This is a genomic window from Pseudomonas quasicaspiana (genome assembly GCF_021147825.1).
GTDB lineage: Bacteria > Pseudomonadota > Gammaproteobacteria > Pseudomonadales > Pseudomonadaceae > Aquipseudomonas > Aquipseudomonas quasicaspiana.
The window spans coordinates 1-45,735 of record NZ_JAGTPI010000049.1 but is presented as its reverse complement, the minus strand read 5'-3'; the positions used below and the strand labels follow the sequence as shown (position 1 = coordinate 45,735).

Below are 45,735 nucleotides of genomic sequence, written 5' to 3'. Positions count from 1 at the left end.
GACCCTTCGCGAATAAATTCGCTCCCACGGATTTTCGTACGGCTTCAGGTTCATGAAGAGCCTGTGGGACCGAATTCATTCGGGAAGGCGGCATTCCTGGCGACACAGCTACATCGAATGTACCGGACCCTTCGCGAATAAATTCGCTCCCACGGATTTTCGTACGGTTTCAGGTTCATGAAGAGCCTGTGGGACCGAATTCATTCGGGAAGGCGGCATTCCTGGCGACACAGATACATCGAATGTACCGGACCGTTCGCGAATTAGTGTTTGCAGGCCACATAGAATCTCCCCAAAGGATTTTCGCCTGCAAGATTGCGTGAAAACAGCGATATCGGCTAACGCAGCAAGTCCACATTCTCGTTGATCCGACTTTGTATCGTATGCAGAGTGTCCGGGGTGATCATGCCTGGGCATACACGCTCGGCGATAGCCGAAAACTGGCTGGCGATGCCGCCAATGCTGTCAATAATCTCGCCCGCGATATCTACTGAAACTTCTGCTTCGTCTGCAAGGTTGAGTAGCGCATTCCGGTCGATTGCCAACGCCTCGCCCATCACGTCCATCTGGTGATAACCGCCAGGCCCCTCACAAAATGTGACGTCGTAGGCAGGTGCGAGTCGCCATGTACCTGACGATGACATGACATAGGCGAAGTTTTTCGGATGGTCGTCGCGGTTGTTGAACGCAATATTGAAAACGGCACGCTGGAAGGCAATAGCTTTCTCCCGTACATCATTGGTGCACATCTGCGTTGCCCGCAAAAAGTTGACATAGTCCAGCGCACCTGGAGACGTGTAATCAGCTCCGGTAAAAGCCGCAAGGCTCTGCATGGGCACACGCTGGCCGTCTATACGATCAAAACGTTTGCTCGCGAAGGCTGCCAGGCCATTGGGCAGACTAAAGTGCTGCGTCTCGGGGGTCTGGATGCCGCACATGCGGAGGCATTCGGCGTAGACCATCTCGATAGCGCATACCTCCCGGTGTTCGTCTTTTGCGGGGAATTTGATCAACCAGGCTTCCAGACCCGGGCTGTCCGCAGCAGTGGTGAAGGCTCCGCTCTGAGGATCACGATAGACCAGCGCCTTGGGTCTGGCACCTTGAGGCGAGCCCCCCACCAACAGCAGCGCCTGCAGAAAATCCCCGCCTTCGCCATTGAGAACGTCCTGAATCTCAGACGCAAGCAGCTCAAGGGGGATATGCACTTTCGGCTCCAGCGCCTCGGGAGCCACGGGTTCAAACGACATTGCGCCCATGGCATGGCTGCCAATATAAGCCAGCCGCTCTAGCGGTCCGATACGTGCGACATTGAGGCCGCGGCGTTTGAACAACCTGTCCATAAGCAGCATGCCCCAACCATCCGGCAATGAGTCATAGACAGGACCTGGCAGACCGAACTGGTGTGACGCAAATCCTCGACGCAGGCGTGCACCCTCTAACGGAAGGGTGTAGGACGATAACTCCAGGCCTTTGCCCCGAGCCTCATTGCTGTACTCAAAAACAATCTGTGGGCGACCGGTGATAGCCGTTGTAGACACAAGCGTGCCCCATAACCAGCGCTCACCCCAGCCGTTGTAGTAGACGTTGATTTGCTCAAGCATCGCCGGACTTCCCTCTCACCCGATGACGATGCGCAGTGCTTTCGTATCGGTGGATATCTTCGAGGCTGTCCAGCTTTGGCAAGAACAGCCCTTCAAGTTCCTTGCTTCGCCCAAGCACCATCGCGACACGAACAAGACTCTCGAACCCGACATTGCGTCCGGCTTCAAGATTGGCAACGGTATTGGTCGCCACACCGGCGCGACCGGCCACGTCAGCTTGCGTCATCTGTTGAGCAAGACGCTCCGTGCGCAGGCGCTCACAGAGTCGTTTAACAATCTCACTCGGCTTGCTGAAGCTTAAATCCAACATAACGTCTTCCGGTGCTGGGTGCTGCATGGAACTTGAAACTATAGACTAGCCTCGGCCTTATCAATACTTAATTCCCTTATTTTTGTTTTTAAATCCATAAATCGACTATAAACCACAATATACTGATATTAAAAATATCATAACCAAGATGTTTCCTGTATGAGCGCCCCGTCCAGAGGCCCCGCTGTGGTACAGCAAACACGGACCCTGCAGGAGTGAGCTTGCTCGCGATAGCGTCAGCCCAGACGGTAATTTCTTAACAGGTCTTCCGCTATCGCGAGCAAGCTCACTCCTACAGTCCAATGTTTACGATGCGACAGCGTTTCATTTATCGGGAATCAAACCGCAGGAAACGTCGACTCGATGCAGTCGATCAGCACCTGGGCGTTAAACGGTTTGCTCAGAAAGCCCACGGCGCTGCCGGTCATGGCGCGTTGCCGTACGGACTCTTCGGGGAAGGCGGTGATGAAGATAGTGGGGATCTGCAGACCCTGACGCGTCAGGTGCTCGTGCAACTCAACGCCACTCATGCCGGGCATTTGCACGTCGGTGATGAGGCAATCAGCCGTTTTCAGAAAGGGCGAGATCAGGAACTCCTCGGCCGAGGCGAACAGGCACGCGACGAAACCCAGAGAGCGAACAAGACTGTCGATGCCAGTGCGGACTGCGGTGTCGTCATCGACGACCGCGATCACCGGGGATTTAGCCAAAACCAGTTACCTTCAATAGCCATGAGTAGAAGTGCCGATGATCTGCGCACTCATGGCCTGCACGGTAACCAGCAAGGCACGTTCCTGAAATCATACCCACGTATAAAGCACGGTTTAAAGCGACCGACGGGCGAAATACTGACCGTGTGGACAGTGATTGCGCCCGACGATTTGTCAGCGCATATCTGCGTATGGCGTTACGGCTTCAATAGGCATCGGCAGATTGCCTTGCCACACATCGAAGGTGTAACGCAGATAAAGCATGGCGCGACTCGGCGCATAACCTTCGCTGTGTTGCAGTGCGACGCCTGAGCCAAGCACAAGGTGGTCACTCAAACGTCGTTCAAGCGATGCCTGCAAGCGAACACTTGCGCCAGAGCTACTGCTCGCGGCTTTGGTCAACGTGGTACTGCCATCGATATCCAGTCCGGCGTCCGAAGCCTGGCTGAAGAACTTGCCAGCCGGGCCATCCAGCGGATACAGATCGCTGCTGTCGGTTTTCGAGAAGGACCAGCCCACTGAGCTGTCCAGCTGAACGGACCAGTTGGCATTGCGCCAGGCATAACTGAACGGCACACCGATCGAATAGTACTGCTGCGGGCTGTAGTAACCACCCTGCCCCAGTGTGTATTCACTCAAGTCCTTGTCGTAGCCCCAGTACATCAAGGTCAGGCCAGTGCGCATGCGCTCGTCGGCACGGTCCATCAAACGGTAGTAATAGCCGGTCATTGCCGTGAGCCGCTGATTGTCGACCACGTTGGTACCACGCAACCAATGGCTGCCAAAGCTGGCCCATACACCATCAACGCCACCTTCGTCATGGCTTAGGCTCAGTGTCAGCCCATTGCTGGTCACACCGCCCCAGCGGGTTCCGGTCACAGGATCGACAGCACCTGCGTAGGACACGACGGAGTTGCTCACCGGACGACGCGAGGCGGTCAGGGTCCAGCCGATGGATTGCCAATCGCTGCTGTAGGCGACGCCACCCAGCCAGTTGCCGACTTCGAAGCCTTGTGGCGTATGACCCAGATCAACGGCCCACTGAGCGTTTTTCCAGCCCACCGCCAGGCTCGGCCCGGAGGTACTTTGTGAGGTGCTGCGACAGCCGTTGGCGACCAGCGCCCCGGTGGTTCGGTCTCGAAACTGAACCGCACAGGTGCCGAATGCCTCCCGGTGCAGGCCGTCGGCATCGGTATCGAAAGCAGTGGCCTGCAGATCGACCTGCTCAGCCTGCACAAAACCCTGCCCCGCGGCAAAGGGGGAGTCGATGCGCAAAATAGTGGTCTGGGTGGTGAGGTCGGAAATCCCCGGCGCGGTATTGTCGGTGCGCCAGGCAAAATCGCGGTACACATTGACCGTTGGATTCTGCTGTTTATAGAGCTCGTCGACTTCACTGCGCAGACTGCGTGGCAACCAGTCATCGGCGTCCTTGGCACGGCTGGCCCCAGTCATTGCCAGGTTGTCCCGCGGACTGCCTTGCGCAGGTGAAATCAAGCCAGCCGAGGCCATGCTGCGGGCGTAATTATCCAGTGCCTGTTGCGGATGATCCTTAGCCATCAGGCGGGCAGCATCGCGGTACAACAAAGGATCGGTCTGTGGGGTTTTCAGCAGTTGGGCAAAGATCGCATTGGCCTTGTCTTTTTCACCCACGGCGGCCCATGCGTTGGCCAGACGGCGTTGCCAGCTCACCGAAGCGGCCGGGGTCACGACGATGCTGTTCAGCGCTACGTCTGCCTGGGGCGTGCGCGCCGTTGCAATCTGCACTTCGATCAGCCCCAACTGCGCTTCGGCATTTTCAGGATCGGCCTTGAGCACTTTGCGGTAATCGCTTTCAGCCTCAGGATAGTCGCCACGCTGCATGGCCCAGTCGGCCAGCGTGGCGAAATCGTCCAGAGTCGGATTGGCCCGCAACAATGCAATGGCCTGCGGCTCGCGCCCGGCATCACGCAACTGCTGCGCCTGGGCCAGCAATTGCCTGCGTTTGATCCGCGCGGCCAGCTCGCGCATGTTGTCCGTCCAGGCCTTCGCGGGAATCTGGCCGAGACTGCTCAGTACCTCGCTGTCGCGATTCAGATTGGCCAGATACAGACCGTGTGCGTAACGCGCTTCAGGATTGCTACCTTGACGGGCCAGCAGTTGGCGAAACGCGTCATCCGCTTCGACCGGTTTACCCAATGCGATTTCGGCTGCTGCAAGGCGATAGGTCAGCCACGGATTATCCGGGTCCAATTGACGGATTTTTTTCAGCACCAGCACCAATTGCGCCCAATCGGAACGTTCGCTGAACACATCGGCCTGCAGGTTCAAACGCTCGATTTCAAAGCTCTGGCGCAAGGCGGCGAACTCGGATTGGTTACTGGCGGGCAAGCTGTCGAGAAACGCTTCGGCTTTGGCACTCGACTGCCCACGGTACAAGCGCACCAGTGCGCGCAGCACGCTGGTGTTGTTTGGTTCAGCCTTGCGTGCTTGCAGTAACAGCGCCTCGGCACCGATATCATCGGCCTCGCCGAGGGCCACGGCTGCCAGGCCCATCAAGGGTGCGGCAGCCTTGGGATTGAGAATTCGTGCCTGCTGGTACGCTTTGCGCGCCTTCACGTAATCCTTGCGCTGCAAGGCTTCGTCGCCTTGCTGAAGGATCATCCAGTTGCGGGTCAGCAACTGCAGGTCCTGCCATTTGCTGATGTAATAGGTGTCTTGTTCTTTGGTCAGCGCAGTGGAAAACGCCTCAAGTGCTGCCGGGTATTTATCCTGGCGCATCAACGATGTGCCCAAGGCACCATACAGACTCGAATCTTGCGGATAGGCTTTAACGGCGCGCCGCAACAGCACTTCGGCCTGAGCGCTGTCAGTGCCCTTGTCTCGTTCCAGCAGACGCTTGGCCTGGGCCCCCGCCTGCCATGCGGGATCGGCAAGCAGTCGTTGCTGTTCGGCCAGCCGCTGGGTAGCTTCCTTTCTGAACGACGAATAAGGGTAGTAATCGAGAAAGACCTGCCAGTTTCGGGCCGTTTCAGGGCTCACCGGCAAGGTGTTCAGGTAGATGAATTCCCGCTCTGCGGCATTGTTGCTCGCCTGAGGATCAGCTGCCAATTGATGCAGCACCGCCAGCGCCTGATCGTTACGACCTTCGGCAAATAACAGGCCGACCAGCATCTGCCGCACGCTGGCATTGCCCGGGTAGTCGCGATCAAGGTCTTTCAAATGCTCGATGACGGCGGCCCGCTGGCCGCTGATGCGACTACGGGCGCTCCAGTATTCCAGCGCAGAAGGCAAGTCCGGCGGCTCTTTGCCGAACAGTTGTTCAAAGGCCTCACTCGCTTGATCGAAACGTCCGGCAGCAGCAAACAACCGCGCTTGCTGTAACTGCCCCGCACCTTCCGAGCTGTTAAGCCGGATCAGCGCATTTGCCTGACGCAGCGCCGCCGAGTCGGGCCCCTGCTGACGCAAACGGGCCATGAGTTGCTCAATCCAGGCGGTATTTAGCGGCGCACTTTTATCAGCCAGTGCCTGGCGAACCTTGCCCACCAGAACCTGCGGATGATTGGGATCAATCAGCTCCAGCCTCGCCAGGGCATCACGCACCAGATCGTCGCGATACAAGGCTTCGCCGATACGCGCCTGTTGCAGCAGCCACTGCTGTTGATCCTGAGGTGCAGGCGCTACGGTTGCGCTGAGCGCCGTGCCATACCAGCAGGACAAGGATAATGCGCCGCACATCGCCAGTGCCTTGAGTGCACCTTTGGGCAGCAGCCGGTAGCCGGAAACGGGTGGTGGATTCACTGTTTGCATGACGATGTCCAGGCTGGCTGCAAACGTCCGTCCTTATCGAATCGATACCGCTGTTCGTCCCAGCCTTGGCCGAACATCAACAGCGACTGATTGTAATAAGCGTCAGCCAGCGGCGGCGCGGTACGCAGCCGCTCACGCTGGGCACTCAATGCAGCACTGTCGCCGTTCAGCAACGGCAGAAGGGCCGCCGAAAAACCGGCAGGCCCCGTGCCAGTGGACTCGCCAGTACCAACGGCGACCTGCTCAGGCACAAAACCCCGTTGTCTGGTGGCGTCGATCATGGGTTTGAAGTGCGCGAGCAACGAAGCACGCTCCGGCGCATCGGACGCCAGCATCCCCAGCCAGAGGTAGACACGAATGGCGTCGTAACTGCCTTTTGCTCCGTGCTCCTGGGCCACTGCGCCTTGCCCCGCTTGCCACACCAACCAGTCTGGAGCGAAGCCTTTTGGCGAGCCTTCGATCCACAGACGCCGGGCGTTTTTTGCCACCTCATCCCAGACGGGGGCGATCAGCGCAAAGCGAGCCAACAGTTGCGGCGGCGTATAACTGGGGTTCAGACGCCAACCTTGGGGCGACTCAAAACCTTTGTCTCCCGGCAGCAGCATCAACCCCAGACCCGGCAGCTTGCGCAAGGTCTGCGCGGCACTGCGCCACAGCAGATGGTTACCCAATTGCAGGTAATCAGGCCTGCGCCAGAGCCGTCCCGCTTCCAGCAGGCTGTACGCGATCCACAAATCCGAGTCACTGGCATTGTTGCTGTCGAGCACCTGCCACTTGCCTTGCGCGCTGAGGCCCCATTTCCAGGCTGGCAGATGATCGTCGAGATCACCGCCTGCGAGGTTGTCGCGCGTCCAGTTCAGCAACCGCTCAAAGCTTTCCCGGTCGTTGGCCACCAAGGCGAAAAACAGTCCGTAGCTCTGCCCTTCCGACGTGGTGATCTGCTGCGCGGAGGAGCGGTCGATGACCCGGCCATCAGCGCTGATAAGGTGCTGCCTGTAACTCTCCCATGCGGGCCAGTTACACGCAGGCGCACCTTCGGCCTCCTGAGTCAGAAATGACAAAGCAACGGTGGCCAACAAAAAACCGACCCCGTTCACTGACTTATTCCTCATAAGCCAGACGGCGACGAGCCGCCCACTGCAACATGCGCCATACCAGGAAAGCACTGAGCAACACGCCGCCCACCGCCATGAAGGCCAACAGCACGGGATGCTCGGAAAGCTTGAACCAGAGCATCAGCCACCACGGTAGCTCACCGACGAAATACTGATCGCCAACTGCCTGGCTGCTGACGCCACTGCTGCGGATCAAGGCGACCGAGCCAGCCACAGCGTCCATCTTGCCGCTGTCGTTAAGCGTCTCGCGTAGCAGACTGAAATCAGCATCGGTGGTGGCCAGCAGCGCGACAACACTGCGCTGGTCATGGTAAGGCGACTGCAAGCCGACGATTGCAGCAATCGGGCCCTGAGCCGAGACTTCGACACGGCTGGCAACCGGGTTCCCCTCACCCTTTATGGCTGCATAACCTGGGCCTTGCTGGTTAGCCTTGAGCAACCAGTTACGGGAGCGATCCAGCAGCAGATTCATGTCGTGGTTGTCGCGCATATCCGGGGCGAACGAGCCGAGCACCAGCAGGTCCGCGTCGTATCTGGACGCCTCTTCCCAGTTATCGCTGAGTTTGAGGTTCAGGGCGGGCAAGCCCGAACGTGCCGAAATTCCTGCGACCGCTTCCAGGTAAGTGCTCAGTTGTACGGCACTTGGCCGGGACGGCAACAGCACCATGGTTTCGGACAGATCCGCCATACGGCTGTAGGGGAAACCACTGCGCGCAAAGGCCGCCAGATCAGGCATCGCCATGTAATGGTGGTAACCCGACATGTCGATGGTCGACTGGTCATCGATGACCGCCTGGGTGTCCACCGGCAACGATGTCTGGCAGCGGTCACGCTGGGAGCCGCTGTTGGTCGTCGCGAAACTGAAATTAAACTTCAGGGTATTGCGGTCACCGATCTTGAGGGCCGGAACCGAGAGGTTTTCATTGACGTTGGCTGACTCGCTGGACATCACCGCAAGGCGTAACTCTTCAAGCCGGTCATTACTGTTGACCTGCAATGGCAGGCTGGTAATGAACTGGTTGTTGAGGCTGATGTTGAGGCGCGAACCATCGTTGTACGCGGGCGGCGTGTAGCGGTATTTGGTTTGCAGCGGGATACCCTGATTGCGCCAGACGAACAGGTCAGGCGGCAGGTTGATGTCCAGGCTGATCGGCAACGGTTGCAGACCGCTGACACGCAACTGCTCGGGGTACTTGATCAACTCGGCAAAACGTACCGGGCGATCAGTGCGCATCCAGTTTGGCGCGTCGTAGGGCACGCGGGGCTTGATCTGTTGCAGCTTGTCGATGACCACGCGCTCGCCACGAAACAGATCGCCGCCCAACGCCAGCGCCTGAGCGGCGGTGACCAGGTCCGCGTCGTCACGTCCCAGCACCAGCAAAACCTTGCTGAAGCGATCGTCAGGGTTGTCGATCACCTGCACCACGGGCGCATCCACCGCCGGGAATTTCTCCAGGTCCGCCAGAAACGCCGGACGATGGGTGTTGGTGGCGAAGACAACGGATGACGTCACTTGACCAGCGCTGGCAGCAGGCAACTGATCCGACAGTACCGGGAAGGTCATGGCGCGCCATGAAGACAGGCTGCCGAAATACGAGGCCAGAATCCCGGCAGCGCGCTGTTCGCCCAGCGTGGGGGCAGCAGCGAACACCATGTTCAACACCGGTTTTTCATAACCGCGAGCATCGAAGAAAGGCATCGGGAAGTAAGACAGATCGTTTTTGACGATCAACGCCTGCTCTCTCAACGCGATCTGGCTGTTGCGTCCAATGCTGACCCACAGCGCAGTGTTGGACGGTTCCTCACAGATATCGGTGTAGTGCCCTACAAACTCCAGCCGGACCCGATTGAAGTCGGTGATCAACCGGGGATCAAGCTGAATCGGACGAACCACTTTTTTGCCCAGTTGATCCTTTTCAATCGGGATGACGCTCATCAATACGTCATTGAGGTAAACCCTCAAGTGCGACAGCGTCGGCAGTAGCGCCGGCGAAGGGGTGTATTCGAGTTGCAAACTGGCATCGCTGGCGATGCGGTCGCGGCGCATGGTGAACTCGAACTGATCGGTAGTGTGCGTACCCAGCAAAAGGCTGTCCGCGGGGCGGCCCAGTTGCAAAAAGCTGCGAGTGACATCCCAGCCTGGCGTCGCGCCCGCCACCGTGAGGTCCGGAGTGGAAACCACAGCAGTCCCGGCTTGGGCACAGGTCATGGCCACCCACAGCAGACTCGCCAGGGTGAGATTAAAAGAGCGACTCATGGGGCACTTACCGATCGGGAGGATGAGGAATAAGGTTCGGATTTGGCAAAGCGCGGCACGTAGCTGAGCAGCCACGCACACGTCGTTACAAAGGGGCGCGTAATCGCACGCAGCCAGGCAGGCAGGTACTGATAAAGACGGTAATAACCGCGAGCGCCCAGGCTCAGTACATCAATAAAACTGTGCAGCGGACGATCAGGGGTGAAATCTTCGCTCCAGTTCAACCACGCATCAGCGCGAGCAAAGGTGCATTGTACGTAATCGATTTTCTGTTGCGCAGACAGTTCGTTAAGCGAGATACCGATGAAGTTCTTGTGGCTGCGACTGACAATCCCGGAGAACAGAAACTCGCGCTCGCCACGCTGCATCAACAAGCTGACCCGCTCGCCCATTGGCAAACTCAGTTGCGCGTCCAGCTCGATGCCTGCGCCACCGTCGGAGTAGTCCACCAGCATGCCGGGGTAGAAACGTCCGTTCGGTAAACGCACAGCAGCAGGCAATTGGGCCTGGACGCGATGGGTTTCACGCACCTGACGCACCTCGGCAGCAATCGCCACCGCAGCGCCGACAATCAGCAGGTTGTAGAGCACCCAGAGCATGCTGACCAGAATCGTGCCGACCTCATTCGACGGGCCGGTAAACAAACGCCACACCGCAAAGCCCAGGCCAAGAACATTGAGCGCCGCCAGCACCAGGTAAGGCCGTGCGATCCCCCAGTCGAACTGGTTCTCGCTCATCAACCCACCTTTGGCGGTCACGTTGAACTTGCCTTTCTTCGGGTTGAACAACGCCACAGTCGTAGGCCGTGCGATGTACCAGGCGAGCACGGTTTCATAGACTTCGCCCCAGAAGGTCAGACGATGTTCGCCCTGCATTCTGGAGTTGGTCAGGCTGGCATGGACCATGTGCGGGATCACGTACAGAACGATCATCAGTGCGGGGGCATAGATGATGTAGGCGTGCAGCAGGAGGAATGCCAAGGGGGCGGTGAGAAATACCAGCCGCGGCAGGCCCGCCAGAAAGTGCAGCATGGCGTTGGCATAACAGATCCGCTGAAAGATCGTCAGCCCCTTGCCCAGCAACGGATTATCCGTGCGGAAGATCTGCGCCATGCCCCGCGCCCAGCGAATTCGCTGACCGATGTGCGCCGACAGGCTTTCAGTTGCCAGCCCCGCGGCCTGAGGAATCCGCACATAGGCCGAGTTCCAGCCCTGGCGATGCAGTCGCAAGGCGGTATGCGCGTCTTCGGTAACGGTTTCCACAGCAAAACCGCCGATGTCATCAAGGGCAGAACGACGCAGTACAGCGCATGAGCCGCAAAAGAACGCGGCGTTCCACATGTCGTTGCCATCCTGGACGAGGCCGTAAAACAGCTCACCTTCGTTGGGGCGCTGCCGGAAGGTGTCGAGGTTGCGCTCGAAAGGGTCAGGCGAAAGAAAGTGATGCGGCGTCTGTACCAGCGCCAGCTTCGGGTCGCGCAGGAACCAGCCAACGGTCAGTTGCAGGAAGGAGCGAACCGGCACGTGATCGCAATCGAATATCGCCACCAGCTCGCCATCGAGCTGCTGCAACGCATGATTGAGGTTGCCGGCCTTGGCGTGTTTGTTGTCGGAACGGGTGATGTAGTTCACGCCTGCCTGCTCGGCAAACAGCCGAAACTCGTCACGCTTGCCATCATCGAGAATCGATATGCGCAGCTTGTCGTGCGGCCAGTCGATACCCAGTGCGGCGTACACCGTGCCGCGCACGATGGACAAATCCTCGTTGTAGGTCGGGATCAGCAGATCAACGGTCGGCCACAAACGTGTGTCACGCGGCAGTTGCGCGGGGGGCCGCCGCAGAGGCCAGCAGGTCTGGACATAACCGAGCAACAGCACCAGCCAGGAATAGGTTTCGGCGATCAGCAGCATGACGCCGCAGGCCAGATCCAGTGGGCTGTCCCAGTTCAGGGTTGCGGTGTAACGCCACCAGAGATAACGGCACGAAACAATGACCGACAGCATGATCAGCAGCAGTGTCGGAAAACGCCCTGGCACACGACGGATCAACATCGCCACCGCCCACAGCAGAATCACGAACAACAGTTGCGAGAAATAGCTGAAAGGTTCGGTGATACACACCGCAACCAGCAGCAAGGCCACGGCCGCGCAGAGATAACTCAGGCAACGCTGCTGGCGAGCACTCAGGGTTTGCCACCATTTGGCACTGCCATGCACTGACTGGCTCTGAGTCATTTGTACCGGCAAGCCATCCAGCAAAGTCCCGAGGCGCTTCCAGACGCTCCGATTAATCTGACCGGTCGTGCGCAGCCACTGCGGCACTGCACGGCGGCGATAGCTCGGCCAGGGCCGGAACACCAGCAACCAGAGGCTTTGCAGGGCTATGCGCAAGGGATCCCCGGCACGCGGCTGCTTGCCCGCCAGATGCGGATACCAGCGTTGACGTTGTTCCAGCAGACGTTGCCAGACCGGAGATTCCAGCCGCAAAACCAGCCAGCTCAGGCTGATCAGAGACGCCAGCAAGAATGCCGTCGGTGGATAGCAATCGTACTGGCGACGCAGCTGCATGTAAGGGAAGTAGCGCGCAATCATGCCAGCTCACCGCGGCGCGTCAGGCACCAGGTCGCCAGACTCAGAGCGTCCTGGGCAGCCAGACTGTCAGGTGCGTATTGGCCGACCGGTTGCTTGAACGCCAACGACTCACTCAACGCCTCATCAGCATGCACCGTGAGCGGCAAAAGACGCGATGCGTGACTCTCGCGCCAGATCAGCAGCAAGTCGCGCTGCAACTGGCTGCCCGGATCAAAACGATTGACCAGCAACGGCAGCGAGGACGCGGACGCGGACGCGGACGGCTGGAGCAAGAGCACATGACAGGCTGCATCCGCTTGCGCGATCTGGATCGGAAACTGACACGGGCCGATCGTCGAGTGGCCTGTCAGACGTTGCGGCATGTCGAACAGGATCCAGTCGTAGTGAATGGCCAGATTCGCCTGACGTCGACTCCAGAGGAACGGATCATCGATCAGTTGCCCTTCGATGAGCATGCTCTCTGCATGGGTCAACTGCCCATAGGGCAACAGCTGCAATGTCGGTGACAAGCTCCAGGCCTGACCATACCAGTCCTCACCGTCCAGCATGGCCCGGGCCCACCCGCCACTCTCTGCCACGGGCAGATTGAAATGCAGGCGCAGCATGTTTTCCGGGCACATATCGATCATCAATACGCGCTCGCCCAGGCTTTCAAGGGCATAACCCAATGCCGCCAGCAATGAGCTGGTGCCGACGCCGCCGCGAATGCCACGCAAGCTCAGGGTTGTCACGATTGCGCCCCGAACCTGTTTTTGCGGATCGGTTGATGGGCCGGCAAATCTTGCGTCGGCTCGCCAGGGATCGTCAGATCAACCAGCAAAGGCCAACGCTGCAAGGCACGGCTCAGCTCCATCTGCGCAGAGATATCGACATACTCGAGGCTCGGCAGACTCAGCTCGACTTTAAGTCGGGCAATATCATCGGCTCGCTCGTTGCGCGAAACCGCCTGCTTTTTCACTTGAACCTTTGCGGGTAAGGCAGCCATGCGCCCTTCTCCTTGATCCGAACGTAAGGCTTGCCGGCGTAGTCGAGTACTACGGTTCCGGAGTTTTCCGAGACCATCGGGGTCTCTGGCAGATTGGCCAGGAGCACTTTCCAGTCAGGTATCAACCCTTCCCCTTGAGGCGGGGCGGCATACAAGCGCGAGATGATTTCCGAGACCGCCAGGTAGCTGCTTGGTCCGGAGATGTGCAACGGTTCCGGGCGCGGATTTTTGCCCATGCCGATCAGCTTGATGCCGACCGGAACATGGGTAATCGACGGGCTCGGAATTTCGCGCATGCCGTCGATCTGCATCCGGTCGCCATGCAACGCCGCGCCGTGCTCAGGGACGATCACCACCGCCACTCTTCGGCCGCTCTTTTCCAGTTCCTTGAGGAACGCGGCAAGGTCGTCGATCAGGGTTTGCGCACGGGGTTTGTACTCGGCGCTTTTGGTACCGCCATCGGCAGTGAGCGCGCGGTTGCCGTCATGCAACGTCGTGGTGTTGTAAAACAGCGCCACTCGGGAGTCAGCCTCCCCCTCGCGGTGCTTCCACCATTTATCCAGAACGTCCCGATCACGCAAGACCGGCGAGCCGTCAAAGCCCACTAGCGTCCGCGGGAGATCCGACGTACTGACTGCAGGGCCAGGCATTGATCCCTGAGCACGAACCTCGTCCATGAAACCTTCGAACTGCCCGGTGTGATTGAGCATGACCTCGCTGTCGAAGCCCAGCTTGCGCAGATCATCCATCAACAGGCATTGCTCGGGTGCCACGCCATATAGCTTGTTGTGTGGCTGCTGGCCGCAGCTGGCACGCAACAGTCGAATGGCAGCGGGACCGCTGTAGGAAGTGGCCGAGTTGAAGTTGTCGAATACCACGTCCATCTGCTGCAGCAACTTATTGTCCCGCATGCCCACGGCGTCCAGATCATCCCAGGCCATGGAGCAGATGTTGATCAATAGCAGGTCGAACGGTTGGGCGGCCGATGCCGACGGGACAAACGCCACCTGTCGCCCTGCCTCGGAGCTGTAGAACTTCTGCAGGTAGCTATCAAGCGTCTTGCTGTCCGGCTCGGCAGCGCTGATGGCAGCGACAGGTCCGGCCACTGGATTGACCGGCTGCGGAACGGGTGCATGCATCGCCAACAATCCCGAACCGCCCAGCCAGGCAAAACCGGCCAGGGTCAGGGTGGTCAGACGCAGCCACTGACGGACGAAGAAATACCCCACCATCAGCAGCAGCAACGCCCCGCACAGGTTCCAGTCGATGAAGCGACCAGCCAGTTCCAGCAGGTAGTCACCGGTGAAGTTCAGGACGCCAGGCTGATCCAGCAAACGACTGAAAGGCGGAAGCCAGGTGTCTTGATACAACAACGCTACGCCTACCGGTATCGCAATCACCGTGCGCAACAGCGCCAGATATCTATTGCGCAGCGGCACCAGCAATACGGCGGCGAAAACCAGATTCGGCAGGATTTGCAGATTCAGGTATCCAGCCCAGAGCAGCGCAAGCTTGATAATGAAATACAGGTTCCACAGCCCCAGACCGGGCCAGGTCCAGACAGTATGGGTACGCACAGGGGCGGCGCTGACGCTCTCAGGATGGATCATGAGCGTCACTCACGGTCGGCGCAGCGGATACGCGTCGGCGAACGCCGCGGGGTTTCAGATAACGCGGGGGCAAGTAACGCTGGAACCACAGTTTGAGGCTCAGGTGAAAACGGCCCAATACCAGCATCAAGGCCACGGTCAACAGGCAGCTCGCCGCGATCACCTGCAACAGCTCGGCATACTTCATGAGCAGTGCTCCGACAACGTCAACGTGATCCGCTGCGGTATATAGCCGACCTGGATAATGGCCTGGGTCAGATCCGCTGTGACCTGCTCCGTGGCAAGGCGGGAAGTTTCCAGCAGCTGCGATGCGTCCAGGAAGTCCTGACGCGGCAGCATGTCTACCGCAGAAAGCGACTTGCACTCAGTGAACAGGTCGCGCCAGGGCAAGCGGCAAATGTTGCCCAGCGCCGGTTCCAGGCCGTCACCGCGACAGGCGAACAGGAACAGGTAAAACACGCCGTTGACCACACAGGCTACGTCGCCAAAACGCCGCAAGCTGATCTGGTTCAGGTACTGATCAATGTTCAGATCGCCTCGCGGCCGAAGGCTCAGCAGTTGGTGAACCAGCTCGCCCGAGGCACCGCTATAGACTTGATCCAGCAAGGCGATGAATTCTTGCGGCGACACAAGACCGCGCTGGGCGGGCGGGCGCAGTCGTTCGAACAGCGACTGGAAGTCGGGCGTCTGACGGTGGTGCCAGGTCAGGCCCTGCACGCTGTCGACCATGCTCAGGAAGTTCGCCAGTTGAGTATTGGCTGGCACAATCAGGTTGGCACCACACGCCAGCAACAGGCGCTCATCCCGGTAGCGCAGGCAAGGCTCCATCTCGCGCACAATGATTTTCAGGGCGACGCCACAGTGGTCTCGCAAATGATGCAACTGCCGGGCAAGCGGTTCGACTTCGCTGTTGCTCTCCAGCGCCACGATGACGCTGGCAGCACGAGCGTGTGCCGCCTGTTCCAGCAAGTCACTGCGCTTTTCAAACAGACGCCACTGCTCCGACAACGGTGCAGTGCCCTCGAGCACCGCACGTTGCGTGAGGTAAATGCGTTGGTCGTCGGTGCGCACCTGAAAAGGGCTGGACGAGGGCGATTTGCTCTGGGCAAACGCACCGTCTGTCACGCTCAGATCGAAGGCCTGCGCGGCGCAGACGCCCAAACCGCTGTGCCAGTAGTTGAGCTGATAACGCACACCGCCGTCCTGGCGATACAGCTGCGCCAGACCGGAAATCTGCTCGTTGAGATCAAGCAGTTTTTCATGCAACTGCGGGGCCTGATCACTGCACAGCACCAGCAGTGTGCAATTGCGTTTAACCAGCCATTGACGGGTACTTTCACACCAGCGTTGCAGTTCCAGCCCGGTGAAGTTCTCCAGGCTGTCAGCCGACAACATGAGCACCAGATGACTGTCACGTGCAAGATTGATGCGGTGCAGATCTGCCGTCAGCGACGTGAGAAATTTACGGGCCGACCCGGGAACAGCGAACAGGCGTAAGGCGGACGGACCACAATCTGCGTCCATGGATTCGACGACTGTTTGAGGGTCGATATGGGTACTGACCAAGGTGGCCAGATGCTGTTCGGTCAGCGCGGACAGGAACTGTCGGGCGAGCATGTCAGCATCCGATGCCAGATCCAGTGCGATCCAGTACAAACCTCCCTGGCGCAGCAGCATGTTCTCATCCTGCATCTGCCGGATGGCTAATGTGACATGACCCAAACGCGCTACCCCATCAATTCGAATGCACAGGCAACCCTCAGACCGAAATGGCTGAACGTTGGCAGAACTACAAGACTTTGAACTACAAAAAACGAGGCAAGCGCTCGTCAAGGCGGCGCGTTTGATACGCGTCGAACCTCAATATTCAGAGCGTGTAAATGAGTGCGATCATCCCCACCGCGCGATCTGATTCCTTCAACAAACCAGCCATGGCAGTGAACATTCATTCCGTGTGGCGCGAATAATGTGCCATCAAAGTGACACTGTCAATAATTTGAAAAGCTTGTTGTGCGCAACGGACGAACGGTAGTGGCGTGTCGTTTTTTTGGCGATATAAAACCGTTGCAAACTGTTACATAGCCTGAGAACAGCTCAAAACCGCTCCTATCAAACAACACGTAACTATCTGAATTACGCAAATCCTGTGGGACCGAATTCATTCGGGAATGGGCCAGTACATCCACTACATAATCTTCGTCTGGAATGCTGTCTTCCCGGATGAATCCGGTCCCACCAGCCCTCTGTTTACCGGGGCAGCTCTAAGGGTGACCGCAGGCAAATAAAAAAGGGCGCCTGAGCGCCCTTGAGTTTGTCTGCGTTTATTCCTGAGGCAGCGCCACACCCTTCGGCCATAGCAACCAGATATTGCCCTTCTGCTTCATGTCGCCCGCCAGATGACCCGCTTCATCGCCCGTGCCCCAGAACAAATCGGCACGGACCTCACCGGCGATTGCGCCGCCTGTGTCCTGTGCGGCAACCGGACGTACCAGAGCGGTACCGTCAGGACGGGTGGTCGATAGCCAAAGCAGGCTGCCCAACGGAATAACCTTGCGGTCAATTGCCACGCTGTAACCAGACGTCAACGGCACATTCAACGAGCCCCTTGGCCCTTCGTTGCTATCTGGGTTGCGGGTGAAGAATACGTAACTGGGGTTGCTCGCCAACAGCTCGGGGATGCGCGAGGGATTGGCTTTCGCCCATGCGGCGATGCTGCCCATGGTGATGTCTTCCTTGGGTATCGCGCCCTGCTCTACCAACCAGCGGCCAATGGCCCGGTAGGGTCTGCCGTTCTGATCGGCGTAAGCGATACGCAGCTGTTTGCCATTCTCCAGGCGAACCCGGCCAGAGCCCTGAATCTGCAGAAACTGCAGGTCCATCGGATCGGTCAACCAGGCAATCACGGGGGCATTCAGGCCCTGCGCACCAATAGTTGCGGCGTCATCGTAAGGCTTGAGCACGCGCCCTTCGAGACGTCCGCGCAGACGTTTGCCTTTGAGCTCCGGGTAGATGCTTTCCAGATTGACGATGATCAGGTCGTCAGGCACGCCATAGATCGGCACCGAAGCTTTGGCGGTTTTGGTCAGGCTGCCGGGGTAGACCGGCTCGTAGTAGCCGGTGATCAAACCGTCCGCGCTGCCGGTGGCCGAGCGCATGCTGTAGACCTGAAGATTCGCCTGCAGGAACTCACGGATCTGAGCGGCACTGGCATTCGCGGGCACTGTGGCCGCAGCGGCACAGGTCGCGCCCCAGACTGCATCGGCCTTGAGTCGCACACAGGCGCTGCGCCACGAAGCGAAACCGGCTTGCAAGTCGGCATCGGAGACCGCAGGCAGGGCATCCCAGGTCGCTTGGGTGTAAGTGGTATGCGGCGGGGGCGGTGGTTCTGGTGGCGGGGCTGGCTGTTTGTCTCCGCCATCGCAACCGACGAGCAGAATTGCCAACGGCACGGCCCAGGCCAGGCCTTTGCGCCATTGCTTGAAAGAAAGGTTCATGAGCACTGCGGCTCCCCTGGAGCGGTGTGGGCCGCAAGGGTACTCAATGCCCGCACGCGTGTCCAAAGGGCAAGGTGTCAGCTCAGGAATTACAGGTGATGACTGAGGAAATACCGTGTCATGTGTGACACAAATCCTGTGGGAGATTCTATGTTTGCCTGCAAGCGAGTTCTTGATCTTGCAGGACCGGCTTTAGCCGGGAGAGCGGTATGTCGCCAAAGAAAATTTAGCGAACATTCGGACTTCCTCCCGGCTAAAGCGGAACGCCGCCCGGCCGGTCCTACGGAATAGCGCGGTCTATGTGGGAGCGAGGCTTGCCCGCGATAAGGCTGGACACCATCTAAAGTGAACCGCGTCCTGCCCTATCGCGGGCAAGCCTCGCTCCCACAGGACCCTATTCCAATTCAAGCAACTGCGCTCAACCTCACTTCAACTGATTGGCAAACCGGCTCACAGCGCCCACCACCTGTCGGGCGCCTTCCTGGATTTCGACGATCACTGAGCCTGCATCGTTTGCCAGCCCCAGCCCTTGCTCGGCCTGACCCCGGCTGTTGGCCATTCCACGTACGGCGGCGTCCACCAGATTCTGGTTCTGCTGCACCACGTTGACGATTTCCTCGGTGGCTGTGCTCGTGCGCCCGGCCAGTTGCCGGACCTCATCGGCGACAACCGCAAAGCCTCGACCCTGCTCACCGGCCCGGGCGGCTTCAATGGCCGCGTTAAGCGCCAGCAGGTTGGTTTGCTGCGCGATGCCGCCGATGGTCTGAACGATTGAGCTGATCAGCAGCGACTGCTTGCCCAACGCTTCGATGCCTTCTGACGCCGACTGCATTTCGTCCGAAATCTTGCGCATGGTGTCTACAGTGTCCTGAACCACCGTCGCGCCGCGCTGGGCACTCAAGTCCGTACGCTGGGAAATCTCGAAAGCGATGCCTGCCGCTTCACTGACTTCAACCTCGCGCTCGACCTGATCGGTCACCACAGTCGCAAACTTCACAACCTTGTAAAGCTTGCCCTGAGCGTCATGCACCGGGTTATAGGTTGCTTCCAGCCATACCACACGACCACTGGCGTCAATCCGCTTGAACCGGCTGGCAACAAATTCGCCGCGATTCAAGGTCGCCCAGAACTCTTTGTATTTGGATGAAGCGGTTTCTTCAGGCTCGCAAAACATGCTGTGGTGCTTGCCCTTGATCTGCGAAAGGCTGTAACCCATACCGCGCAAGAACTGATCGTTGGCCTTGATAACATGCCCACTGAGATCGAACTCGATGACCGCAGTGGAGCGCAGCAACGCCTGTATGAATCCAGCATTTTCCGTGGCCAGTTCGATCGTTTCGGTGATGTCGGTACCGAAGCAACGAATCTCGGACAACTTGCCATTCTCGCCCATGATCGGATACCAGATCGCCCGCAACCAGGCCAGACTGCCGTCCACTTTGATAAAACGGTAGTTGTCGATGACCGATACGCCACTGTCGACCGCCGCCCGCAAGTTGCGGTAGCACTCCAGCTGTTTGACATAGGCTGGAATGAGATCGTCCAGCGGTCGGCCCAGCACACGGTCGGCGCCATAGCCCAGTGTTTTCAGAAAATTGTCGTTGATTCGGGTAATGCGATAGCTGGGATCAAGCGTGATGGAGAGCATCTGAGCATTCATGCCGACTTCCATCTGCCTGTAGATCGCCAACTCGGCTTGTTGCGCCTGTAATTCCTTTTTCAAGCGAGTGTTGAACATTTCGCCACCGGTCGATGTGTTGAGTATTTCGGTTATCGGCAAAGGGTGAAAAGGGCTTATGACCCTTTGTCAGATTTCACGCAACGCGCTAAACGCAACGAGATGCATAAGGTTGAGCCACTTCGGGTTCACCATTCACCCCCATATGAATGAATAAAGCAGACTTTCTGCCAGTGCGCGTGTTTTTTACAAGATGTTGCGAGCCAGCTTTACTTGGCCGAAGTGTCGTCTAGCATGTGAAGGGTCTCGCGTAGCATCTCCCCGCAGTATCAAGGATGGTCAGCCAGAGTGTGGTGGTCATGAAGATCCCGACCGGCGACCGCTCTATCCTCATGAACGGAGTTGAAAGCCACCGTATGAAAGCAATTGTCACCGGCATCACAGGACAGGATGGCGCCTACCTGAGCGAGTTATTGCTCGAAAAGGGCTACACGGTTTATGGCACCTACCGACGCACAAGCTCCGTGAACTTCTGGCGCATAAACGAACTGGGCATCCAGAATCATCCCAACCTGCACCTGATCGAATATGACCTGACCGACCTGTCAGCCAGCATTCGTCTGCTGCAGAAAACCGAAGCCACAGAAATCTATAACCTGGCAGCGCAAAGCTTCGTGGGCGTGTCCTTCGACCAACCCCTGACCACGGCAGAAATTACCGGCGTCGGCGTGGTCAATCTGCTCGAAGCCATACGCATCGTTAATCCGAAGATTCGCTTTTATCAGGCATCCACCTCCGAGATGTTCGGCAAGGTGCAAGCCATTCCGCAAATTGAAAGCACGCCGTTTTACCCGCGCAGCCCGTATGGCGTTGCCAAGCTTTACGCGCACTGGATGACCATCAATTACCGGGAGTCGTACGGAATCTTCGGTACCAGCGGCATCTTGTTCAACCACGAGTCGCCCCTGCGCGGGCTGGAATTCGTGACGCGCAAGATCACCGACTCCGTGGCCAAGATCAAACTGGGCCAACTGGACGCGTTTTCTCTGGGCAACATGGACGCCAAGCGTGACTGGGGTTATTCCAAAGAGTACGTCGAGGGCATGTGGCGCATGCTTCAGGCTGACGAGCCGGACACCTTTATCCTCGCCACCAACCGCGTGGAAACCGTGCGTGACTTCGTCACCATGACGTTCAAGGCCGTCGGTATGGACATTGAGTGGAAAGGCTCAGGCGAAGAGGAGCACGCGGTCGATGCGGTAACGGGCAAAGTGCTGGTGACGGTCAACCCGAAATTTTACCGTCCGAACGAGGTCGAACTGCTCGTCGGAGACCCGGCCAAGGCGAAGAAAATCCTCGGTTGGGAGTCCAAAACCACGCTAGAGGAGCTGTGCCGAATGATGGTTGAAGCCGATTTGCTGCGTAATGAAAGAGGCATTAGCTTCTGATGACTATTGCTGGCAAGCGCGCGTTGATTACCGGCATCCACGGTTTTACCGGTCGCTACATGGCCGCAGAACTCAAAGCCCAGGGCTGCGAAGTCATTGGCATTGGCCGTCAGCCGTCTGAAGAAGCGGGTTATTACCAGGTCGATCTGGCGGACACTGCAGCATTGCAAAAGCTGTTGGCCGAAATCCAGCCAGACATTGTGGTGCATCTTGCCGCAGTGGCATTTGTCGGACATGGCGTGGCGGATGCGTTTTATCAGGTCAACCTGATTGGCACTCGCAACCTGCTGGAAGCCATTGATGCCTGCGGTAAATCCCCGGACTGTGTGCTGATCGCCAGCAGCGCGAATGTTTACGGGAATGCCTCAGAAGGTTCGCTGGATGAAACAACGCCAGCCTCCCCCGCCAATGATTACGCGGTCAGCAAGTTGGCCATGGAGCACATGGCTAACCTCTGGCAGGCCCGACTACCTTTAATCATTGCGCGCCCGTTCAACTACACCGGCGTGGGCCAGGACGAAAACTTTCTGTTGCCCAAAATCGTCGCGCACTTTTTGCGCAAGGCGGACAGGATCGAACTGGGCAACCTTGATGTGTGGCGCGACTTCAGTGATGTGCGGGCGGTTGTCAGTGCCTATCGGGGGTTGCTGGAGGTTCAGCCTCTTGGGCAGACCATCAACGTCAGCTCGGGCGTCACTCACTCACTGCGCGAAGTGATAGACATGTGCAGCGAAATCACCGGCCATGAGATCATCACCGAAGTAAATCCGGCGTTTGTCCGGGAGAACGAAGTGAAGACGCTGTGTGGGGATAACTCGCGGCTGCGCGGGTTGGTGCCGGAGTGGCAGACGCCGCCGTTGAAAGAGACGCTGCGGTGGATGTTGGAAGGCTGATGCACGGCTAATGATTCACACATCTTGAATTGGAATGGGAATCCTCTGTGGGAGCTGGGCTTGCCCGCGATAAGGCTGGCGCGATTCTCTTTAGATCGCGTCCAGCCTTATCGCGGGCAAGCCCAGCTCCCACAGAGGAGAGCATTTCAATTTAAATGATAAGCACTGCCAATCAGTGCAACGAAGCCTCTCTCGATTTCGCTACGTCTTCAGCTTTCACTTCCCCGTTGCTCTGTCCAAAACGACGCAATACAAACGTGCTGACCGCTGCCAGCTCGGTATCGTTATAGGCGCGGGCGAAGTCGGGCATGCGTTGATCAGCGCGGAGCGTCCCTTGGGTGTGGCCCTCCAGCAGCGTCGCCATCAGGTTGGTGCCTGCCGGGTCGTTGACTGTTTTCAAGCCGATCAAGGTCGCAATGGCCGACTGATTACCCGTACCGTCCAAACGGTGGCAGCCCACGCAGGAGTCAGTGAAGACCTTGCTGCCCAGGCCTTTCTCCGCCTTGTCGTTGACCGCAACCGCTGGCCGCGGCACACCTTCACTACGTGCAGGCGTGGACTTGAGGTACACGGCAATCGCGTTCACATCTTCCGGCGTCAGGTAGCGCAGGCTGTGTTCGACAGCATCCGCCATCGGCCCGCCAGCACCGCCATAACCCGGCGCGTAACCTTTGGACAGATAGCTCACCAAAGCTTCCTGCGGCCAGGCACCGATCCCGTGTTTCGGGTCAGAGCTGATGTTATAGGCGCGCCAGTTGCCAATCTCGCCACCGGCCAGGGATTTACCGCTGCTCATGGCCTGGAAGATATTGCGCGGGGTATGGCATTCGCCACAGTGTCCAGGGCCTTGCACCAGGTAAGCACCGCGATTCCATTCGGCTGACTGTTTGCTGTCCGGCACGAAGCGTTCGTTATCGGCAAAGATCGCGTTCCAGAAGAACATGCCCCAGCGCTGGTTGAACGGGAACGCCAGGTCATTTTCTTTGGGCTTCTGACTGATCGGCTCAAGGCTGAACAGATAGGCCTTGATCGCCAGAATGTCCTCGCGCGGCATCAGTGTGTACGAGGTATACGGGAAGGCCGGGTAGTAATGCTTGCCGTCCTTGCCGACACCTTTTTGCAGCGCGCTGACGAATTCATCGTCGGTCCAGTTGCCAATCCCGGTTTCCTTATCGGGGGTAATATTCGGCGAGTACAACGTGCCAAACGGCAGTTTGAACTCCAGACCACCGGCATAGGGTTTGCCGCCAGGTGTCACGTGACATGCCACGCAATCAGCAGCGCGAGTCAGGTACTCGCCTTTGCTGATGAGGCTTTGATCAGCAGCCTGAACCGTCAGCCCAAAGCTTGCACCCAGTAAGGCGAGCGCATAATTCAACGTTTTCATAACAGCGCTCCTCAAAGAGTGAAATAGCCGGAACGGCTCAGTGGCAGACGACGCTCGCGTACTTTCGACGCGGCGAACACGGCGTTGACCAGCGCTGCAGCAGCAGGCACTGCGCCGGTCTCACCGACACCACCGGGGCTTTCTTCACTCTTGATCACATGCACTTCCACGGGCGGAGCATCACTCATGCGGATCTGCCGATAGGCGTGGAAGTTGGTCTGCACCACCTGGCCTTTTTCGATGAGGATTTCGTTGAACAGCGCAGCCGACAGGCCGAAGAGCGTGCCGCCCTCCATTTGCGATTCGACAGACCGTGGGTTGGTGGCAAAGCCGCAATCCACCACCGTGATCAGACGCTTGATGCGCATCCCTTTGTTAGCCTGCACTTCCAGCTCGACGATGGTCGCCACAAAGCTGCCAAACACGGCACTGACCGCTACGCCTCGACCGTGACCCGCTGGCAGAGGGGTTTTCCAGTCGGCGATTTCTGCAGCTTTCTTCAGTACTGCCTGAGCGCGGGGTTGCTCCTGCATCAGGCTCAAACGGTATTCAACCGGATCAACCTTGGCGTTGTGCGCCAGCTCGTCGATGAAGCTTTCGACGGCGTAAGTGCTGCGCAACGGGCCCACGCCACGCCACCAGGAAACCGGAATAACCTCCGGGTCCTGGCGGATGTAACGCACTTGCAAGCTGTCCAGTTTGTAGACCGGATCGATGGCCACTTCGACGGCGTCAGCATCCACACCGCTTTCCGGCAACTTGCCGACATAGGCGGCCATGACCGAAGCGCCTGCGATTCGGTGTTCCCAACCGACAGGCTTGCCATCTTTACCCAGCGCCGCATTCATGCGATCCACGTAATGCGGGCGGTATTTGTCGTGGGTCATGTCCTCTTCACGGCTCCAGATCAGCTTGATCGGGTAGCTGAGCTGGCGGGCGATGTCCACGGCCTGGAAGATGAAGTCCGACTCCAGACGCCGGCCAAAGCCGCCGCCGATGAGCTGGTTGTGGATAACTACTTTATCCACAGGCAGACCGGCGACCTTGGCCGCGCCCATTTGCGCAAAGCCAGGGGCCTGGCAACCGACCCACAGCTCGCACATGTCCGGACGCACATGAGCAACACAGGTCATGGGTTCCAGCGGCGAGTGAGACAGGAATGGCTGCTGGTACACGGCTTCAAACTGGCTTGAAGCGTTCTTCAGCGCCGCACCGATATCACCGGTCTGCTTGGCGAACACGCCGTCTTTGGAACTGGCGTCCAGCAGCTCTTTGTCCAGCTGTGCGGAATCAATCGACGCATGTGGACCGAAGTCCCATTCGATTTCCAGCGCCTTCAGCGCTTGCTGGCAGGACCAGAAATTAGTCGCAGTAACGGCGACAGCATTCTCCAGGCGGACCACATCGCGCACGCCGGGGACTTTGCGTGCTGCCTCGTCTTTCACGCTGCGCAGCTTGCCGCCATGGACCGGACAGGTGAGCGACGAAGCGATCAGCATTTCGGGGATTTTTACGTCGATGGTGAACTGCGCCGAACCGTTGACCTTGTGCGGCGTGTCCAGACGTTGAGCGGAAGTGCCCAGCAATTTGAAGTCGGCGATAGCCTTGAGCGGGACGTCCTTGGGAACCGGGAGCGCAGCGGCGGCTTCTACCAGTTCGCCATAGGCCAGCGTCTTGCCGTTAGGCCCCAGCACGTGACCGTTTTCGGCACGGCACAGGCTTGGCGCTACGTTCCAGCGAACGGCGGCGGCTTCGATCAGCAGAACCCGTGCGGTTGCTCCAGCTTTACGCAAAGGCTCCCAGGTGTAACGGGTCGATGAGGAGCCGCCGGTGGCCTGAAATTGCAAAATGTTGTCGGTGTACAGCGCCGCGTCGGGCGGCGACTCTTCGATCCTCACCGAGCTGAGCGGGACTTCCAGCTCTTCAGCGACCATCATCGCGATACCGGTCTGCACGCCCTGACCCATTTCGATTTTCGGCGAGATCACAGTGACCTGACCGTCGAGGGCTACGCGCACAAAGGCACCAAAACCCGGAGAGGCCTTGTCACCCAGACGAGCAGTGCTGACCGCTTCGGCCGCCATGCTGCGTGTGGCCATCGGCGGCAGCCAGGTGCTGATCACCAGCCCACCCAGCGAAAGCGCTCCACCCTTGAGCAGCCCGCGACGTGACACCGTCGCAGCAGATCCTTTTACTTCTGACATGATGTCTTCCTTCAGGCCTGACTGACGCTTTTGATGGCGGCACGAATCCGCGTATAGGTCGCGCAACGGCACAGATTCCCGGCCATGGCCTCGGTGATCTGTTCATCGTTGGCATCCGGATGCGCCTGCAGCAGCGCCACGGCAGACATGATCTGCCCCGGCTGGCAGTAACCGCATTGCACGACTTCGTGCGCGAGCCAGGCTTTTTGCACTTCCTGACCGACCGGCAATTCGCCGACGGCTTCAATGGTGGTCACTTTGCGCCCACCCACAGCACTGACCGGCAACACGCAAGAGCGCACCGCCTGGCCATCGAGATGCACCGTGCACACGCCGCACTGGGCAATACCGCAGCCATATTTAGTGCCCGTCAGGCCCAGCACGTCGCGCAGGACCCAGAGCAAAGGCATGTCTTCAGCGACATCCAGCTCATGCTGCTGACCATTGATCAGTAGTGTTTGCATCGTAAAACCTCTGGCATTCATCACGGTTAACCGCTGATGCATCGCCTCGGCGACGCTGGTCCACAGCGGTTTCGGTTCGGTTCGTTATAGTTCTGTGATCACCCGGATCGTTGCCGGGTGATTTAAAAGTAGCGCGCCTGTGAAAACTCCGGAGGATTTAATCCGGCTGGCAGAAACAAAATAAAGAAAGACAGCAGGTACGGCAGCCGCTCTACGGCGTGACTTGCGCAATACCTTGACGAGGATCGTCAGCAATACGGTCGTGCGCGGATAGTACGCGTGTGCTGGCTAAGGACGAAATGCCTAGAACTCCGGGGTTCGTGCCTGATTCCATGCATTTCCTGATTAAACGCTTGGAATACACCCTTACAGGTTTTACACAACTCCGTAGGACCGGCTTTAGCCGGGAGGGGGTCAGAACATCCAGAAGATCTACTTCTATTGAAATACTGTCCTCCCGGCTAAAGCCAGTCCCACGTCATCAGTGATTCCTGTAGGAGATTCTATGCTCGCCCACGTCAGTGATTCCTGTGGGAGCCGAGCTTGCTCGCGATGAACGATAACGCGGTCCGGCTGAAACAACGCGTTGCCTGCATCGCGAGCAAGCTCGGCTCCCACAATGGATATGCGCCAGGCACTAATTACTTCACAAATCTCTGAACTATCGATTTGAGCTTTCCTATTCTTCTCGCTCATCACGCCCACCTAAGATCAGGCCGCGTCACTTGCTTGAGTAATCTTTTGAGGTTGATCGATGAAGCTGGAAATATTCCGCACCCTCTGGGGCTATACCGCGAGCAAAACCCAGGCTCTGGAAGAACTGCTCGAAGCCGGGTTCGACGGAATGGAAGCGCGCCTGCCACTGAGCGCTGCGGAGCGTGCCGAGTTCGCGGCGTTCTTGCGGGCCAATCAGGTGGGCTATATCAGCACTGTCTTCACCGCTTACGACGTGCTGCCAGAACAATCAGCGACAGTCGCCGAACACCTCACTGATCTGGACAAGAAACTGGGCTGGGCGAGTGAGCTGTCGCCACGCTTCGTCAACGTGTTGGCCGGTAATGATCGTTGGCAATTAACACAACAAGTGGAGTTCTTCGGTCAGGCTCTGGAACTGGCGCGCAAGCACGGTCAGTTATGCACTTTCGAAACTCATCGCTCGCGCTCGTTGTTCAATCCGTGGGTGACCCTTGAACTGATTCGGCAATTGCCGGACCTGCGTTTCACCAGCGACATCAGCCACTGGATCGTGACATGCGAGCGTCTGCTCAACGATCCGGAAGATGACCTGAGCGCTTTCGTTGAACGCGTCCATCACATTCAGGCCCGGGTTGGTTACGACCAGGGCCCGCAAGTCCCGCATCCCGCCGCACCGGAATACGCAAAGGAATTGGCCTTCCATCAGCAACACTGGGAAGCGATCTGGCGCTCGCAACAGGAGCGCGGCTATCAAGTCACTACGCTGACGCCAGAGTTCGGCGCCGATGGCTACCTGCATCACCTGCCCTTCACCAATGTGCCGGTGGCCGATTTGTGGTCGCTGAACACCTGGATGGGTAAGACCGAACGCGAACACTTCCAGCGCTTCTCCCAATCCACCTACCGCTAATGGAGCCTGTTGTCATGCCGGATCACTCTCAAGCCATCGCCAACTTCAACAGCATCCCGGTTGTGGATATCGCCGGGCTGTTCAGCACCGATATTGCCCAACGCCAGGCGGTGGCCGAAGACCTCGGCAAAGCGGCGCGGGAAGTCGGCTTTCTGTACATAAAGAATCACGGCATTGATCTCACGTTGATCGATGGACTGCGTCAGGCCGCCAAGGATCTTTTTGCCCAGTCGCTGGATTACAAGATGCAGCATTACATCGGCACGTCGCGCAGCCATAAAGGCTTCGTGCCGGAAGGTGAGGAGGTGTATGCCAAAGGCAAGCCGGACCACAAAGAAGCCTTCGATATCGGCTTTGAAGTGGGTGATGAAGACCCGCTGGTGATCGCCAAAACTCCCCTGATCGGCGCCAACGAATGGCCGGATCTGCCGGGCTTCAAGCCTGCGGTACAAGCTTATTACGCTGCGGTGTTCGCTCTGGGTCGACGACTGTTCGATGGCTTCGCGTTGGCACTCGGCCTGGAAGAAGGCTACTTCGACGCGATGGTCACTCGACCGCCGTCCAAACTGCGCCTGATCCACTACCCCTTCGACGACGCCGCACAGGATGCGCCCGGTATTGGTGCACACACCGATTACGAATGCTTCACGATCTTGCTGGCTGACAAGCCGGGCCTGGAAGTGATGAACGATCTGGGTGAATGGATCGACGCGCCGCCTGTAGAAGACGCGTTCGTCGTCAATATCGGCGACATGCTGGAGGTAATGACCGCTGGTACGTTCGTTGCAACGGCCCATCGGGTCAGAACCGTCAGCGAAGAACGCTATTCATTTCCACTGTTCTACGCCTGCGATTTTCATACGCAAATCAAACCGTTGCCGCAGTTCACCAAGGCAGGCGCACAGGATTACGAGGAGATCACCATCGGCGAACACATGTTCGGCCAGGCACTGCAAACCTATCAGTACCTGCGCAGAAAAGTGGAGAACGGCGAATTGAAGCTTTATGAAAAAGCCCGAAAGCCTTCGAGCTTTGGCCACTTGAAAAACCAGGCTTCAGAACCGCTCTGAATTGCCCGGCTAAACCCTTTTCCCAACTCTACCGTGCTTACCTTTCTCTACTTTGGAGTCTTCGACGATGCGCAATAAAAAGAACATTGCTGTCCGCTTGACCGTGCTTGCCGCCGCCGTGTTTGGCGCGACGCTGGCACACGCCGCCACTACCGTGACACCGGGCGTGTTCAAAGTGGGGATGGAGATCACTTATCCACCGTTCGAATCCTATGACGAGAAGAAAAATGTCGTCGGTTCAGATCCCGAACTGGCGCACATGCTTGCCAAGCACATGAACCTCAAGGCGGACTTCGTCGACACCAAGTTCTCCAGCCTGATCCTCAGCCTGAACTCGGGTCACTACGACGCGATCATCTCGGGTATGTACATCACGCCGGAGCGTCAGACCCAGGCACAAACCATTGCCTACGCCAAAACCGGCGCAGCGATCATGGTGCTCAAGGACAGCAAGATCAAACCCAAGGTGCCGGAAGACCTCTGCGGCCTGAAAGTCGGCCTGGAAAAAGGCACGACCTGGGTTGCCCAGTTCAACAAGCTGTCGGTGGATTACTGTGTGCCGAACAACAAAGGCGCGATCTCGGTCAGCGAATTCCCATCAGCCCCTGAAGTGACTCAGGCGCTGCTGTCGGGCAACGTTCAGGCACAAGTCGAAATCGACGGCGCGGCCGGCATGATCGCCGAACGCACCAAAGGCCGCGTGGTGGTCAGCACTGAGCATTCGATCTATCAGCAGACCCTTGGCATTTACGTGAAGAAGGGCAACGAGGAGCTGTATCAAGCGCTGCTCAAGGCCTTCGACGAGACCAAGAAATCCGGCGAATACGATGCGTTGCTGAAGAAATACAACCTGGAAGCGCCGAGTAACTGATTCACAGCATTAAACGCCCCCAATCGGTAGGAGCGCGTTTGCCCGCGATAGCGTCAGTCGAGTCGATAACTCAGTCGACCTGTAGACCCAATCGCGGGCAAGCGCGCTCCTACAGGTTGCTGTGCGGCTGACCTTGAGGTGTACATGCAATTCGAATGGGCTTACTTTTTTTCTCTGTTTTCGATGGTGGACTTCTGGAAGTCCTGCATCACCGTCATCCAGCTCAGTGCCCTGGGCTGGTTCATCGGCATGCTGCTGGGGTTTCTGCTGGCTTCGGCCAAGCTGTCGGCTTCGCGCTGGGTCCGTATTCCAGCGTCGATTTATATCTGGTTCTTCCGCAGCGTCCCGCTGTTGGTGCTGGTGGTGTTCATCTACAACCTGCCGCAGATGCTGCCATTCACCCGCGACCTGTTCTCCGATCCGTTCTATTCAGGCCTGTTTGCGCTGGTGGTCACGGAAGCGGCGTACATGGCCGAGATCCATCGCGGCGGGCTGATTTCCGTGGCCAAGGGTCAGAAAGAAGCCGGGCGTGCGCTGGGTATTGGCGTCCTGGGCATGCAGCGGCTGATCGTGATCCCGCAGGCGTTTCGTATCTCGCTGCCAACGCTGATCAACGAATACATCACCGTGGTCAAACTGACCTCGATCATCTCGGTCATTTCCCTGACTGAACTGCTGACCGTGGGCCAACGCCTGTACGCGCAAAACTTTCTGGTCATGGAAACCCTGTCGGCCGTGGCAGTGTATTACGTGATGATCGTCACCGTGTTTGGCTGGCTGTTCCACTGGCTCGAACAGCACCTGGAACTGAACAATCGCAAGCCGCAAACCCTGGATGACGCCAGCGTGCAGCAATTAAGGGCCAGCCTTCCGGTGGCTGTTTCGAAAGCAGCCGCTCCGGTCGAAAACGGGCTCGCGCCAGCGCTGCAACTGCACACGATTCATAAAAGTTACGGCAAACACGAAGTGCTCAAGGGCATCAATCTGGACGTAGCTGTGGGTCAGGTAATCTCTATCATCGGTCCGTCTGGCTCAGGCAAGACCTCGTTGATTCGTACCGTCAACGGCCTGGAAAGCATTGATGACGGCGAGATCATTCTGTTCGGCGAGAGCTTCATTCACGCAGGTGACAAGCCGAACAATCCGCAGATCCGTCGCGGGGTGCAGCGCATCGGGATGGTGTTCCAGAACTTCAACCTGTTCCCGCACCGGACGATCCTCGACAACGTCACCCTCGCCCCGCGTTATCACGACCGGGATCGGGTGATCAGCGAGCAACGCGCCTACGCACTGCTGGACAAGGTTGGCCTGCTGGCCCACGCACACAAGTATCCGCATCAGTTGTCCGGCGGGCAGCAGCAACGCGTCGCCATCGCCCGCGCCCTGGCAATGGACCCGCAGATCATGCTGTTCGACGAACCCACCTCTGCGCTGGACCCGGAACTGGTAGGAGATGTGCTGAAGGTCATCAGCGACCTGGCGAAGGAAGGCATGACCATGCTGATCGTCACCCACGAAATGGACTTCGCCATGTCCATTTCAGACCGGGTGATTTTCATGGAAAACGGCGTGGTCCAGGCCGATGCTGGACCGCAGACCATTCGTGCGGGTCAGGCTGGGGAACGGGTGATGCAGTTTATGGGGCTGGATCGCTAATACACTCCCCTCTGTGGGAGCTGGGCTTGCCCGCGATAAGGCTGACGCAGTCCACGACAGAACAGCGTCGCCTGTATCGCGGGCAAGCCCGGCTCCCACAAGGATTGGTGCACCCGTGCAAATAAAGAGTGTCTGTCAGACCTTCAGCATCTTCGCGGGCGCTTCGCCCAGATCCCAGAACAACCCGGTCGCGGCTTTCAGGCCTTGCTCCACAACACTCTCAAGCAGATGTTCATCCGGCGCGTGCTGTTTGCAGGATGGATAAGAGTGCGGCAGCCAGACCGTCGGCAAGCCCAGTACATCAGCGAAGCAGTGGTTGGGAATCGTCCCGCCCAGGTTCGGCAAAATGCTCACCGGCTCACCAAGACTCCGGCTCACCGACTGCTGCACAAACCCAACCCACGGATGACGTGGATCAAGGCGGGTCGCGGCATACCCGCCCTCGATATTGATCTGCACATCTTCAAAGCCATGCTGATCCAGGTACTTGCGCAGGTTGCTCTCCAGCGATTGCCAGTCAGTACCGTCGACAAAACGCAACTGGCACACCGCTTCGGCCCGCCCCGGAATCGCGCCGATCACTTTGACCGTGCTGCCGGACGACAAGCCGACGACCTCAAGAGTGTTGCAGCCGAACAGTTTTTCGCCTGTGGTCAGGCCCGGTTCGCCCCAGTTCGGGTTGAGCTGCGGGTCAAAGCTTTCGCCCCCCACCGGCAGATCACGGATCAGCGCCGACACGTATTCCGGCATGGGTGCCGGCCGCAGGCATTCAGCGAGTAGTTCGCCCTGAGCAGAAACCAGTGATGACAAGGCGTGGCCCAGCACGATGGCCGGGTTGGTAATAATCCCGCCCCAATTGCCCGAATGACGGCTGCCGTTACCGGTGTCCAGCGTCAGACGGAACTGGCAGACGCCACGGGAGCCAAGGAACAACGTCGGCAGATCGTGTCGTACACGCGGGCCATCGGAGGCCAGAAACAGATCAGCGGCCAGCTCTTCGGCGTTGTCACGGCAGGCTTGTTCAAGACCCGGCGAGCCAACTTCTTCACTCATCTCGAAAATGATTTTCAGGTTGTAGCCGAGCTTGCCTTCGCGCGCCTGCAACACCGCTTCGAGCGCGGCCAGGTTGATGCTGTGCTGGCCCTTGTTGTCGGCCGTACCGCGACCATAAATGCGCCCGTCCTTGATGCTCAATTGCCAAGGGGCAGTGCCTTCCTGCCAGAGTTCGTCCTGGCCGCTGGTGACGTCGCCATGGCCGTAAGTCAGCAAGGTCAGCAACGCAGGGTCTTCAATGCGCCGAGCAAAAAGCAGCGGTGGCTTGCCGCAGTGCGGGTTTTCAACAAAGCGGCAGGTGAATCCCAAACGGACCAGCAATGGTTGCAATTCGATCAGTAAATAGTCACGCAACGGCTGGGCGCACTCAGGGTTCTGGCTCTCGGTACGTTGCGCTACACGGCGGCTCAGGGTCTCAATAAACGCCCCGGAATTGAGGGTTTGAGCGGCAAGTTCAATGGCGTGCTCTCGGGTATGCAAGGGGGTTGAAGACATCAGGATTACCTTTCACGGGGCGTTCAGTCGTGCTGAAAAGCAGCTCGACCAGCAATGAAATCAAGGGTAACGTTGCCGCCTGACTTGCAACAATTATCAAGTTTGCAAGCTATCCTTGCCTTTAGAACAAACCTGATCTGCACAGCGATGAGGCAGCAATAGGGAGCTGATATGCATGATCTGCCGCTGCGTTATTTCCACAGTGTGGCCCGGACCGGTTCGCTATCGGCAGCGGCCGAAGAGCTGCATGTCGCGGTGTCTGCGGTCAGCCGCCAGATCAGCAACCTTGAAGAGAACCTCGGCTTGCAGTTGTTCGAGCGCAAGCCGCGCGGCATGCAACTGACCGAGCCGGGCGAATTGCTGCTGGCCTATGCCACGCGCAACATGCTGGAAGTGAAGAACGTGATCGCCGAAATGCGCGGCGTGAACACCTTGCAGCAGCACCGGATTGTGCTGGCCTGCCCGGAAGGGATGGCGTGGGAATTTTTGCCGAGGGTCACGGCAGAGTTTCGTAACTTCCATCCTGGGGCGAGTTTCGATGTGCACGTGGTGGACGCGGCCCGCGCATCGCAACTGGTCAAGGAAGGTTCGGTGGACATCGCCCTGACCTTCAGTCTGACGCCAACTCAGGGCGTTGAAATATCCCTGAGTTGCGACTCACCCATCAGCGCCCTCATGCCCGCCAGCCACCCGCTGGCCAACCGTGAATCCCTTGAAGTGAAAGACCTGAGCGAATTCCCGCTGGCCCTGCCCTACACAGGCTCGACCCTGCGCTATCTGTTCGATATCGCCTGTCACATGCAGGGCATCAACATCGTGCCCGCCTACACCAGTCAATCGTTGGGCACGATCTATAGCGTGGTTAGGTATTCCCAGGATGTTATTGCGCTGTGCGGCACCGTCACCGTCAATGGCTCCACCACCCGGGACAATCTGGTGCTGGTGCCCATGAGCGATCCTCAGTTACGCCAGCGCAGCCTGCAAGTGCAGATCATGGCCGGACGCAAACTGCCGGTGTTGGTGCGTTACTTTCTGAGTTTTCTGGAAGAGCAACTGGTGACGGCGAGCACAGTCACCAAAGGCTGATGCGGCTCTTGTCAAAAAACTCAACTAACTGATCTGGAATGCTTTTGCGTAGGAGCGCGCTTGCCCGCGATTCGGTGTGTCAGCCGATAAATATATCGGCTGCGCTGACGCTATCGCGGGCAAGCGTGCTCCTACAGGTCCTTCGTTGACGTGCTGTCAGGCCAGCTTCAGCAGTCGACGGATCGCGAACAGGGTGACCAGACTGAGCACACCTGTGACGAGCAGGTAGTAACTCGGCGCGAGGTTGTCGCCGCTGGCACTGATCAGCCACGCGATGATGAAGGGCGTGAAGCTGCCGAACACCGTGGTGCCAATGTTGTAGCTCAGGGCCATGCCGGTGGCGCGCACCTGGGTCGGGAACAGCTCTGACATCAGGGCAGGCAGGCCACCGAAGTAGATCGCCTTGAGGATGCTCATCCAGAACAATACCGCCAACAACACCAGCAACGTCGGGTTGGCTGCCAGCCAGGAAAACGCCGGATAGATACTGAGGATGAAGATCAGCGACGCGCCGAGCATGATCCGGGTACGACCAAACACGTCGGACAGATGACCAATGAACGGCGTCAGAATAGTCAGCACCAGCCCACTGAGCAGCGTGCCCGCAAAGCCGATGGACGCGCTCAGGCCCAGCTGTTTGACGGCATAAGTTGGCATGTAAATGATCACGTAGGTGGCCGACGTGGACAGCATCAGTGCGCCGACAGCAAGTAGCATGCGGTACTTGTGCGCCTTGAACAGTTCTCCTACAGGCGCATGGCTGCGCTCACTTTCCTTGAACTCCCCAGCCTCTTCGATGTGACGACGGATGTACAAGCCGACCGGGCCGATCATCAAACCGAACAGAAACGGAATGCGCCAGCCCCAGGATTCAAGCTGGTCCACCGTCAGCGTGGTAGTCAGTAACAAACCGAACCCTGAAGCCAGCAAACTGCTGATGCCCTGACTGGCAAACATGAAACTGGAAAGCAGCCCTTTGCGTTCCGGAGCATGTTCCACCAGCAAAGCGGTTGCGCTGCCGAACTCGCCACCCGCGGAAAATCCCTGAATCAGACGCGCCAGGAATATCCCGATCGGCGCCCAGACACCGATAGCCGCGTAGGTCGGCATGATCGCAATCAGCAGCGTGCCGAGCATCATCAGCCAGATCGATACCAGCATCGCTGACTTGCGACCGACACGGTCGGCATAGGAGCCCAACACGGCCGCGCCCAAGGGGCGAATCAGGTAAGAGAGTGCGAAAGTACCCAGCGCCAACAGTAGCGATACCGTCTCGTCAGCGGTGGGGAAGAACAGTTTGGAGATGGTGATCGCGAAGAACCCGTAGACGATCAGGTCGAACCATTCCAGAGCATTGCCAATCGACGAGGCGATCACCAGTTTGTACAGCTTGCCTCTGGACATCGGCGGTTTCGCGGGAGACTGGGCCGCTACGTGCGCAGTTGTCATGCGTGGTTCTCCAACTCGTCAAGGAATGGGTCTTTTACCCCTGACGAGGGGGCTGACCTTTGACGTGATGGTAGGGGCGGGCAACCCTTCACACAATTATGCATTTCAGAACATTTCATTGCTCTGAACGCAAAGCGCCGGTGCGATATTTTGGCTTTTTTGAGCGTTATTGGTGCTCACCTCCCCCCTGTAGGTGCTCGTGCGCTCCTACAGGGAGAGGTGGGTTTTGTGGTTTTTACAGCTCCAGCATCAACCCACTCAGGCGCTTTACCTTGCGCCGCAGTGCTTCTTCGAACACGCCTTTGCGCGGTTCGATCAGACTGAACCAGTGTTTGGCGCGGGTGATGCCGGTGTAGATCAGCTCTTTGGTAAGGACCGGATTTAGCGCCTCGGGCAGGATCAGTGCGGTATGGGCGAACTCCGAGCCTTGGGATTTGTGCACAGTCATGGCGTAAACCGTTTCCACATCGTTGAGCCGACTCGGCAAAACGAAACGCACCCCGCCGCTGCCGTCGTTGCGCGGGAAGGCCACGCGCAATACCTGTTTGCCTGCTTCCGGCCCGTCGCGCTCTGGCAGGCGCAAGGCGATGCCAATGTCGCCGTTCATCAAGCCAAGCCCGTAATCATTGCGGGTCATCAACACCGGCCGACCTTCGTACCAATGCTGATCGCTTTCAATCAGCCGGGCTTCGTACAGCGCGCTGGTGATGCGCCGGTTTAGCCCCTCAACGCCCCACGGTCCTTTACGCACAGCGCACAACAACTGAAACGCGTCGAACGCATCCAGTACCGCTCGCGCCCAATACCCCCAACGCTCGTCTTCCAGCGCGGCATCCTGTGGCGGACGCTGCGCGGCCATCACGCCCAGATAATGGCGATAGCCCTGCGGGCCTTCCGAGCCTTGGTCGAGTCCTTCGAGTAGCAGGCGCTCCAGTGAACGGTCCTGCTCATTCTTGAGGGCCAATGCGTGCAAATCCGCGTGGCTACGAGCGGCCAACAAAGCGCGCGCTTCGGTGGACTGCTGCTGATTGACCAGCCGCGCCAATTGCCCGATACCACTTCCTTCGCCAAAGCGCCGCGAGTAACGCAACATCGCCACTTGCTGAGCCAGCGGATGCTGCTGCTCATCGCCTTGCTGCAAACCGGCGCGATTCAAGTCTTCGCCGCTGATTACTTCCAGCCAGCGCTGGGTTTGCGGGCTGTAAAGCCCGGCTTCGGCATCACGGCATAAATCGCCCAATACAGCACCCGCCTCAACGGAAGCCAACTGGTCTTTGTCACCCAGCAGCACCATGCGCGCATGGGGTGGCAGCGCTTCCAGCAGATTGGCCATCATTTCCAGGTCGATCATCGACGCTTCGTCCACCACCAACACATCCAGGGGCAGTAGATTCCCGGCGTGATGACGGAAGTGCCGCGTGCCCGGACGGCTGCCCAGCAAACGGTGCACCGTAGTGACTTCGGCAGGGATTTTCTGACGCACGTCTTCACTGACCGTCAGGCTCTGCACTTGCTGGCTGATGGACTCAGTCAAACGCGCCGCCGCTTTACCGGTGGGCGCAGCCAGACGAATCCGCAACGGCTGACCGGCTTGAACAGCCGGGGCCTGCAATAACGCGAGCAAGCGAACAACCGTGGTGGTTTTACCGGTGCCCGGCCCGCCCGTGATGATGCTGAATGCGCCGCGAGTCGCCAGCGCACAGGCCAGTTTCTGCCAGTCGATCAGCGCATCCGGCGTACTGCTCGGCGGGAACAGTGCATTCAAACGTTGAGCGAGGTCATCAGAAACGGCCTCTCGCTGTGCCAGCCGCTGACGCAAGATCGCGCCGATGCGCCGCTCGTACGTCCAGTAACGGCGCAAATACAAACGCCGGTCAGACAACACCAATGGTTTGCTGGCCGCACTTTCACTGGCGTCATCGCCTCGGGCAACCAACGTGCTGGCCAGCAATGCCTGGCACCATGCGTCACCATCCTGCGCTACCAGCAACTGTGACGGCAGCAGCATCGGGCCGCTTTGCACATCGCCTTCGGGAGGCAATGACAAGGCGAAGTCCGGTTCTTTAAGGGTTTCGTATAGGTCCAGGCAAACATGGCCGTGGCCGAGTTGGTGACTGGTCAACGCAGCGGCCAGCAGAACCAGTGAATCGGCGGACGGATCCAGCTCACTGAGGAACGCCACGAAAGCCTTATCCAGAGCCCGCAGCCAGCCGCGCTCGACCCAACGCTCAAGCAACAGCAGCAGGTCGCGAACGTTGGTCAATGGCGTTAGGTCAGCCAGACTCTGTGCATCCAGAGGGGTGGGCAGCAGTTCAGCGAATGAGCGAGTCATGCGGGTTCTCCGGTCAGGACGAACTCTTCAGTCACTGACTTGCCTTGAAACAGTAGATCCAGACCTTCGATCAGCTCCCGTGGCGGCCGGGTAAACCAGGCGCCCTGACTGGTTGAATAAGCGCCACGCAGGAACACATAAAGTGCGCCGCCCATATGTTGGTCGTAGTCGTAATCGGCGAGACGCGCCTTGAGCTGGCGATGCAGAGCCAACAGATAGAGCACGTATTGCAGGTCATAACGGTTGTCCAGAATCGCACTGGTCATGGCGTCCTGGGTGTAGCTTTCATCGTCCGGGCCGAGCCAGTTGGATTTGTAATCCGCCACGTAATAGCGACCTTCGTGTTCAAAGGTCAGGTCGATGAAGCCCTTGAACATGCCGTTCAAAGACACCGTTTCGGTTGCCGCGCGCGGGGCGTTGTCGTGGGTGTAGCGGCGCACCAGAGCGTCCATTTGTGCGACGTTGACCTTGTGGCAGGCGAACCAGAACTCCATTTCGATGCGGTACTGATTGGGCTGATCCATCGCGCCTAGAGAAACCGGCGTACTGTCGGCTGTCAGCGACAACGGCAAATTCAGAACCTGTTGCAGCCAGCCGCTCAGCGTGTCGATCCAGCCTTCCCAACCACGTCGGTTACAGCGCCGAGCCACAGCATCCTTGAGCTGTTGCGGATCGCTGACGGCCTTGGCAAAACCTTCGTTGCCCGCCCATTCCAACAAACCATGGAGGAAGGTGCCGGGATTAGGGCCGCGTGGAAAACGGTGGATATCACCGCCGCTGACCAGCACTTCACGCGGCGCTTCGGGGTCGAGGCGTTCGTCATCGAACAGCTTTTGCGCTTGCGGGCTGTCCGGTGATTCGTCGCTATCACTACCCGCGGTGATCGTGTCGCCGATGCGCAATGCGCTATAAGAGGCAATCCACCAATTTTCGGCAGCTCGGCGTTTGGGCATGCGCGGTTTGAGCAAGGTTGCTTCATTGCGTGGCGGGCTGAAGGTTTCTGCGGTCGCGGCAGGGACGTCTTCGACGCTGATCCCGTCGCAACCTTCGCCCAGATCGCGTAGCCATGAAGCCAGGCCTGCCGACTCGACCAACGGCATGCCGCCGCCCAGCAGGTAACCCAACGCCGAGCGGTGCAACATCGAGCTGCTGGAATTACCGCGCTTGAGGTCGGCCACGCCCAGCCAACAGGCATATTCAGCGCGGGTCAGGGCCACATAAAGCAGACGTAAATCTTCAGCCAGACGCTCGTTGTCGGACTGTTCGATGAGGGCAGCGGTAGGCTTGAGACTGACTTGCGCCCTACCGTTTTCATCGTGGAAATGCAGTGGTAGACGCGTGCCATCCACCGGTTTGCTGGAGCAAATGAACGGCAGGAACACCAATGGATACTGCAAGCCTTTGGACTTGTGGATGGTCACGACCTTGACCAGTTGCTCATCACTTTCCAGACGCAAAATCTGTTCTTCACCCGCCTGACCGGACATCGCCAGATGCTCGCCCAGATGGCGGATCAACGCCTGTTCGCCATCCAGTTCGGCAGCGGCTTGCTGCAGTAACTCGGACAGGTGCAGCAAGTTGGTCAGGACACGCTCGCCATCATTTCGGGTGATCAGGATCTGCGGCAAATGGAAGTCGTGCAGCAAGCGGCGCAGCATCGGCAATACGCCCTGGTTACGCCAGATCAGGTGATAACCGCGGAACTGCATGACCCGCGCTTCCCACGCTAATTCGTCCTGATTCAAGCGCTCCAGCTCTCCCAGCGGTAACGCCAGGGTGATGCATGCCAATGCGGCGCGCAGGGTACGTTCGGAGTCTGGTTCGGCGCAGGCCTTGAGCCAGGCCAACACGTCATGCGCTTCCTGAGCGGCGAACACTGAATCCTTGTCGGACAAGTAAACGCTGCGCACGCCACGGGCCGACAATTCGCCGCGCACCGCCTGAGCCTCTTTGCCGTCACGCACCAGAATCGCGATGTCGGCAGGCAGCAGGCCTCTCAGGTCTTTATCCACAGCGGCGAAACCGGCGCGGCCTTGTTGCCCGGCGTTAAGCAGCCGGACGATTTCACTGGCGCAACTGGCAGCCAGTTGCTGGCGATAGCTGACGCCGGATACCGGCTGATCACTCGCCAGTTGCCAGACATTCAGGGCAGCCAGCGGTGTGCCGTCTATTTGCAGAGCGTCTTTGCGACCTTGAGAAAGCGCATCCGAGAATGGCACATCGTTCTTGTCGCCTTCGCGAAACAGGAAAGCACCACGCCCTTCCGGACGCTGCTCGGCACGCTGAAACACGTGGTTAACCGCTTCGACCATGGAGTGGCTGGAACGGTAGTTGGTGTCCAGCGTATGCCAGCGGCCAACCGTGGCCTGACGCGCGCGCAGGTAGGTGTAGATGTCGGCACCACGGAAGGCGTAAATCGCCTGCTTGGGGTCGCCGATCAGGAACAACCCGGTTTCGGTGTCGTTTTCTTCAAGGCGATAGATGCTCTCGAAAATCCGGTACTGCACCGGGTCGGTGTCCTGGAACTCATCGATCAAGGCGACCGGAAACTGTTCGCGAATCAAGGTCGCCAGACGCTCGCCGCCTGAGCTTTGCAGCGCAGCGTCGAGCCTGAGCAGCATGTCATCGAAACCCATTTCGGCGCGACGACGTTTCTCTGCTTCGAAGCGCATACCGACCCAGTGTGCAGCATGTTCGAGCACCGCGGCATCGGGTGTCGGCAAGGTATCGAGCGCGACTTTAAGTTCGACCATCGCCTCGAAAGCAGGATGCGAAGGCGGATTGCTCTTCCACGCCTCAGCAATACCGTCGGGCGTCAGTCGGGTGAAGCCGGTGCCCAGATCGAGCTCTTCCAGTTCGTCATCAGCAGCCCAGGCAGTGAGCTTTTCAAACCAAGGCCGGAAATAGCGCTCCTGCATCTTGCGCCCATCGACCACCTTGCACGCCACGCCATCGATGCAGATTGCATGCAGCTCGGCAGCCCAGTTGGTCCACGGCGACTTAAGTGCTTTGAGCGCCTCGCGACGTTGCTGCAGAGAGGCGGTGATCAACTCGGCAGGGTCTTGGGTCGGGACCGCCCGGTCGCTGCCAAAGAGGCTGCGCACCCGAGGTAACAAGGCCGCCGGACCACTCCAATTGGCGCGTACCCAGTTCAGGGCATCGCCACTCATGGGGTAGCAGAACAGTCGCCAGTAGTCGCGTAGCACTTCGCCAAGCAAATCGCTGTGATCGGTTTCCAGGGTCTGGGTGAACAGGCTGCCGCTGTCGAAAGCATGTTCGCGCAGCATGCGCTGGCACCAACTGTGGATCGTCGATACCGCAGCTTCGTCCATCCATTGTGCTGCAATGTCCAGGCGACTGGCGCAGGCTGGCCATTGCTCGGGCGTGAATTGCTCGCGCAGTTCGTTGATCAACTCATCAGGCGCGCTGATTTCTTCGCGAAAGAAGCGTGCGGCTTCGGCCAACCGGATGCGAATCCGGTCGCGCAGTTCTTTGGTCGCGGCATCGGTGAAGGTGACGACGAGGATTTGCGGCGGCAACAGTTCACGGCCAAAACCGGCGACATCACCGCCATGGCCGAGAACCAGACGCACATAAAGCGCCGAAATGGTGAAGGTCTTGCCGGTTCCGGCGCTGGCTTCGATCAGTTGGCTGCCACGCAGCGGGAAACGCAGAGCCAAGGATGCGGTGTGTTGAATGTCGGTCATGCGCTGGCTCCTTCACTTTGCCAAGGCGCGTCGAAAATCGGCTTGTAGAGCGCATCGCACCAGCCAGCAAACTCTTCGCTTTCGATCAGGGCATCGAAGTCCGGAAATTGCCGGGCCAGCGCAGTGCTTTCGCGTCGCTCGCCATCAGTGGTTTGTCCGTCGCCTTCGTAGGCTTTGCGTGCTGCGGCTTCGGCTTTGGTTTCGTCGCTCTGGCCAAGTGAGGCGAAAGCGGTTTTGACTGCGACAGGTAAAGGTCGCTGCATGCCACCGAGCCAAGCCGTGAGCAAGTCATTCAGAGCAGCTGTGGCGAGGGATTTATCCAGCGGGTCCAGCAACAGCGTTTCATCGCTGGCTACCAGTGCAGTGCTCAGCGGCAGCCCGCATGCGCAGCCCACCAGGTGTAAAACCCAAGGACGAATAAGGCGATGCCATTTACGGTTTTTCTTCGAGCCAATGGAGTTCGGAATAGCCGTGATCAGTAAGTACTCGCCTTGAGCGTTGGCATGCAAACCACCTAGCCAACCTTCCAGTCGCACGCCTTGATGGGCATAACTGACCGGCAGCGCACTGCTCAGCGCTTCAGGCCATTTATGAAGCAGGCTCTGATAACGCTGCAGCAAATCCGGCAGCGGCTCGATCAATTCTTCTCGCAAGCTGCTGCCGAAACCCGCCATGGGTAACAGGCCGCTGCCCTGGAGTTTTAATGCCTGTGCCTGCAGCGCCTCGTCAATGTCTTGCGAGCCAGTGAGCGCAGCGTTGAGCAGGCTGTCACTCAGGCTGTAGCGCTCAAGGGCGTCGAGCACAAACGGCTCTTCGTCGGCCAAAGGCGCTTCGGCCACTTCGAAGTAGATCTTCAAACGCTGGCTGAAGAAGTGTTTGACCGGATTCCTGAGGAAGTCCTGCAGTTGAGCCAGGTTCAGGGGTTCGTCTTGTTCGTGGGCAGAGAGTGGCGTTGTTAGCGGCACGGCGACTTTGGTTTCGTGCAGGACCTGCCATTCACGGGCGAAGCTGAAGAAGCCTGTGTTCTCGTGAAAGTATTGCGCGCTGAATGGCTGAAGCGGATGTTCGAGGGTGAGTGCGTGCAGGAGCTGCTGACCCGGATCGCGCTTTTTGCTGTCCATGGGTTCTTGGGCATCTTGGAGTCTCCAGCCTGCGGCGAGGTGATCGCGCAACTGGCCGATCAACACGGATGGCGGACGCTCGCTGTTGTCGCGAATGCTGCGGCCCACCCAACTGATATACAGCTGGTCTCGCGCTGAGAGCAGTGCTTCGAGCAGCAGATAGCGGTCGTCTTCACGACGTGAGCGGTCACCGGGACGGTAATCGCTGCCCATCAAGTCGAAGTCCAGCGGCGGCTGCGCGCGAGGGTAATCACCGTCGTTCATGCCGAGCAAGCACACCAGTTTGAAAGGAATAGCGCGCATTGGCATCAAGGTGCAGAAGTTGACCGAGCCGGCGAGGAAGCGCTGGGACAAACGACCTTGGTCCAGTCCGGCCAGCCAGGCTTCGCGAACTACAGTCAGCGGCAACTCGTCTTGCAGGCCAACCGATTCGCACGTCTCCAGCCAGGTCTCACGCAGTTGCTCCAGTTGAGCGAGCAAATAGTCGTCGTGCTCGCTGTCAGCCAGGAAGAACAATTGCAGCAGCGCTTGCAGGCGAGCGCCCCACTCTGTGGCAACCGCAGGCGAGGACAGCTCGTTGTGGGCGACCTGAAGCGCGTCAATCAACGCCACTAATGGACCGATCAGAGCTGCGTCCAGACCACCGATTTCGTCGTAGGGTTCTATGCCGTCACAGGCAGCACCGGCACCGACCGCATAGCCGAGCAACATGCGTCGTAATCCGAAGTGCCAGCTGTTTTGCTCGAGCGCTGCTGGCAAGCCGAGCCCTTCCCGTTGCTCGGCATTCAACCCCCAACGTACGCCTGCCCCTTCGATCCAGCGATGCAGGGTTGGCAGGTCGCGTTCCTTGATTTTGAAGCGAGCGCGCAGTGCAGGAACGTCCAACAGGTCGAGGATTTCGCTGACCGGAAAACGGCTGTCCGGAATTTTCAGCAGGTGCTCGACAGCAATCAACAATGGCTCGCGACCGCGTTGCCCTTGGTCGGCAAGGGTGAATGGGATAAAGCGGCGGTCTTCGCGATCAATCTGGCCAAATACGGCGCGTATATGCGGAGCGTAGCTGTCGATATCCGGGACCATGACAATCACATCGCGAGGACGTAGATCCGGGTCTTTGCTGAAACGCGCGAGTAATTGGTCATGCAGGATTTCGACTTCCCGCTGAGCGCTGTGGGCGACGTGGAAGCGGATTGAGCGATCTTGCAGTGGATCGACAGCGGGCCAGAGTTCTCGGGTTTCATCGAGCGGCCTTAGCTCAAGAATGTCGTCCTGTAGCTGATTGAGGACCGTATGCGGATCACTCTCGCTGAACAGGTCAATGCGCCCATCTTTGAACGCTGAGCGATAGCTGCCGGGATCGTCGTGGCTATCCAGAAGATTGATGTAGTCACGACCTTGCTTGCCCCATGCAGCCAACAGCGGATGGGCGTGTTGGTGCAGCGCTTGGGGATCAAGTACGACAGGCATTCCGGTTTTGCGAGCCTGACGCTTGTATTGATGACGCAGTAAATCCTTGTCGGCGACGATGTCGGCCCAGTGGTGGCGACAAGGGTTATGGACACAGAGCAGCACTTGGCTGAATCGGGCTAAACCCGCCAATGCTTCCAGGGCCTGAGCGGGCAGAGAGGAAATACCGAAGACAATGACCCGAGCTGGTAGACCCTCCGGGGCTTCATTCATATGGGTGATGCGTTCGATAAAGCGTTGATGCACACCTGCTCGGCTTTGGGCCATGCCTTCGGTGCCCACATCCAGGAGCAACGCACGCCACAACTCAGCTTGCCAGCAATTCGCCGGGGTCAACGGCTTGGCTTCGCCTCTGACGTTACGCAATTGGTGGCGACCTGCAGCCCAGTCTTCCAGCCAGTCGGCGCGATACACCTGGTATTGGTCAAACAGGTCGGCCAAGCGCTCGGACAGCTGATAGCGCTTGCGCAGATCAGTGTCGTTAGTCAGGAAGCGGCTTAGCGGTTCAAAGTGTGGCTGGTCGATCAAGGCGGGTAGCAGACGCATCAGACGCCAGGTCAGCGGCGCCTTGTCCAATAGTGACGCGGCCGGGATTTCATCCTTGCCTAATACCGATCGATACAGCTGCCACATGAAGCTGCCGGGTAGCTGGACGTCGATTGCTGCTGCAATACCGCAGCCGCCCAGATCTTCGTCTTCGGCATCTTCAGCCAAGGCCAGCTTCAACCATTGGGCAATGCCGTTGCTTTGTACCAAGGCGATTTCGTTTTCCAGAGGCGAAAGCGGATAGCGGCGCATCCAGGATACAACCAGACTGCGCAGGTCATCCAGGCGATTGCCATGAACCACCATGAAACCGGCGCTGAGAGAGGTTGTTACAGGCATGAATGCTTCCTTGGCTGGAGAGTGCGGCGTGGAAAAACTGTAGCCGAACCTTAAAGCAAAACGGAGGGGAGGTAGGAGGGAATTTGCGGGTGAATTGTCGCTGGCCTACCGAGCTTGGCGCATAGACGGTAGGAGCGAACTTGTTCGCGAAGGGGCGGTACATCCGCAGCTTATGTATCGCCTGACATATAGCCTTCCCGAATGAATTCGGTCCTACCCGGTAGCGAGTGGTGTGCCAGGTTCAACGCGTGGTCGTCCGTCACGGGCAAGCGCGCTCCTACGGCTAATCCTTTTTCTTCGCGCACAAACAAAACCCCTGAACGCGTAAGCGATCAGGGGTTCTGGAATTTAATCTTGACGATGACCTACTCTCACATGGGGAAACCCCACACTACCATCGGCGA

The 45,735-nt window shown here is 58.5% G+C and carries 28 protein-coding genes and 2 pseudogenes; 7 read left to right on the top strand and 23 right to left on the bottom strand.

Annotation, left to right across the window (positions count from 1 at the left end; all coding sequences use genetic code 11):
- Positions 1 to 338 precede the first annotated feature (338 nt).
- The 15 genes and pseudogenes from KDX30_RS22495 to KDX30_RS29890 form a co-directional block, all read right to left on the bottom strand.
- Positions 339 to 1,601 (bottom strand): type II toxin-antitoxin system HipA family toxin, encoded by a 1,263-nt coding sequence (locus tag KDX30_RS22495; protein WP_122394608.1) that lies wholly within the window; start codon positions 1,599 to 1,601, stop codon positions 339 to 341.
- Positions 1,594 to 1,911: a helix-turn-helix domain-containing protein gene (locus KDX30_RS22490; RefSeq protein WP_122394607.1), complete on the bottom strand. Its 318-nt coding sequence runs from the start codon at positions 1,909 to 1,911 to the stop codon at positions 1,594 to 1,596. The genes KDX30_RS22495 and KDX30_RS22490 overlap by 8 nt, the downstream gene beginning before the upstream one ends.
- A gap of 338 nt (positions 1,912 to 2,249) precedes the next feature.
- The gene (locus KDX30_RS22485) at positions 2,250 to 2,621 is read right to left on the bottom strand and encodes a response regulator transcription factor (protein WP_231677538.1); all 372 of its coding nucleotides are present in this window, start codon (positions 2,619 to 2,621) and stop codon (positions 2,250 to 2,252) included.
- Positions 2,622 to 2,795: 174 nt separating this feature from the next.
- Entirely contained in the window at positions 2,796 to 6,407 is a 3,612-nt protein-coding gene (gene bcsC, locus KDX30_RS22480; protein ID WP_231677537.1) for a cellulose synthase complex outer membrane protein BcsC, read from the bottom strand.
- Positions 6,395 to 7,519: a cellulose synthase complex periplasmic endoglucanase BcsZ gene (gene bcsZ / locus KDX30_RS22475; RefSeq protein ID WP_406643967.1), complete on the bottom strand. Its 1,125-nt coding sequence runs from the start codon at positions 7,517 to 7,519 to the stop codon at positions 6,395 to 6,397. The genes bcsC and bcsZ overlap by 13 nt, the downstream gene beginning before the upstream one ends.
- Positions 7,509 to 9,779: a cellulose biosynthesis cyclic di-GMP-binding regulatory protein BcsB gene (gene bcsB, locus KDX30_RS22470; RefSeq protein WP_231677536.1), complete on the bottom strand. Its 2,271-nt coding sequence runs from the start codon at positions 9,777 to 9,779 to the stop codon at positions 7,509 to 7,511. The genes bcsZ and bcsB overlap by 11 nt, the downstream gene beginning before the upstream one ends.
- A complete protein-coding gene (gene bcsA, locus KDX30_RS22465) occupies positions 9,776 to 12,370 on the bottom strand; it encodes a UDP-forming cellulose synthase catalytic subunit (RefSeq protein ID WP_406643966.1) in 2,595 nt (864 codons plus the stop codon). The genes bcsB and bcsA overlap by 4 nt, the downstream gene beginning before the upstream one ends.
- On the bottom strand, positions 12,367 to 13,101 hold the full coding sequence (bcsQ, locus tag KDX30_RS22460; protein ID WP_231677535.1) for a cellulose biosynthesis protein BcsQ: 735 nt from the start codon (positions 13,099 to 13,101) through the stop codon (positions 12,367 to 12,369). The genes bcsA and bcsQ overlap by 4 nt, the downstream gene beginning before the upstream one ends.
- Entirely contained in the window at positions 13,098 to 13,355 is a 258-nt protein-coding gene (gene bcsR, locus KDX30_RS22455) for a cellulose biosynthesis protein BcsR (protein ID WP_049827026.1), read from the bottom strand. Before bcsR ends, bcsQ begins: the two co-directional genes overlap by 4 nt.
- The gene (bcsG, locus tag KDX30_RS22450) at positions 13,325 to 14,965 is read right to left on the bottom strand and encodes a cellulose biosynthesis protein BcsG (RefSeq protein WP_231677534.1); all 1,641 of its coding nucleotides are present in this window, start codon (positions 14,963 to 14,965) and stop codon (positions 13,325 to 13,327) included. The genes bcsR and bcsG overlap by 31 nt, the downstream gene beginning before the upstream one ends.
- Positions 14,952 to 15,152 (bottom strand): cellulose biosynthesis protein BcsF, encoded by a 201-nt coding sequence (gene bcsF, locus KDX30_RS22445; protein ID WP_231677533.1) that lies wholly within the window; start codon positions 15,150 to 15,152, stop codon positions 14,952 to 14,954. The genes bcsG and bcsF overlap by 14 nt, the downstream gene beginning before the upstream one ends.
- Positions 15,149 to 16,687: a cellulose biosynthesis protein BcsE gene (gene bcsE / locus KDX30_RS22440; protein ID WP_264760363.1), complete on the bottom strand. Its 1,539-nt coding sequence runs from the start codon at positions 16,685 to 16,687 to the stop codon at positions 15,149 to 15,151. Before bcsE ends, bcsF begins: the two co-directional genes overlap by 4 nt.
- 599 nt (positions 16,688 to 17,286) lie before the next feature.
- Positions 17,287 to 18,459: a murein transglycosylase A gene (gene mltA, locus KDX30_RS22435; RefSeq protein ID WP_231677531.1), complete on the bottom strand. Its 1,173-nt coding sequence runs from the start codon at positions 18,457 to 18,459 to the stop codon at positions 17,287 to 17,289.
- 424 nt (positions 18,460 to 18,883) lie between these two features.
- Positions 18,884 to 19,318 (bottom strand): annotated as a pseudogene (locus KDX30_RS29895) (methyl-accepting chemotaxis protein); the annotation flags it as partial.
- A gap of 108 nt (positions 19,319 to 19,426) precedes the next feature.
- Positions 19,427 to 20,107 (bottom strand): annotated as a pseudogene (locus tag KDX30_RS29890) (PAS domain-containing protein); the annotation flags it as partial.
- 446 nt (positions 20,108 to 20,553) lie between these two features.
- Here KDX30_RS29890 and gmd point away from each other — a divergent pair.
- Positions 20,554 to 21,585 carry a GDP-mannose 4,6-dehydratase gene (gene gmd / locus KDX30_RS22425; protein WP_027901168.1) on the top strand — a complete coding sequence of 344 codons (1,032 nt, stop codon included), beginning with the start codon at positions 20,554 to 20,556 and terminating at the stop codon, positions 21,583 to 21,585.
- A complete protein-coding gene (locus KDX30_RS22420) occupies positions 21,585 to 22,478 on the top strand; it encodes a GDP-mannose 4,6-dehydratase (RefSeq protein WP_231677530.1) in 894 nt (297 codons plus the stop codon). Before gmd ends, KDX30_RS22420 begins: the two co-directional genes overlap by 1 nt.
- Before the next feature lie 172 nt (positions 22,479 to 22,650).
- Here the strand turns inward: KDX30_RS22420 and KDX30_RS22415 are convergent, their stop codons facing one another.
- From KDX30_RS22415 to KDX30_RS22405, 3 genes are read right to left on the bottom strand one after another with little or no spacing between them, the layout of a single operon-like run.
- Positions 22,651 to 23,865 (bottom strand): cytochrome c, encoded by a 1,215-nt coding sequence (locus KDX30_RS22415; protein WP_231677529.1) that lies wholly within the window; start codon positions 23,863 to 23,865, stop codon positions 22,651 to 22,653.
- A gap of 11 nt (positions 23,866 to 23,876) precedes the next feature.
- A complete protein-coding gene (locus tag KDX30_RS22410; RefSeq protein ID WP_231677528.1) occupies positions 23,877 to 26,069 on the bottom strand; it encodes a xanthine dehydrogenase family protein molybdopterin-binding subunit in 2,193 nt (730 codons plus the stop codon).
- A gap of 11 nt (positions 26,070 to 26,080) precedes the next feature.
- The gene (locus KDX30_RS22405; protein ID WP_099268981.1) at positions 26,081 to 26,533 is read right to left on the bottom strand and encodes a (2Fe-2S)-binding protein; all 453 of its coding nucleotides are present in this window, start codon (positions 26,531 to 26,533) and stop codon (positions 26,081 to 26,083) included.
- A gap of 754 nt (positions 26,534 to 27,287) precedes the next feature.
- Between KDX30_RS22405 and KDX30_RS22400 the strand changes: the two genes are divergently transcribed.
- The 4 genes from KDX30_RS22400 (at position 27,288) to KDX30_RS22385 (ending at position 31,736) form a co-directional block, all read left to right on the top strand.
- Complete coding sequence (locus KDX30_RS22400; RefSeq protein WP_231677527.1) at positions 27,288 to 28,139, top strand: sugar phosphate isomerase/epimerase family protein; 852 nt, start codon at positions 27,288 to 27,290, stop codon at positions 28,137 to 28,139.
- Positions 28,140 to 28,153: 14 nt separating this feature from the next.
- Complete coding sequence (locus KDX30_RS22395) at positions 28,154 to 29,209, top strand: isopenicillin N synthase family dioxygenase (protein WP_231677526.1); 1,056 nt, start codon at positions 28,154 to 28,156, stop codon at positions 29,207 to 29,209.
- A 67-nt stretch (positions 29,210 to 29,276) separates the two neighbouring features.
- Positions 29,277 to 30,080 carry an ABC transporter substrate-binding protein gene (locus KDX30_RS22390; protein WP_027901175.1) on the top strand — a complete coding sequence of 268 codons (804 nt, stop codon included), beginning with the start codon at positions 29,277 to 29,279 and terminating at the stop codon, positions 30,078 to 30,080.
- Between the two features lie 144 nt (positions 30,081 to 30,224).
- Positions 30,225 to 31,736: an amino acid ABC transporter permease/ATP-binding protein gene (locus tag KDX30_RS22385; protein ID WP_231677525.1), complete on the top strand. Its 1,512-nt coding sequence runs from the start codon at positions 30,225 to 30,227 to the stop codon at positions 31,734 to 31,736.
- A 135-nt stretch (positions 31,737 to 31,871) separates the two neighbouring features.
- On the opposite strand, the gene KDX30_RS22380 is transcribed toward KDX30_RS22385, so the two are convergent.
- The gene (locus tag KDX30_RS22380; protein WP_406643965.1) at positions 31,872 to 33,284 is read right to left on the bottom strand and encodes a M20 family metallopeptidase; all 1,413 of its coding nucleotides are present in this window, start codon (positions 33,282 to 33,284) and stop codon (positions 31,872 to 31,874) included.
- 171 nt (positions 33,285 to 33,455) lie between these two features.
- On the opposite strand from KDX30_RS22380, the gene KDX30_RS22375 reads away from it, so the two are divergent.
- The gene (locus KDX30_RS22375) at positions 33,456 to 34,370 is read left to right on the top strand and encodes a LysR family transcriptional regulator (protein ID WP_231677524.1); all 915 of its coding nucleotides are present in this window, start codon (positions 33,456 to 33,458) and stop codon (positions 34,368 to 34,370) included.
- A gap of 156 nt (positions 34,371 to 34,526) precedes the next feature.
- Here the strand turns inward: KDX30_RS22375 and KDX30_RS22370 are convergent, their stop codons facing one another.
- From KDX30_RS22370 to recC, 4 genes are all read right to left on the bottom strand, one after another.
- Positions 34,527 to 35,819, bottom strand: a complete 1,293-nt coding sequence (locus KDX30_RS22370) for an MFS transporter (RefSeq protein WP_027897897.1) — start codon at positions 35,817 to 35,819, stop codon at positions 34,527 to 34,529.
- A 235-nt stretch (positions 35,820 to 36,054) separates the two neighbouring features.
- Positions 36,055 to 38,151, bottom strand: coding sequence for an exodeoxyribonuclease V subunit alpha (recD, locus tag KDX30_RS22365; RefSeq protein ID WP_231677523.1), 2,097 nt, complete (start codon positions 38,149 to 38,151; stop codon positions 36,055 to 36,057).
- Positions 38,148 to 41,858, bottom strand: coding sequence for an exodeoxyribonuclease V subunit beta (recB, locus tag KDX30_RS22360; RefSeq protein ID WP_231677522.1), 3,711 nt, complete (start codon positions 41,856 to 41,858; stop codon positions 38,148 to 38,150). Before recB ends, recD begins: the two co-directional genes overlap by 4 nt.
- Positions 41,855 to 45,331, bottom strand: coding sequence for an exodeoxyribonuclease V subunit gamma (gene recC, locus KDX30_RS22355; protein WP_231677521.1), 3,477 nt, complete (start codon positions 45,329 to 45,331; stop codon positions 41,855 to 41,857). The genes recB and recC overlap by 4 nt, the downstream gene beginning before the upstream one ends.
- Positions 45,332 to 45,735 lie beyond the last annotated feature (404 nt).

Bases quoted from the DNA above. Each gene is read 5' to 3' on its own strand.
- KDX30_RS22375 (WP_231677524.1), top strand. From the start codon at position 33,456: ATGCATGATCTGCCGCTGCGTTATTTCCACAGTGTGGCCCGGACCGGT.
- bcsC (WP_231677537.1), bottom strand. From the start codon at position 6,407: ATGCAAACAGTGAATCCACCACCCGTTTCCGGCTACCGGCTGCTGCCC.
- KDX30_RS22420 (WP_231677530.1), top strand. From the start codon at position 21,585: ATGACTATTGCTGGCAAGCGCGCGTTGATTACCGGCATCCACGGTTTT.
- KDX30_RS22410 (WP_231677528.1), bottom strand. From the start codon at position 26,069: ATGTCAGAAGTAAAAGGATCTGCTGCGACGGTGTCACGTCGCGGGCTG.
- bcsB (WP_231677536.1), bottom strand. From the start codon at position 9,779: ATGAGTCGCTCTTTTAATCTCACCCTGGCGAGTCTGCTGTGGGTGGCC.
- KDX30_RS22400 (WP_231677527.1), top strand. From the start codon at position 27,288: ATGAAGCTGGAAATATTCCGCACCCTCTGGGGCTATACCGCGAGCAAA.
- recB (WP_231677522.1), bottom strand. From the start codon at position 41,858: ATGACCGACATTCAACACACCGCATCCTTGGCTCTGCGTTTCCCGCTG.
- bcsG (WP_231677534.1), bottom strand. From the start codon at position 14,965: ATGATCCATCCTGAGAGCGTCAGCGCCGCCCCTGTGCGTACCCATACT.
- bcsZ (WP_406643967.1), bottom strand. From the start codon at position 7,519: ATGAGGAATAAGTCAGTGAACGGGGTCGGTTTTTTGTTGGCCACCGTT.
- mltA (WP_231677531.1), bottom strand. From the start codon at position 18,459: ATGAACCTTTCTTTCAAGCAATGGCGCAAAGGCCTGGCCTGGGCCGTG.
- KDX30_RS22395 (WP_231677526.1), top strand. From the start codon at position 28,154: ATGCCGGATCACTCTCAAGCCATCGCCAACTTCAACAGCATCCCGGTT.
- KDX30_RS22385 (WP_231677525.1), top strand. From the start codon at position 30,225: ATGCAATTCGAATGGGCTTACTTTTTTTCTCTGTTTTCGATGGTGGAC.
- KDX30_RS22390 (WP_027901175.1), top strand. From the start codon at position 29,277: ATGCGCAATAAAAAGAACATTGCTGTCCGCTTGACCGTGCTTGCCGCC.
- bcsA (WP_406643966.1), bottom strand. From the start codon at position 12,370: ATGATTGCGCGCTACTTCCCTTACATGCAGCTGCGTCGCCAGTACGAT.
- KDX30_RS22490 (WP_122394607.1), bottom strand. From the start codon at position 1,911: ATGTTGGATTTAAGCTTCAGCAAGCCGAGTGAGATTGTTAAACGACTC.
- gmd (WP_027901168.1), top strand. From the start codon at position 20,554: ATGAAAGCAATTGTCACCGGCATCACAGGACAGGATGGCGCCTACCTG.
- recD (WP_231677523.1), bottom strand. From the start codon at position 38,151: ATGACTCGCTCATTCGCTGAACTGCTGCCCACCCCTCTGGATGCACAG.
- KDX30_RS22380 (WP_406643965.1), bottom strand. From the start codon at position 33,284: ATGTCTTCAACCCCCTTGCATACCCGAGAGCACGCCATTGAACTTGCC.
- bcsR (WP_049827026.1), bottom strand. From the start codon at position 13,355: ATGGCTGCCTTACCCGCAAAGGTTCAAGTGAAAAAGCAGGCGGTTTCG.
- KDX30_RS22495 (WP_122394608.1), bottom strand. From the start codon at position 1,601: ATGCTTGAGCAAATCAACGTCTACTACAACGGCTGGGGTGAGCGCTGG.
- KDX30_RS22370 (WP_027897897.1), bottom strand. From the start codon at position 35,819: ATGACAACTGCGCACGTAGCGGCCCAGTCTCCCGCGAAACCGCCGATG.
- bcsF (WP_231677533.1), bottom strand. From the start codon at position 15,152: ATGAAGTATGCCGAGCTGTTGCAGGTGATCGCGGCGAGCTGCCTGTTG.
- recC (WP_231677521.1), bottom strand. From the start codon at position 45,331: ATGCCTGTAACAACCTCTCTCAGCGCCGGTTTCATGGTGGTTCATGGC.
- KDX30_RS22405 (WP_099268981.1), bottom strand. From the start codon at position 26,533: ATGCAAACACTACTGATCAATGGTCAGCAGCATGAGCTGGATGTCGCT.
- KDX30_RS22415 (WP_231677529.1), bottom strand. From the start codon at position 23,865: ATGAAAACGTTGAATTATGCGCTCGCCTTACTGGGTGCAAGCTTTGGG.